The sequence below is a fragment of the Nocardia sp. CDC153 genome, from assembly GCF_035818515.1.
Taxonomy (GTDB): domain Bacteria; phylum Actinomycetota; class Actinomycetes; order Mycobacteriales; family Mycobacteriaceae; genus Nocardia.
On sequence record NZ_JAYKYU010000005.1, the window covers coordinates 171179 to 228849 of the forward strand.

Consider the following 57671-nt stretch of genomic DNA (forward strand, 5'->3'; position numbering starts at 1 on the left):
CCGGTGATCGTGCCCGGTGAGATGCGCGCCGGATTCGTCTCGGCGACGCTGCTGCAGCGCGGGGTCTACGCGGGTGCGATCTCCGCACCGGCGGTACCGGTCGGCAAGGAGCGGCTCCGGTTCTTCGTCACCTCCGAACACACCGAGCAACAGCTCATCTCGACCGCCGACCTGCTGGCGGAGACCATTGCCGCGGCGGAACAGATACCGGAGCACGCGGCCGCGGTGTGATACGCGGCCGTATGTCCCAGGGGGGTACCGAACTTCGATCATTTTCAGCGAGGAGTCCAGTGACCGACATCGCGACCGGTGGCATGCCCTTCGGAACGCCGGGTGGTGTTCCGTGGGTGGTGTCGGCGCGCAGCGCGAGTGACATTGGCGCGCGGGCGGCCCGGCTGCGCGAGTGGCTGCTGCGGCATCCGGAACTGGATGTGGTCGACGTGGCGCGGTCATTGATCGTCGCGTCGGCCGGAATGCCGTGGCGGGCACGCATAGTCGGGCAGGACCGGGCGGAACTGTTGGCCGGTCTGGCCGCCTTGGCCGATCCGACCGCGCCCGCGGTGGCGATCGAGCCCGCCGTCGAGCGGGCCGAGCCGCGGCGGGTGGCGTTCGTTTTCCCGGGAAACGGTGCCCAGTGGCAGGGGATGGCCCGCGAACTGCTGGACGCGGACGAGGCCTTCGCGGCGTCGATCGCGGAATGCGAGGCCGCGCTGGCACCGTACGTGGACTGGTCGCTCACGGCGGTGCTGCGCGGCGACGTCGACGCGCCAGCGCCGGACCGCGTGGACGTGGTGCAGCCCGCGCTGTTCGCGGTGATGGTCGCGCTGGCCGGGCGGTGGCGGGCCGCCGGTGTGGAGCCGGACATGGTGATCGGGCATTCGCACGGCGAGATCGCCGCCGCCTACGTGGCCGGTGGACTGTCGCTGTCCGACGCGGCACGGGTGGTGGCGCTGCGGTCGCGGGCGCTGGCCGAGGAACTGGCGGGGCACGGCGGCATGGCCTCTGTCGGACTGGATGCCGAGTCGGTGCGGGAACGTCTTGCGGCGTACCCGGATCGGCTGTGGCTGGCGGCGGTGAACGGCCCGGCGCACTGCGTGGTGTCCGGGGAGGTGTCGGCGCTCGAGGAGTTCCTCGCCGACCGCGCCCGCGAGGATGTGCGGGCGCGCCGGGTGGCGATCGACTACGCGTCGCACTCGCCCGCGGTCGAGGGGATTCGTGAGCGGCTGCGCGCGGAGCTGGCGTCGATTCGTCCGCGCTCCGGGTCGGTGCCGTTCCTGTCCACGGTCCTGGCCGAGCGGCTGGACACGGCCGAACTGGACGCCGACTACTGGTATCGCGCGGAGCGGGAACCGATTCGGTTCGCCGAGGCCGTGACGGCGCTGATCGCCGACGGCATCACCGGATTCCTCGAGATCAGCACCCACCCGGTGCTCACGATGGACATCGCCGCGACCGCCGAGTCGGCCGGGGCGGGCGAGGAGGTCGCGGTCGTCGGCACGCTGCGACGCGACGAGGGCGGCCCGCGACGGCTGCTGGCGGCATTGGCGCAGGGCCACTGTGCCGGGTTCCCCATGGATCCGGACGCGCTGGTCCGCGGTGGGTCATCGGTACAGCTGCCGGAGGACGCGTTCGCGGACACCGGGGTACGGGAGGACGGTCCGCTGGCGCGCACGCTGCTGGCGACTCCCGAATTCCAGCGCGACACAGTCGTTCTCGACATCGTCCGCGAGCACACCGCCGCCGTCCTGGGTACCGAGACGGCCCGATCGATCGACCCCGACCTGCCCTTCACCGAGTTCGGTATCGATTCGGTCAGCGGCGTGGAGCTGCGGAACCGACTGATCCGTGCCACCGGTGTGCAGCTGCCCGCATCCCTGGTCTTCGATCATCCGACGCCGAATGCCGTTGCGGCGCTGCTGAAGGCGCGTGCGACCGGGGTGGACGAACGCGGGCGGCGCGAGACCAGGCGCTCGGGCGCGGACGAGCCCATCGCCATTGTCGGCATCGGTGCCCGGTTCCCCGGCGGCGTGGGCTCGGCCGAGGAGCTGTGGGACCTGGTGGCCGCGGGACGGGACGTCATCGGTGAATTCCCCACCGATCGCGGATGGGACCTGGACCGACTGTTCGACCCGGATCCCGACAAGCCGGGAACGGTCTACACCCGACACGGCGGATTCCTCGGCAACGCAGGCGATTTCGATCCCGGCTTCTTCGGCATTAGTCCGCGCGAGGCCTCCGCGATGGACCCGCAGCAGCGGTTGTTCCTCGAAACTGCCTGGGAGGCCCTGGAAGACGCGGGCATCGACCCGACGACCCTGCGGGGCAGCGACACCGGTGTCTTCGCCGGTGCCTGCTCCTCGGGCTATTCGCGCCGGGTCACCGGTGAGCTGGAGGGTTTCCGGCTGACCGGCACCTCGCACAGCGTCATCTCGGGCCGTGTCGCCTACGTATTCGGCCTGGAAGGCCCCGCGGTCACGGTGGACACGGCCTGCTCGTCGTCGCTGGTGGCCCTGCACCTGGCGTGCCAGGCGCTGCGCCAGGGCGACAGCTCGCTGGTGCTCGCCGGTGGCGTGACCGTCGCGGCCAGCCCGTACCTGTACGTGGACTTCGCCCGCCAGCGCGGCCTGTCCCCGGACGGCCGCTGCAAACCCTTCTCGGCCGCCGCCGACGGTGTGGCCTGGTCCGAGGGCTCGGGTGTGCTCGTCCTGGAGCGACTTTCGGAGGCACGCCTACGCGGCCACCAGATCCTCGCTGTCATTCGTGGTAGCGCGGTGAACCAGGACGGCGCGAGCAATGGCCTGACCGCGCCGAACGGTCCGTCGCAGGAGCGGGTGATCGCGCAGGCCCTGGCCAATGCGGGCCTCGCCGCGCGCGACGTGGATGCCGTGGAAGCCCATGGAACCGGTACGGCCCTGGGCGATCCGATCGAGGCGCAGGCCCTCATCGCGGCCTATGGACAGGAACGCGGCGACCGGGAGCCGCTGCGGATCGGATCGGTGAAGTCGAATATCGGGCATGCCGTGGCCGCCGCCGGGGTCGCCGGGGTGATCAAGATGGTGCAGGCGCTGCGGCACGAACGGTTGCCGCGCACACTGCACGCCGAAACGCCCTCACCGCACGTGGATTGGGCCGCGGGCGCGGTGCGTCTGCTGACCGAGGCCGAACCGTGGACCGCCGGTGAACGCGTACGACGGGCGGGCGTGTCATCGTTCGGAATCAGCGGCACCAATGCCCATGTGATTCTCGAAGAGGCCCCGGCCGCACCGGCACCGGCCGTCGTGGACACCGACGACAGCACCGTCCCGGCGATCCCACTGTTGGTGTCGGGCAAGGGCGAAGCGGGTCTGCGCGCCCAGGCGGCCCGACTGCACGCGTGGCTGTCGGAACGGCCGGAGATCGATATCGCGGCGGCGGCGCACGCGCTGGCGACGACGCGGGCGCATTTGGACTCGCGGAGTGTGATTCTCGGCCGCGATCGCGACGAGCTGTTGCGGCAGTTGGCCGATCTCGCGAAATCGGGGAGCGATGCCGGTGTCGTCACGGGCACGGCCGGTTCGGGGCGGACGGCGTTTCTGTTCACGGGCCAGGGTGCCCAGCGGGTCGGGATGGGCGCGGGCCTGTACGAGGCCTTCCCGGTGTTCGCGGACGCGTTGGATTCGGTGTGCGCCCAGTTCGATTCGGCCTCGGGGTATTCGCTGCGAGAGCTGATGTTCAGCGGTGGTTCCGAGGCGGCGCTGCTGGATCGGACCGAATTCACCCAGCCCGCCCTGTTCGCCTTCGAAGTCGCGCTGTATCGCCTGCTGGAGTCGTTCGGCCTCACCCCGGATGCGGTGATAGGGCATTCGATCGGTGAGGTCGCCGCCGCGTATGTCGCGGGTCTGTGGTCGCTCGAGGAGGCGTGCCGGTTGGTGGCGGCGCGTGGACGCCTCATGGGTGCGTTGCCCGAGGGCGGTGCGATGCTGGCCATCGCCGCCACCGAAGCCGACGTGACCGACGCGGTCGACCGGTATCCGGGCCGGGTGTCGATCGCGGCGGTCAACGCGCCGGCGGCGCTGGTGGTTTCGGGCGACGAGGACGCGATCGGCGAGCTGGAGATCCGATTCGCCGAGCGCGGCGTGAAGACGACGCGACTGCGCGTCAGCCATGCCTTCCACTCGCATCGGATGGAGCCGATGCTGGCCGAATTCGAGTCCGTGGCAAGGGAGTTGACCTACCACCGGCCGCACTTGCCGATTGTGTCGAATGTGACCGGCCGTCTCGCCGGAGACGAGCTGCTGGACGCCGCGTACTGGGTTCGGCAGGTGCGGGCCGCCGTGCGGTTCGCGCCGGGAATCGAGACGTTGGCGGCCTCGGGCGTGCGGCGATTCCTGGAGGTCGGCCCCGACGCGGTCCTGGCGGCCATGACCCGGCAGACCCTTCCGGAGGATGCGGCGTCGGTAGTGGCAGCGGCGGCTCGCCGGGATCACGATGAGCCGCGGCAGTTCCTGACGCTGCTGGCACACGCGCATGCCTCGGGTGCGCGCGTGGATTGGACACCCCTGCTCCCTCGGGTTGCTCGCCGAATCCCATTGCCCACGTATGCCTTCCAGCATCAGCGCTTCTGGCTGCCGCCGCGCGAGGAGACCAGCGCCGAGCCTCTCGGCCACCCGCTGCTCACCGCGGTGGTGCCGGTGGCCGGTGCGGACCGGTTCGTGTGCACCGGCCGCTTCTCGCTGGCCACCGACCCGTGGATCGCCGATCACACGACCTACGGCCGCGTGGTGCTGCCGAGCGCGGCCCTCGCCGAATTCCTGCTTGTGGCGGGCGACCGGATCGGGTGCGGCGTCCTCGAGGAGTTGACGCTGGAGGCCCCGGTGCCGCCGACGCCGGACGGCGAGGTCGAACTCCAAGTGTCGGTCGAGGAGCCGGACCGGTCCGGGCGACGACAGTTCGCCTTCCACTTCCGTGTGGCGGGCACCAAGGAGTGGGTGCGCAATGCCAGCGGCGTACTCGCCCCTTCGCAGGACGACGGGGATACGCTGCTCGACCGACTGCTGGACGAGCCGTGGCCGCCCGCCGACGCCGAAAACCTCGACCCCACAGGGATTCCCGAGCGGATAGCCACCGTCTCCGGACTCGAGTACGGCCCGGCGTTCACCGGTGCCGCCGCCGCCTGGCGACGCGGTGACACCGTGTTCTCCGAGATCGCCCTGGATCCGGCCGCCGCACCCGGCGCGGAGCGGTTCGATATCCATCCGGCCCTGCTCGACCAGGTATTGCACACCGGGCTGGCCGAGCTGCTCTGGCGTGATCAGGACAGCGATCCGGACACCGGCCGCCTGCTGTTCCGCTGGGCGGGAGTGCGGTTGCACCGGCCGCTCACCACTCCGGCAACGCTGCGCGTCATCGCCACGGCGACCGGTGCGGAGACGATTTCCGCTGCCGCCGTGGATGATTCGGGACGGCCCGTGGTATCGGTCGATGCGGTGGTCATGCGGCCGTATGACGTGAAGCAGCTGCGTGGCGCTCTGGGAGTGCGGACCGCGGACCTGTACGAGACGCACTGGACGCCCGTGGCGGCGACGACACCGGACGTCTCGCCGGACCGGATGGCCGTCCTCGGTTCGGAATTCGCTGCTGTGCAGCAGATCCCGGAATTCATGGTCTGGCGACCGGACTGCGGTGCCGCCAGCGAGGACCTGGCGGAGGTGCGTGGCCACCTGGAAAGGGTGCTGGCGACGGTGCAGGCTTGGCTGGCCGACGAGCGGCTGGCCGACACCCGCCTGGTCGTGGTGACCGCCAACGGTGCCGGAATACCGGGTGAGACACCGGATCTCGCCGCCTCGGCCATTTGGGGCCTGATACGCACCGCGCAATCGGAATACCCCGGCCGCTTCGTACTCGTCGACGTCGACCCGTCGGCCCTCGCGTCCCCGCATGATTCGCTGCCGCTCGGTGCCGTACTCGCGACGGGAGAACCGCAGGCCGCGGTGCGCGCCGGGACAGTGCTCGTCCCGCGCCTGGTTCGCGCCGGGGCGGACCGGAACTCCGAGTCGACGCCGTCCTTCGGCGGCGGCACCGTCCTGATCACCGGCGGCACCGGCGGCCTCGGTGCGCTGCTGGCCCGCCATCTGGTCACCGCGCACGGTGTCCGCCACCTGCTGCTGGTGTCCCGACGCGGCGAAACCACCGCTGGTGCAACCGAACTGGTGTCCGAACTGTCGGCTGCCGGGGCCACCGCCCGCGTCGCGGCCTGCGATGTGGCCGACCGCGCGGCACTGGCCTCCCTGCTGGATTCGATACCGGCGCAGCACCCGCTGACCGCGGTCATCCACGCGGCGGGCGTGCTCGACGACGGCACCCTCGCGGGCCTGACCGCCGCGCAGCTGCGGCGCGTGTTCGTCCCGAAGACGGAGGCCGCCTGGCATCTGCACGAACTCACTCGCGACCGTGACCTGTCGGCCTTCGTGCTGTTCTCCTCGGTGGCCGCCACGATCGGCTCGGCGGGACAGGGCAATTACGCGGCGGCCAACGCGGTCCTCGACGCGCTCGCGCACCGCCGCCGCGCCGCCGGGCTGCCCGCGCTGTCGGTGGCCTGGGGTCCCTGGAACTCCTCCGGCGGCATGACCGAAAGCCTGGACCGCAGTGCGCTCGCACGCTGGGAACGGCTCGGACTGCAGCCGCTGGCGAACGACGAGGGCCTGCGGCTGTTCGACGCGGCCGTCGGCACCGCCGCCGCGCACCTGACCGCGATCCGGTTCGACCCGGCCCACCTGCGGCGCGAGGCCAGCGACGGCACCGCGCCCGCCGTGCTGCGTGGGTTCCTGCCGCGCGTCACCGAACGGCCCGCGGCCGCCGCGAGTTCGCTCGCGGCGCGCCTGAGTCGAGTCCCCGAGGCACAGCGCGCCGAGGTCGTGCTGACCCTGGTGCGGGAGCACGCGGCGGCCGTCCTCGGCCACGATTCCGCCGACGACATCGACCCCGGCGAGCGTTTCGACGCACTGGGATTCGACTCGCTCGGCGGCGTCGAATTCCGCAACCGGCTGGCCAAGGCCACCGGCGTGCGGCTCCCGTCCACCCTGGTCTTCGACCATCCCACGGCCGCCGCGGTCGCCGCCCTGCTGCACTCCACCATCGAGGGCGCGCAGGCCGATCCGGCCACGGTGCGGGTATCGCGTCGCGTCCGGGCCGACGAGCCCATCGCGATCGTGGGCATGGCCTGCCGATTCCCCGGCGGCGTCGAATCACCGGACGCGCTCTGGGATCTCGTCGCCTCCGGCATCGACGGGACCGGCGAATTCCCCGCCGATCGCGGCTGGGATCTCGAGCGGCTGTTCGACCCGGACCCGGACGCGCCCGGGACCGTCTACACCCGTCGCGGTGGATTCCTCTACAACGCGGGCGATTTCGATCCGGCGTTCTTCGGAATCGGTCCGCGTGAGGCGTCGGCGATGGATCCGCAGCAGCGGCTGCTGCTCGAAGTGTCCTGGGAGGCCCTCGAATCCGCGGGTATCGACCCGACCTCGGTGCGCGGCACCGACACCGGCGTCTACACGGGCGTTATGTATCAGGACTACGAGACTGTCGCGGGCCAGGCCGGTCCGGAGGTCGAGGGGTATCGCCTCACCGGCGGCCTGGGCAGTGTGGCGTCCGGGCGGGTCGCCTACGCGCTGGGCCTGGAGGGTCCCGCCATGACCGTGGACACCGCCTGCTCGTCCTCCCTGGTGGCGCTGCACCTGGCCTGCCAGGCGCTGCGCCAGGGCGAGAGCTCGCTGGCCCTGGTCGGCGGTGCGACCGTGATGGCGACACCCATGGTGTTCCAGGAGTTCTCGCGCCAGCGCGGGTTGGCCCGCGACGGCCGCTGCAAATCTTTCTCAGCCGCCGCCGACGGCGTCGCCTGGTCCGAGGGCGCGGCGGTGCTGGTGGTCGAGCGCCTGTCCGACGCCCGCCGCCTGGGCCACGAGGTGCTGGCGGTGGTGCGCGGCAGCGCGATCAATCAGGACGGCGCGAGCAATGGCCTCACCGCGCCGAACGGCCCCGCGCAGCAGCGGGTCATCGCCGCGGCGCTGGCCAACGCCGGGGTGCGCCCGCGCGATGTGGACGCCGTCGAAGCACACGGCACCGGAACGACTCTCGGCGATCCGATCGAGGCGCAGGCCCTGCTCGCCACCTACGGGCAGGACCGGGCGGGCGAGCCGCTGCTGCTCGGCTCCTTGAAATCGAATATCGGTCATGCGCAGGCGGCGGCGGGCGTCGGCGGCGTGATCAAGATGGTGCAGGCGCTGCGGCACGAGCTACTGCCCAAGACCCTGCACGCGGATGAGTTGTCGCCGCACGTGGATTGGTCGACCGGAGCGGTCCGGGTGCTGACCGAATCCCGGACGTGGGCGGCGGGCGAGCGGGTCCGGCGGGCCGGGGTGTCGTCGTTCGGAATCAGCGGCACCAACGCGCACGTGATCCTCGAGGAGGCACCGGCGCTCGCGACACGCGAGAACGCCACGGGCGCTGTGGATTCCGGCACCACCGTGGTGCCGTGGATCGTCTCGGCCAAGTCGGAGGAGAGCCTGCGGGCGCAGGCATCGCGGCTGCGGGACTGGCTGGCCGAGCGCCCGGAGGCCGACATCTGGTCGGTGGCACGGACTTTGGTGGAGTCGCGGGCCGCACTGGACCGGCGGGCGGTGGCCGTCGGCCGGGATCGCGACGAGCTGCTCGCGGGATTGGCCGAGCTGGCGGCGGGAGCGCCGGGCACGATCGAGGGCACGGCCGGTAGCGGGAAGACCGCGTTCCTGTTCACGGGCCAGGGCGCGCAGCGGATGGGCATGGGTTCCGGCCTGTACCAGGCATTCCCGGCGTTCGCGACCGCGCTCGACGAGGTCTGCGCCGAGCTCGACCCGCTGTTGGGTCGGCCCTTGAAGGACTTGATGTTCGCCGACACCGAGGGCGTGCTGGATCGAACCGAATTCACGCAACCGGCATTGTTCGCCTTCGAGGTCGCATTGTTCCGGTTGCTCGAATCCTTCGGTGTCACACCGGATCTGCTGATCGGCCATTCGATCGGAGAGCTGACCGCGGCATACCTGGCGGGCGTGTGGTCCCTAGAGGACGCGTGTGCTCTCGTCGCGGCACGCGGCCGATTGATGGGCGCACTGCCGGAGGGCGGTGCGATGCTCGCGGTCGCGGTGCCGGAACCCCGGGCCACAGCCCTGCTCGCCGAATACAGCGGCCAGGTGTCACTCGCGGCGATCAATGGCCCCTCGTCGGTGGTGCTGTCCGGTACTGAGTCGGCGATCGATGACATCGATGCCCGGCTCGCCGGAGAAGGCGTGAAAACCTCCCGGCTCCGGGTCAGCCACGCCTTCCATTCAGTCTTGATGGAACCGATGCTCGACGAGTTCCGCTCTGTCGCAGCCGGATTGACGTACCGAGAACCACTGCTGCCGATCGTGTCGAACCTTTCGGCGGACCTGGTCGCGGCCGAGATGACCGATCCCGAGTATTGGGTTCGGCAGGTGCGGGACTGCGTCCGCTTCGCACCGGGGATCGAGGCTCTGGTCCAGGCGGGTGCGCGGCGGTTCGTGGAGGTCGGCCCGAATGCGGTGCTGGCGGCCATGACCGGGCAATGCCTGGCCGAAAACCGGGCTGTGGAAGCCAAATCGACGGTGATCGCGACGGCTCGAAGGTCGGGTGACGAGGCGGCACAGTTCGTGTCCGCGCTCGCCCGGGCCGCCGTCGCCGGTGTGGAAGTGAACTGGACCCCGCTCTACGCGGGCCGCGCGACACATCGGATTGCCCTGCCCACCTACGCGTTCCAGCATCGGCGCTACTGGGCGCGGCCTTCCGCAACGCCAACGCCCGGCCTGGCGCAGGCCGGCCTGGACGATGCCGGACATCCGCTGCTGAGCGCGATGGTACGGATGCCGGAGTCCGAGGACGTGGTGTTCACCGGCCGCCTGTCGCGGGCCGCGCACCCCTGGCTGGCCGATCATGCCGTGGCCGGAGTGGTACTGCTGCCCGGCGCGGCCCTCGCGGACCTGGCCCTACACGTGGGAGCCGTGGTCGACTGCCCGCGCCTAGCGGAATTGGTGATCGAAGCGCCGCTGCCGCTGCCGGACACCGAGGCCGTCGACCTGCGCGTCGTGGCGAGCGGACCCGACGACACCGGCGCACGGGCGGTATCGCTGTACTCGCGCTCGAATGACGATGCGGCTCAGTGGATTCGCCACGCTGTCGCGACGGTCACCGCCGTGGTGACCGCGCCCGTGACCGCATCCGACCTCGTGAGTTGGCCGCCACCCGGTGTCACGGCCATCGAGATCGACGACGCCTATACAGAGTTGGCCGAGCGCGGCTACGAGTACGGACCGGCCTTCCGCGGGCTGACCGCCCTCTGGAAGCGCGACAGCGAGGTGTTCGCGGAGATCACCCTGCCCGAGTCCGCGGGCTCGGACGGCACAGGATTCGGTGTGCACCCGGCACTTCTGGACGCCGCCCTGCACGCGATCCTGCTCGGCGGCCTCGCCCCCGACACCGAGCCCGACCAGATCGCCGTCCCGTTCTCGTGGGAGAACCTCACCCTGTACACGACAGGAGCGACCGCCCTACGAGTCCGTGTCGCCAGGGCCGGTGATGGCAAGGACAACGCGCCGATCGCCGTAACCCTCGCTGATCCGACGGGCACGACGGTCGCGGAGATCGAAACCCTGACGCTGCGCAGCATGTCCACCGCGACCCTCGGCACGGCCCAGCGGCACGCCGAAGGCCTTGGCTACGAGGTGAACTGGGTGGCACTCACGGCGGTCGGTCCTGACCCCCAGGCGACCTGGAGCCCCGGCCCGGACGGTGAGGAGGTGACGATCGCAGGACAGGTCCTGACCGTATTGCGGCTCGATGAGCGGCGATCGAACGACGACCTGCCATCGGGCGTACGGGATTCGATCACCGGACTGGCCGCGCGGGTTCAGCGGCTGCTTTCGCAGGACCGGCGCATTGTCGTGGTGACCAAACGGGCGGTCGCGGTGCATCCGCACGAGCTGGTAGACCTGTCCACCGCAGCGGGTTGGGGTTTGCTGCGGACCGCGCAGAGTGAGAACCCCGGTCGGATTCTGCTTGTCGATGTCGACGAATGGTCGGACTATCGTGCCGCCGTGGGCTTGGCCTTGGCGTCGAATGACGAACCCCAGCAGGCCATTCGGCTTTCGACCGCATACGCGCCGCGTCTGCACCACCAAGATTCGGGCACTCTCGACGCCATATCGCGCCATGCCCCGGCCTGGGAGCTGCTCCTGCGCGGCAAGGGCACTCTGAGTGCGGACAATTTCGCCTTCGGTGAGCGTCCGGACGCGTTGGAACCGCTCGCGCCGGGGCGGGTTCGGGTGAGTGTGCGGGCGGTTGGGCTCAACTTCCGGGATGTGCTGATGGCGTTGGGCACCTACCCCGACAAGGCGGGGCGGCCCGGCGGGGAGGGGGCCGGTGTCGTGCTCGAGGTTGCCTCGGATGTGACCGAATTCGCGCCTGGTGACCGGGTTTTCGGGCTGATTCCGGGTGTGGGGTCGATGGCGGTGGTCGATCGGCGACTGCTCGCGCCGATGCCGGACGGGTGGTCGTTCACTCGGGCGGCGGCGGTTCCGATCGTCTACGCGACCGCGTACTACGGCCTGGTGGATCTGGCTGCCGCACAGCCCGGTGAGACGCTGCTGCTGCATGCGGCGACCGGTGGTGTCGGGCTCGCGGCGGTGCAGCTCGCGCGGCATCTGGGTTTGCGGATGCTGGTCACGGCGAGTGAGCCGAAGTGGAATATGCTGCGGGAGTTGGGGTTCGACGATGCCGTCATCGGCAATTCGCGCACCTTGGATTTCGAGCAGAAGTTCCTGGACGAGACCGATGGCCGCGGTGCGGACATCGTCTTGGACTCGCTGGCGGGCGAATTCGTGGACGCCTCGCTGCGGCTGCTGCCGCGCGGTGGCCGGTTCGTCGAGATGGGCATGATCGACCGGCGTGATCCGGCCGAGGTGGCGGCCCGCCATCCCGGCGTGGACTACCGCAGTTTCATGCTCATGGAGGCCGGTCCGGATCGGCTGCACGAGATACTGACCGACCTGGTCGAGCTGTTCGAGTCCGGAGCCCTGACGCCCGATCCGGCTCTCGCCTGGGACCTGCGGCAGGCCCCGGACGCCTACCGGTACCTGAGCCAGGCGCGACACATCGGCAAGAACGTCCTCACCGTGCCGATGCCATTGCGCCGCGAGGGAACCGTTCTCATCACCGGCGGGACCGGCGGATTGGGCGCGGTCACCGCCCGGCACCTCGTCACCGAGCACGGCGTGCGCAGCCTGGTCCTGGCGAGCAGGCGGGGCCCGGACGCGCCGGGCGCGGCCGAACTCGCCGCCGAGCTCAGCGCACTCGGCGCACGCGTGGACGTGGTCGCCTGTGATGCCGCCGACCGGACCGCCCTGGACGCGACGCTGGCGGCGATCCCGCCGGAGCACCCGCTGACCGCCGTCGTCCACGCGGCGGGCGTGCTCGCCGACGGCCTGTTCACCACCATGACCCCGGAACAGTTCGCGAAGGTGCTGCGCCCCAAGGTGGACGCGGCCTGGAACCTGCACGAGGCGACCGAGCACCTGGACCTGTCGGCCTTCGTGCTGTACTCCTCGATCGCGGGCGTCATCGGCAATCCGGGCCAGGCGAACTACGCCGCCGCCAATGCCTTCCTCGACGCCCTGGCGCAGCACCGGCACCGCAGCGGCCTCCCCGCCACCTCGGTGGTCTGGGGACCTTGGGACCAAAGCGGCGGAATGACAAGCGCACTCACCGCGACCGATCTCGCCCGCCTGCGCCGCGAAGGTCTGTCGCCGGTGGACGCGGCGCACGGCATGAAGCTGTTCGATGCCGCGCTCGCGGGTGGCGGGTCGGAGTTCGTGGCGATCCGGCTCGATCGCGGTGACGTCGGTGAGGTGCGTGCGGTCATGCGTGACGTCGTACGGCCCGTGGGCCGTCCCGTGGTCGCCGCGCCGACAGCCGTGAACGAGCCCGGCAAGGTCTCGATGTCTTTGGCAGAGCGATTGGTCGATCTTCCGGTCGCCGAACAGGAGCGCGTGATTCTGGATGTCATCCGTACCCAGGCCGCGGCGGTGCTCGGCCACCCCGGTGCGGACTCGACCCCGCCGGACAAACCGTTCAGCGATATCGGATTCGACTCACTAGGGGTGATGGAATTCCGTAACCGCCTGAAATCGGCTGTCGGGGTGCAATTGTCGGCCACCGCCATGTTCGACCACCCGACCCCCGAGGCCCTGGCCGAACACCTCCGCCACGAGCTCGTTCCGGTCGAAGACCCCGCCGAACGCCTTGCCGCCGAGGTCGATTCGCTGGCCCGCGGCCTCGCCGCGGCCGAGCTGTCGGCCGCCGACCGGTCCGAGATAGCAAGCCGATTGACCGCGTTGCTGCGCGAACTCGAGGGAACCGGGACCGGCGGCCGCTCCGACGGCTCCGACCTCGACGGCGCGGACGACCGCGAGCTATTCGACTTCATCGACCAAATCAGCTGAATCTGGAGTTCTACCGATGGCCGACAATGACGAGCTACGCCGGTATCTGAAGAAGGCCGCGACCGAGCTCTACGAGACCAAACAACAGCTGCGCGCGCTCACCGACCGGTCGCGCGAACCGATCGCGATCGTCGGCATGGCGTGCCGGTACCCCGGCGGTGTGCGTTCCGCCGAGGATCTGTGGCGGGTGACGGCCGATGGTGTGGACGCCATCGGCGGATATCCGGCCGATCGCGGATGGGATCTCGACCGGCTGTTCAACCCGGATCCCGATGCGCCGGGCGGCATCTACACCCGCGACGGCGGATTCCTCGACGCCGTAGGCGATTTCGACGCGGCCTTCTTCGGAATCGGCCCGCGCGAGGCCGCCGCCATGGATCCCCAGCAGCGTCTGATGCTGGAGGCATCCTGGGAAGCGTTGGAGGACGCGGGAATCGACCCGCTATCGCTGCGCGGCGGCGACACCGGTGTGTTCGCCGGGGTGATCCACCAGAACTACGGCCCCCGCATCGGCGGACCGAACATCACCGCCGAGACCGAAGGCCATGCCTACCTGGGTGTTTCGAATGCGGTGCTGTCCGGCCGCATCGCCTACACCTTCGGTTTCCAGGGCCCGGCCATCTCCGTCGACACCGCCTGCTCGTCGTCACTGGTCGCCCTGCACCTGGCGTGCCAGGCGCTGCGGCAGGGCGATACGTCGCTGGCGCTGGCCGGTGGCGTGACCGTCATGTCGGATCCGTCCCTGCTGATCGCGTTCGCGCGACAGCGGGCGCTCTCTCCCGACGCGCGCTGCAAGGCGTTCGCGGCGGCCGCCGACGGCACCGGCTTCTCCGAGGGCCTCGGCGTACTCGTCCTGGAACGGCTGTCGGACGCCCAGCGGCTCGGGCACACGGTGCTGGCCGTGATCCGCGGCAGCGCCGTCAATCAGGACGGCGCGAGCAATGGCCTGACCGCCCCCAACGGCCCGTCGCAGGAACGGGTCATCGCGGCTGCCTTGGCGAATGCCGGTCTGACCCCGTCGGATATCGACGCCGTGGAGGCGCACGGCACGGGCACCATGCTCGGGGACCCGATCGAGGCGTCGGCCTTGATCGGCGCGTACGGCAAGCAGCGGGAAGGCGAACCGCTGCGGGTGGGATCGCTGAAGTCGAATATCGGTCACACCTCGGCCGCGGCGGGTGTCGGCGGCGTGATCAAAATGGTGCAGGCCATGCGATACGGCATGCTGCCGAAGACATTGCACGTGGACGAACCCACCCCGCATGTGGACTGGTCGGCCGGAACGGTGCGGCTGCTGCAGGACAGCGAGCCGTGGCCGGTGGGGGAGCGGATTCGGCGCGCCGGGGTCTCGTCGTTCGGAGCCAGCGGCACGAATGCCCACCTCATTCTCGAGGAAGCGCCCGCCCCGGCCGAGAGCGAGCCGGTACCGGCGGCCGAACCCATCGCGGCCGAGATCGTTCCCTTGCCGGTGTCGGCCAAATCCGAGGAAGCTCTGCGTGCCCAGGCGAATCGACTGCGGCAGCGGCTGATCGACGACCCCGCCGCCGACCTCTGGGAGGTGGCGTACTCGTCGGCGACATCGCGGGCGCAGTTGGAGCGGCGCGGTGTGGCCCTGGGACGGGACCGGGACCAACTGCTCGCCGCGCTGGCCGATCTGGCCTCGGGTGCGTACGAAACCATCGACGGCACTGCCCGTTCCGGTCGAACGGCGTTCCTGTTCACGGGTCAGGGCGCGCAACGGGTGGGCATGGGCGCGGGCCTGTACGAGGCGTTCCCAGTGTTCGCGACCGCATTGGACGAGATCTGCGCGCATTTCGATCCCTTGCTGGGTCGCTCGCTGAAGGCGCTGATGTTCGCCGACGGCGACGGTGCGCTGGACCGGACCGAATTCACGCAACCGGCCTTGTTCGCGTTCGAGGTCGCGCTGTTCCGGTTGCTCGAATCCTTCGGTGTCACAACGGATCTGCTGATCGGGCATTCCATCGGCGAGCTGGTCGCGGCCTATGTGGCCGACGTGTGGTCGCTCGCCGACGCGTGCGCGCTGGTCGCGGCCCGGGGTCGGCTGATGGGCGCGCTGCCCGTCGGCGGCGCGATGCTCGCGGTGGCGGTCGGGGAAGGCCGCGCCGCCGACCTGGTTGCCGGTTTCGCCGACCGCGTCTCGATCGCGGCGGTCAACGGTCCGGTCGCGACGGTTCTGTCCGGCGATGCCGAGGCCGTCGAGGAGATCGAGCGGCTCGCCGCCGCCGAGGGTCTCGAGACCAAGAGGCTGCGGGTCAGCCATGCCTTCCATTCGGCACGCATGGATCCGATGCTGGCCGAGTTCCGCGCCGTGGCCGCCCGGGTCGAGTACCGCGCGCCGCGGGTGCCGATCGTGTCGAACGTGTCCGGCGAGCTCGCCGGGAACGCGGTGACCGACCCGGAGTACTGGGTGCGTCAACTCCGCGGCTGCGTGCGGTTCGCGCCGGGCGTGGACGCGCTCGTCGCGGCGGGCGCGCGGCACTTCGTCGAGGTGGGCCCCGATGCGGTGCTCGCCGCCCTGACCCGTGACTGCCTCGCCCGGCACCCCGAGATCGACGCGGTGTCGTCGGTGACGGCGACGGCCCGGCGGTCGGCCGCCGAGGCCGAACAGTTCGCGACGGCCCTGGCGCAGGCGCATGTCGCGGGCGCGCGGGTGGACTGGCGGCCGTGGTTCGCCGATCGCGCGACGCGTCGAATTCCCCTGCCCACCTACGCCTTCCAGCATCGCCGCTACTGGCTCTCGGGTGCGGGCGAAGCGTCGCACACGCCGACGGACCACCCGATCCTCACCGGTGTGGTCGGTTTGGCGGGCTCCGACGAATGGTTGCTGACCGGCCGATTCTCCCTGCGCACGCATCCGTGGATCGCCGATCACATGACCTACGGCGTCGTGGTGGTGCCGAGCGCGACCTTCATCGAATTCCTCCTCGTCGCGGGCCGCCGAATCGGTTGCGGTGCGGTCGAAGAGCTCACCCTGCAAGCGCCGATCCTGCCGAGGGCCGACGACGAGATCGAACTGCAGGTGCTGGTGCAGGCGGCGGACGAATCCGGGCGTCGGCCGTTCGAGTTCTACTTCCGCACCTCCGCCGAGGCGGACTGGATTCACAATGCCACCGGTGTCTTCGGGGCCGAGCCGGAGGGCCGGTCGGAGCTGTCGGAGCGACTGCGCGAGGAGGCGTGGCCACCGGTCGAGGCCGAAAGCATCGACGGCGCAACACTTCCCGAGCGGATCGCGAAGCTCGCCGGACTCGAATACGGCCCGGCCTTCCTCGGTGTGCGCGCCGTCTGGCGACGCGACGACACCGTGTTCTCCGAGCTCGAGCTGAACACCGAGGCGGCCGCCGAGCCGGGACGCCACGATCTGCACCCGGCCCTGCTGGACCTGGTCATGCACGCCGGATTCGCCGAATTGCTCTGGCGTGACGGTGATTCCGACACCGATTCCGGCAAACTGCTGTTCCGCTGGGGTGGTGCTCGCTTCCATCGATCGGGCGGCCGGTGGCCGAGCGAGGTGACCGCGCTGCGGGTCATGGCGACCGCGACCGGACCGGACACCATCTCCGTCGCGGCCATCGATCCGCAGGGCACTCCGATCGTGTCGGTCGACGCGGTGGTCATGCGGTCCTACGACGTGAAGGAGTTCCGCGGCAGCCTCGTCGGCGACGCGGCGAGCCTGTACCGGGTGGACTGGGAGCCGCTCGCGAAATCGACTGCGGGCGTGGACCGATTGCCGGAGGTGTCCGGGCATACGACGGTGTGGCGGCCGATCGCCGCCACTGTTCCGGGAGCCGATGTCGGCAGTCCGGATTCGGTGCGCGCACAGGTGCACGGTGCGCTGGCGGCGGTGCGAGCGCTGCTCGCCGAGGACCGTCCGGCCGACGGGCGATTGGTCGTGGTGACGACCGGTGCCGTCGGCGTATCCGATGAAGCTCCCGATCCGGCCGCCGCGGCGGTGTGGGGATTGCTGCGCAGCGCGCAATCGGAGCATCCGGACCGCGTCATACTCCTAGACGAGGATCCGACCCGGCCCGCGGATTCGGAAGATATTGCGGCGGCGGTCAATTCGGGTGAGCCCCAGGTCGCCATCCGCGGCGGAGAACTGCTGGTACCCCGATTGGCGCGTGCTTCCTCGACTTCGGAGCGGGAAGCCCGGCCGTCGTTCGGCGCCGGTACCGTCCTGATCACCGGCGGCACCGGCGGACTGGGAGCCTTGTTCGCCCGCCATCTCGTCACCGCACACGGTGTGCGCCAGCTGGTTCTGACCTCACGCCGTGGATCGGCCGCCCCCGGCGTCGACGACCTGGTCGCCGAACTGACGCGGGCCGGGGCCACGGTCCGGGTCGTCGCCTGCGATATCGCCGACCGCGATGCGGTGGTGAAGCTGCTGGCGAGCATCACTCCCGACAATCCGCTCACCGCCGTCGTGCACGCCGCGGGAATCCTGGATGACGGCACCGTCGAATCGCTGACCACGGACCAGGTGGACCGGGTGCTGACTCCGAAGGTCGACGGCGCGTGGCATCTGCACGAGCTGACCCGCGAGCTGAATCTCACCGCGTTCGTGCTGTTCTCGTCGATCGCGACCGTGCTGGGTGCGGCGGGGCAGGGCAACTACGCCGCGGCCAACGGCTTCCTGGATGCCCTGGCGCAGCGGCGTCGGTCCGCCGGGCTGGCCGCCACCGCGCTGGCGTGGGGGCCCTGGAACCAGAGCGGCGGCATGACCGCCGGAATGGACCGCGCCGCGCTCGCCCGATGGCAGCGCTGGGGCCTGAGCGCGGTCGAGAACGCCCGGGGCATCGAGCTTTTCGATGCGGCGCTCACCCATTCGGACGCGCGTCTGGCTCCCATCGACTTCGATGCGAGCGCCCTGCGGCGTGAGTCCGACGTCGACGCCGTTCCGGCCGTCCTGCGCGGATTCGTGCGCCGTGCACCCCGCCCGACGCAACCGGCGGCCGCCGCGAATTCACTGGCCGCGCAACTGGCGGACGCGCCACCCGCGCGACGCGGCGAGCTGGTGCTCGAGCTCGTGCTCACCCAGGCGGCCGCGGTGCTGGGCCATGACTCGGCCGCCGATATCCGTGCCGACCAGCGATTCGACGAGATCGGCTTCGATTCCCTCGGCGGCGTCGAATTCCGCAACCGACTCGGCAAGGCCACCGGCCTGCGGCTGCCCTCGACGCTGGTCTTCGATCACCCGACCCCGGCGGCGGTCGCGAAACTGGTGCGAGCCAGCATCGAGCCGACCGTGAGCGAACCCGCCAAACCGGTGGCCCGCCGCCTCCGGGCCGACGAGCCGATCGCCATCGTGGGCATGGGCTGCCGGTTCCCCGGCGGCGTCCGAACACCCGAACAGCTCTGGGATCTCGTGGCCTCCGGAACCGACGCCACCGGCGACTTCCCCACCGATCGCGGCTGGGATCTCGAGCGGCTGTTCGACGCGGACCCGGACAAGCCCGGAACCGTCTACACCCGCCGTGGCGGATTCCTCTACGACGCGGGCGATTTCGACCCGGCCTTCTTCGGCATCAGCCCGCGCGAGGCCGCCGCCATGGATCCCCAGCAGCGGCTGCTGCTCGAGGTGTCCTGGGAAGCGCTCGAGGACGCGGGCATCGACCCGGATGCCTTGCGCGGCAGCGACACCGGAGTCTACGTCGGCGCGGGCTATTCGGGCTATGTCGACCGGGTGGGCGGCGACCTGGAGGGGTACCGGCTCACCGGCACCACAAGTTCGGTGATGTCCGGGCGCGTGGCCTACGTGCTCGGTCTGGAGGGCCCGGCGGTCACCGTGGACACTGCCTGTTCGTCGTCGCTGGTCTCGCTGCACCTGGCCTGCCAGGCCCTGCGCCAAGGCGAGAGTTCGCTGGCGTTGGCCAGCGGCGTGACGGTCGCGGCGAGTCCCTACCTGTACGTGGATTTCGCACGGCAGCGCGGACTTTCGCCCGACGGGCGCTGCAAGGCCTTCTCGGCGGCGGCCGACGGCGTGGCCTTCGCCGAGGGCGTCGGTGTGCTGGTGCTCGAACGCCTCTCCGACGCGAAACGCCTGGGCCACAACGTGCTCGCTCTCGTGCGCGGAACCGCGGTGAACCAGGACGGGGCCAGCAATGGATTGACCGCACCCAACGGTCCCTCGCAGGAGCGGGTGATCGCGGCGGCCCTGGCGAATGCCGGTCTGGCCCCGCGGGATATCGACGCGGTGGAGGCACACGGCACCGGCACGACACTGGGTGATCCGATCGAGGCCCAGGCGCTCATCGCGGCCTACGGACAGGACCGGGCGCAGCCGCTGCGGATCGGATCGATCAAATCGAATATCGGCCACACGGTCGCCGCGGCGGGCGTGGGCGGTGTCATCAAGATGGTGCAGGCGCTGCGCCACGAAACCCTGCCCAGGACACTGCATGCCGACGAGCCGAGCCCGCACGTGGACTGGTCCGCGGGCGCGGTGCGGTTGCTGACCGAGGCCCAGCCGTGGCCGAGCGGTGGCCGGGTGCGGCGAGCGGGGGTGTCGTCGTTCGGTGTGAGCGGCACCAACGCCCACGCCATCCTCGAGGAAGCGCCCGCCCGTCCGGCGGCCGTCGAGCCCGCGCGCGGTGACCGCCCCGCCCCGATGCTGCCGTGGCTGCTGTCGGCCAAAACCCCGACGGCTCTGCGAGCGCAGGCCGCGAAACTGCGGGACTGGCTGATCGACCACCCCGACACCGACCCGGCCGCCGTGGCGCACGCGCTCGCCACGACCAGGTCCCAGCACCGGTCGCGGGCGGTGATCCTGGGCCGCGACCGCGACGAACTGCTCGCGCGACTGGCCCGGCTCGTCGACGAATCTGCCACTGCCGGAGTGGTTTCCGGCACCGTCGGCGGCGGGAAGACGGCCTTCCTGTTCACCGGTCAGGGCGCGCAGCGGGTCGGTATGGGCGCGGGACTCGCCGCGGCCTTCCCGGTCTTCGCCGCGGCGCTGGACGAGGTGTGCGCGCGCTTGGATCCGCTGCTCGAATGCTCCTTGAAGGAGGTGATGTTCACCGGACACCTGGTCGACGACCGGGGAGTCGGTGACGACACCGGGATGCTGGATCGAACACGACTGACCCAGCCCGCCCTGTTCGCGTTCGAAGTGGCGCTGTACCGCCTCGTGGAGTCGTTCGGCCTCGTCCCGGATATGGTGCTGGGCCACTCGATCGGCGAACTGGCGGCGGCCCATGTGGCCGGGGTGTGGTCATTGGAGGACGCGTGCGCACTGGTCGCGGCGCGCGGGCGGCTGATGGAGGCGCTGCCGGAGGGCGGGGCGATGCTCGCGATCTCCGCCAGCGAAACCGAAGTCGCCACGGCGATAGCCGAATTCGGCGCGCGGATCTCGATCGCGGCGGTGAACGCGCCTGCCGCCGTGGTGATCTCGGGCGACGAGACGGCCGTGGCGGAAATCGACCGGCACTTCACCCAGCTGGGCCGCAAGACGAATCGGCTGCGCGTATCCCATGCGTTCCATTCCCATCGAATGGAGCCGATGCTGGCGGAGTTCGGAACCGTCGCGGCCGGGGTGACCTACGCGGAACCGCGAATTCCCCTGGTATCCAATGTTTCCGGCGAGACCGCCGGTGCGGAGATCCTCGAGCCCGGGTACTGGGCGTCCCAGGTGCGCGCCACGGTGCGTTTCGCACCGGGTGTCGAGAGGCTGGTGGCGTCGGGGGTGCGCCGATTCCTCGAGATCGGACCCGACGCGGTGCTCTCGGCGATGACGCGGCAGAGCCTGCCCGAGGACATCGAGGCTCGATCGGTGGTCGCGGCGGCCGCCCGCCGGGACCACGACGAGGTCGAACAGTTCCTGACCATGCTGGGTCAGGCGCACGTCGCGGGATCGGCCGTCGACTGGACTGGGCTGTTCGCCGACCGGCCGACACCGCGAATCGCCCTGCCCACCTACGCCTTCGAACATCGGCGGTTCTGGCTGGAGCCGAGCGTCTCAGAGCCGCGCAAGACCGAGGACCACGAGTTGCTCACCGGCGTGGTGCGCGTGGCGGACCGCGACGAGTGGCTGTTCACGGGGCGGCTGTCGCTGCGCACCCACCCCTGGATCGCGGACCACACCACCTACGGTGTGGTGCTCGTCCCCAGCGCCGCGCTCATGGAGATGCTGCTGGTAGCGGGTGCGCGCATCGGCTGCGACGGCGTAGCGGAGCTCACCCTCGAAGCCCCGATCCTCCCGCCCGCGGACGGCGAGGTCGAGTTGCAAGTGCTGGTGCGGGAACCGGATTCGGCGGGACGCAGATCGTTCACCTTCCACTACCGCACCGCCGCCGACGGCGACTGGACGCGCAATGCCAGCGGTGTCCTGAGCGGTTCGGAACCGATCGCCGACGACCTCATGGACCGGCTGCGCGGCGAGCCCTGGCCGCCCGTCGACGCGGAATCGGTGGCACCCGAATGGATTCCGGCGCAGGTCGCCCGAGTCGCGGGCTTGGAATACGGTGCCTCGTTCCTGGGCCTGCACGGCGCGTGGCGACGGGGCGACACCATCTTCTCCGAGGTCACGCTGAACCCGGACGTCCGCGCGGAGGGATTCCAGCTGCATCCGGCGCTGTTCGATATGGCGCTGCACGCCGGACTCGTCTGCCTGATCTGGACGGGGGAGGGCAATGCCGCCGAGGGCAAACTGCTGTTCCGCTGGGGTGCGACGCGACTGCACGCCACGCACCGGGTCACCTCGCTGCGGGTGATGGCTGTTCAGCGCGGTGCCGAGACCATCAGCGTCGTGGCCGTGGACCAGGACGGCAATCCCGTGGTCTCCGTCGACGAAGTCGTCATGCGCTCCTACGACGTCGAGCGGTTCGATGCCGCACGGGCGGGCGGGCGCGCGGCCCGGTACGGGCTGCGCTGGACGGCGATCGAGCAGTCCGGTGGCCACATCCCCACCGGGAGTGTGGCCGTCCTCGGAACCGCGCAGGTGCCCGGAATCGTGGAGAGGTACGCGAATCTCGCCGCGCTCGCCGCGGCTCCGGCCGTTCCCGATGTCGTCGTATGGGCCGAATCGGCACAAGCACAGCTCGATTCGACGGAGTCGGCGAGCGACCGGGTGAAAACCGCCCTGCGCACGGTGAACGGCTGGCTGGCCGAGGACCGCTGGGCGCGATCGCGGCTCGTCGTGGTGACCGCCCGTGCGGCCGTCGTGGCGGAGGAGACGCCGGATCCCGCCTCGGCCGCGGTCTGGGGTCTGATTCGCAGCGCCCAAACCGAGTACCCCGACCGCATCGCGCTACTCGACGCCGCTGACGCACAGCACCTTTCGGCCGAGACGATCCGAACCGCACTCGCCACCGGGGAGCCGCAGCTGGCGGTGCGGGGCGACCGCGTCCTGACACCGCGCCTGGAGCCGGTGACATCCACTGTCGGCGAGCGTGTTTCGTTCGGTACCGGAACGGTCCTGATCACCGGCGGCACCGGCGGACTGGGTGCGCTGCTCGCCAGGCACCTGATCACTGCGCACGGGGTGCGACGGCTCCTGCTGGTGTCCCGACGGGGCGAACAGGCCGATGGCGCAACGGAACTCGTGGCGGACCTCACGATCCTGGGTGCGGAGGTTCACGTCGCGGCCTGCGACGTCGGCGATCGCGACGCCGTGCGGAACCTGCTGGCGGACATCCCCGCGCAGTACCCCCTCACCGGAGTCCTGCACGCCGCGGGCGTACTCGACGACGGCACGTTCCACACGCTCACCGATCGGCAGATCGACCGGGTGTTCGCGCCCAAGGCCGAGGCGGCCCGGCATCTGGACGAGCTCACCCGCGACCTGAATCTGTCCGCGTTCGTGCTGTTCTCCTCGATCGCCGGCCTGATCGGATCGCCGGGACAGGCGAATTACGCTGCCGCGAACGGTTTCCTGGACGCCCTCGCCCTGCGACGGCGCGCCGCGGGGCTACCCGCGCTCGCACTCGCCTGGGGTCCGTGGCAGCCCGATCTCGGCATGACCGGTGCCCTGGACCGTCACGCCCTCGGCCGCTTGGACCGCATGGGTCTGATCCCCTTGGACCGCGCCGAGGGCCTGCGACTGTTCGACGAAGCGCTGACCACGGCGGAACCGGTGGTCGCACCGGTTCACCTGGACACCGGCAAACTGCGCCTGGCCGCGCACAGTGGTCCGGTCCCGGCGGTGCTGCGCGGGTTCGTGCGCACCCCCGCCCGACCGGCCGCCACCGCGACAGTCGAACCCTCGCTGGGCGATCTGCTGCAAGGCGTGGCGGAACCGAAGCGCCACCGGGTCGTCCTGGACCTGGTGCGCGAACACGTGGCCGCGGTCCTGGGCTACGCGTCGGCGGACGATATCCGGCCCGATCAAGGTTTCGACGAGCTGGGCTTCGATTCCCTCGGCGGAGTGGAGTTCCGCAACCGGCTGGCCCGGGTGACGGGGCTGTCGCTGCCCTCGACCCTGGTCTTCGACTACCCCACCGCGGGCGACATCGCGGGCTACCTGCTGGAGCGGGCCGTCGTGGCGCAACCCGCGCCACCCGCCGCGGCGGCGTCGGGCGAGATCGAGCGCCTCGAGGCCATGGTCGAGCGGATCATCGCCGCCGACGACAACGCCGACGCGACCGTCGCGGCCCTGCGCGGCATTGCCGAGCGGCTGCGCGCGCATCTGGGCGACACCTGGTCGGGCAGTGGCTACGACGACCTCGAATCCCATTCCGACGAAGAACTTCTGAACCTGATCGACGAGGAGTTTGGCCCCGCATGAGCAATCCGAGCACCAGCAACGAGGAACGCCTCAGCCGGTACCTGCGGAAGGTCACCGGAGATCTCCGCACCGCCAACAAGCGCATCCAGCAGCTGGAGGACCGGGCCGGGGAGCCGCTCGCGATCATCGGCATGAGCTGCCGGTACCCCGGCGGCGCCGACACTCCCGCGCGGCTGTGGGAGCTGGTGTCCTCCGGCACCGACGCGGTCGGCCCCTTCCCGGCCGACCGCGGCTGGGACCTCGAGCGGCTGTTCGACGACGACCCCGACGCGCCCGGGACCGTCTACACCCGCGAGGGCGGATTCCTATACGAGGCAGGCGAATTCGACGCGGGCTTCTTCGGCATCCCGCCCAGCGTGGCCGAGGCCATGGATCCACAGCAGCGGCTGTACCTCGAGGCCACCTGGGAGGCCCTCGAGGACGCGGGCATCGATCCGGCCACGCTGCGCGGCGGCGACACCGGGGTGTACGCGGGCGTCATCCACCAGGACTACGGTCCGCGCATCGGATCGCCGGGCCTGACCCCCGAGGCGGAAGGTCAGGCCTACCCGGGTGTTTCGGCCAGCATTCTCGCCGGGCGCGTCGCCTTCACCTTCGGATTCAAGGGTCCGGCGCTGTCGGTGGACACCGCCTGCTCGTCGTCCCTGGTCGCCCTGCACCTCGCCGGTCAGGCCCTGCGCCAGGGCGAGACCTCCCTCGCGCTGGTCGGCGGCGTCACCGTCATGTCCGATCCCGCCCTGCTGATCGCCTTCGCCCGCCAGCGCGCGCTCTCGCCCGACGCCCGCTGCAAGGCCTTCGCGGCGGTGGCGAACGGGACCGGATTCTCCGAGGGCCTGGGCATGCTCGTGGTCGAGCGACTGTCGGACGCCCGCCGCCACGGCCGCCGGATCCTCGCGGTCATTCGCGGCAGCGCGATCAACCAGGACGGCGCGAGCAACCGGCTGACCGCGCCGAACGGCCCCTCACAGGAGAAGGTGATCGCGGCGGCCCTCGCCAATGCCGGTCTGGCCCCGGCCGATATCGACGCGGTCGAGGCGCACGGCACCGGCACCTCGCTCGGCGACCCGATCGAGGCGCAGGCATTGATCGCCGCCTACGGCCGCGATCGCAGCGGCGATCCACTGCGCATCGGTTCGCTCAAATCGAATGTCGGACACACCTCCGCCGCCGCCGGGGTCGGGGGCGTCATCAAGATGGTGCAGGCGCTGCGGCACGAAATGCTGCCCGCGACACTGCATGTCGACGCGCCGACGCCGGAGGTGGACTGGTCGGCGGGCACGGTGCGACTGCTCACGGCCCCCGAACCGTGGCCCGCCGGCGAGCGGGTGCGGCGCGCCGGTGTGTCGTCCTTCGGGGCCAGCGGCACCAATGCCCATGTGATCCTGGAGGAAGCGCCCGCCGCGGCGGCTCCGGCGGAGACGGCCGACTCCGCGCCCGCCGCGCCGGTGGCACCCGGCTTCACGCCGTGGCTGATCTCGGCGAAAACCGAAGCGGGCCTGCGGGCTCAGGCGGACCGACTGCGGCACTGGGTGATCGCGAACCCCGACCTGACCGTCGACGACATCGGCTACTCGCTGCTGACCACCCGCGCCCGCCTGGACTGGCGGGGCGCGGTGGTGGGCGAGGACCGGGACGCGCTGCTGGCCGGACTCGCGGCGCTGGCCGAAGCCACCGACGCCGCCAATGCGGTTGCCGGGCGCGCTGTTTCACGCAAGGCCGCGTTCCTGTGCACCGGCGGTGGCGCGCAGCGGGTCGGCATGGGACGCGAGCTGTACGAGGCGTTCGCGGTGTTCGCCGCCACGCTGGACGAAGTCTGCGAGCACTTCGATCCACTGCTGGGCGGCTCGCTGAAGCGTCTGATGTTCACCGGTCGGTGGGGCGAGGACGGTTCCACCGACGCCGACACCAGCGTGCTGCACCGGATCGAGTTCAGCACACCCGCGCTGTTCGCCTACGAGGTCGCCCTGTGCCGGCTGCTGGAATCGTTCGGCGTGACACCCGATGTCCTGGTGGGACATTCGACCGGTGAGCTGGCCGCCGCGTACCTCGCCGGGGTGTGGTCGCTGCCGGACGCGTGCCGACTGGTCGAGGCGCGCGGTCGCCTCATGGGGCGGCTGCCCGACGGCGGGGCGATGCTGGCCGTAGCGGCCGACGAGCACGAGGTGGCCGAGGCGCTCGCCGAGCACGCCGGCCGCGTCTCCATCGGCGCGGTGAACGCGCCCGGCTCCCTGGTGGTTTCCGGCGACGAGGACGCGGTGGCGGCGGTCGAACGATGGTTCGCCGACCGTGGGCGCGAGACCTCCCGGCTGCGAATCTCGATCGCCTCCCATTCGCATCGCATGGACCCGATGCTCGACGAATTCGCCGCTGTCGCACGGGAAGTGACCTATCACCGGCCGCACACCGCGCTGGTGTCGAACCTCTCCGGCCGGATCGCGGGCGATGAGGTGCTGGCGGCCGACTACTGGGTCGCGCACATTCGCGGGACCGTTCAATTCGCCCGTGGCATTGACGCTTTGGTGGAATACGGCGCGCGGCGATTCCTCGAGATCGGGCCGGACGCCGTGCTGACCGCCATGACCCAGCAGTGCCTGTCGGCCGATATCGCGGCGCAATCGCTGCTGGCCGCCGGGGCGCGGCGCGGGCGCGGGGAGACCGAGCAGTTCCTGAACTTCCTGGCGGGCGTGTACACCAACGGCGTCGAGGTCGACTGGCGGGTGCTGTACGCGGCCCGCTCGGTTTCTCCGGTGTCGTTGCCCACCTACGCTTTCCAGCGTCGCCGCTACTGGCTCCCGCTCTCTCTCGGCCTCGCCGGTATCGAAGCGGCGGGCCTGGACGTGGTCGACCACCCCATGCTGGACGCGACCCTGCCGATGGCCGACGGCGGTGTCGTGCTGACCGGGCTGCTCTCGGAGCTGACACAGCCCTGGCTGTCCGACCACGCCATCCGGGAGGCCACGATATTGCCCGGAACCGGGTTCGTGGAGCTGGCCCTGCGCGCCGGTGCCGAGACCGGCTCGCCGGTCATCGAGGAACTGACACTGCAAGCGCCGCTGGTCTTTCCGGCCGCGGGCGGCGTGCGCGTCCAGATCGTGGTCGGACCCGCCACCCCGCATCGGCCGATCTCGATCTACTCCCGGGGCGAACACGACCATGACGGACAGTGGGTCCTACACGCCCGCGGTCTGCTGACCGACCGAACCGATACGCCCACACCCGAATCGGAGGTATGGCCGCCCACCGCGGCGGCCGAGGTCGACCTCGCGCACACCGTCCTGACACCCGACTACACCATGGGCCCGGCCTTCCGGAACGTCCGGGCGCTGTGGCGGCGTGGCCACGAGGTGTTCGCCGATATCGCCCCGGACCCCGAAACCGGCGTGCACAGTGCGGGATTCGGGATTCATCCGGCCCTGCTGGACGCGGTCATTCAGGCCGGACTGCTGGCCGGGGCGGTCGAGATCCCGGCGGGTCACGTGGTGCTGCCGTTCTCCTGGGAGTCGGTGTCGCTGTACACGTCCGAAGCGTCGGCACTGCGCGCGCATCTGACCGTCGACGGGGCATCGGCCGCGCTGCGGGTGACCGACGAGAAGGGACAGCCGGTGCTGTCGGGCACGGTGACGAGCCGACCCATGCCGGTCGGGCAACTCGCCGCGGCGAACGGCACCGCCGATGCGGTGTTCGAACCGGTGTGGTCACCGGCCGACCTCGGCGAATACCGCGCGGCGGATTCGAGCGTCGGTTGGTGGGACCGGCTGGTCCCGGACGCACCGGTACCACCGGTGGTGGTGGTCGAGGCCGGGACCGGGTGGAGCGACCGGACCGATATCGACGTGGTGGCCGAGACCCACGCCGAGGTCGCGCGCATGCTCGAGGTGGTGCAGGCGTGGCTGTCCGAGGAGCGGTTCGCCGCGCGCACCCTGGTGGTCGCCACCCGCGGCGCGGTCGCACTGCCCGGTGTGGACCGCACCGACCTGGCCGGTGCCGCGGTGTGGGGGCTGATACGGTCGGCGCAGTCGGAGGACCCGGGCCGAATCGTCCTGGTGGACAGCGACACTCGCATCGACGAGCGGCTGGCGGCCGGTATCGCGGCCGGGGACGAACCCCAGCTGGTCGTGCGCGACGGGATCGCGCACACCGCCCGGCTCGTCCGGCCCGCCACACCGACCGCCCAGGCCGATGCCACCGCCGCCTTCGGCGATGGCACGGTCCTGATCACCGGCGGCACAGGCGGTTTGGGGGCGGCCGTGGCCCGGCACCTGGTCGTCGAGTACGCCGTGCCCTCGGTGGTACTGGTCAGCCGCAGCGGCCCGAACGCGGAGGGCGCGGCGGCGCTGGTCGCCGAACTCGAGCAGCTCGGTGCGCAGGCGCGCGTGATCGCCTGCGACGTCACCGATTCCGGCGCGGTGGCCGAGCTGCTGGCCGACATCTCGGCGCAGCGGCCGCTGACGGGTGTCATCCACGCCGCGGGCGTGCTCGACGACGGCACCATCGGTTCGCTCACCGCCGGGCGGGTGGACGCCGTCCTGGCACCCAAGGTCGATGCGGCCTGGCATCTGCACGAGGCGACCGCGGAGCTGAATCTGGCGGCGTTCGTGGTCTTTTCGTCCGTGTCGGGCACGATCGGCGCGCCCGGCCAGGCCAACTACGCGGCCGCGAACACCTTCCTCGACGCCCTGGTCGCGCACCGCAGGGCACGCGGGCTGTCCGGTCAGTCGGTGGCCTGGGGGCTGTGGGCGCGCACCAGCGGCATGACCGGCGGCCTCGACGCCTCCGATGTGGCTCGGCTGGGTCGCGGCGGTTTCACCGCCATGCCCGATGAACAGGCCTTCGCGGGGTGGCGCGCGGCGCTCGAACGGGACATCTCGCACGCGGTGATCGCCGCGGTGGACCCCGCCGAACTGCGGGCACAGGCCGACAGCGGACTGCTGCCCGCGGTGCTGCGAGACCTGGTACCGCACACCGACCGTCGCCCACGCGGGACCCGACCCCCGGCGTCGGCACGGGCCGAGGCACCCGCGCTTCCGCCGGAGCGGCACGCGGATCTGCGGGACCGGCACACGGTGCTGGACATCGTTATTCGCCATGTCGCGGCCGTCCTCGGCCACGACGGTCCCGCCGCGATCGACCCCGAGCGCCCCTTCACCGACCAGGGCTTCGACTCCCTGGGCGCGGTCGAACTGCGCAACCGCCTGCAAACCGCCACCGGCCTGTCGCTGCCGCCCGCGGTCGCCTTCCAACACCCCACCGCGACCGCGCTCGCCGACCACCTCCACGAACAACTCGCCGACGGCCGGGCCGAGGACGTCCCGGCCCGCTCGATCGACACGGTGTTCGACGAACTGGAAGCCGTTCTGGCGAGCGGAGATTGGGACGATCCGGAGAAATCCCGGATCGCGACCCGATTGCGCGCCATGGCCGCCCGCTCCGCCACCCCGGTCATTCGCCGCGCCACCAAGGCCGATATCGAGGACATCGTCCAGGTCGTCGCCCGGGCCTTCGACGAGGACGACCCGGTCGAGGAATACGTCTTCCCGAAACCGGCGGTGCGGCACCGACGCGCCCCCGACATGGTGCGGCTCATGATCAAATACCGATTCCTGCCCGTCGACGGCGCGGCCGTGGCCACCGTCGACGGCAAGATCGTGGCCGCGCTGCTGTGGTATCCGCCGTACTACCGCAATTCGCTGTGGCGGGAGATGATTTCGGGTCCGCTGCTGCTGCGGGCCATGGGCGCCGCGACGCGCCGCGGCATGCACGTCGATGCCGCCATCGCGCGGGTGTCGCCCCCGCAACCCCACACCACGCTGGTCTATCTGGCCTGCGCCCCCGAATGGCAGGCCGCCGGTGTGGGCATGGCCCTGGCCGAATGGGCCGTCGCGGAGGCCGACGAGGTCGGCGCGACGGTCGGCGGCATCTGCAAGGACGCCAATCTCCCGTTCTACGAGGCGTTCGGCGGCACCTTCGTCACCAAGACCAGACTCGGACGCAAAGGCCCGGAAATGAATTACGTCCTGCGCCCCGCGGCAAGCGATATGGCTTCGTTGCCGCCGGGTGATCGGCCATTCCCATAAAGTGGGAGCGTGGCCGCACTTCTCACGCAGGGGCAGACCGGGGAACTCGGCGTCGCGGACGTCACCGTGACGGTGCACTTCAGCGCGGGCATCGACCTCGCCGCGCTGCTGCTCACCGATCACGGGACCGTGCGCGGCGACACCGATCTGATCTTCTACAACCAACCCGCCGGGGCCGGTGTGCAATTGGTACCCGGGCAGAACGCCATTGCCGTGAGTCTGAACTCGGTGCCGCAGGGGGTGGCCCACATTCGCATCGTGGCCACCCTCGACGATCCCGACAAACGGTTCGGCAATTTCCCGCCGCCTCACATCGCCATCGCCGACGACCGGGGAAACCCGCTGTACGAGTACGTGATCGAGGGTCTGGGCAATGAGACCACGGTCGCCGCGGTGGACCTGGATCGCGGCGCCGACGGCTGGTACGCCCGCGCGGTCGGCTTCGCGCATCCGCGCGGGTTCGCGGCCCTGATCGCCGATCACGGGGTGGCCGTCGCCAATTCGCAGCAGCCGCCGCGCCCGACCGCACCGGTCATCGCGCCGGTGCTGAAATCCGGCGACACGGTGGCGCTGCGGCGTTCGGGCACCGACCTCACCTTCGTGAAGATGGCGCTGGGCTGGGATCCCGTTCACGTGCAGCACAAGTGGGGTTCGCGCCCGGTGGAGATCGATCTGGACGCCTCGGCGCTGGTGTACGCCGGGAACGATCTCGTCGACGCCGCGTACTACGGGCAACTGGTCACCAAGGACGGTGCCATCCGGCATTCGGGTGACAACCTCACCGGCGAGGGCAAAGGCGACGACGAGGTGATCACCGTCGATCTGACCCGTGTCGGACCGCATGTCACCGCCATCGTGTTCGTCATCACCTCCTACGCGGGTCACACCTTCGAACGGGTGCGAAACGCCTTCTGGCGCTTGATCGACGGCACCACCAGCACCGAGCTCACCCGATCCAACCTGAGCGCGGGCGGCCCGCACACCGGCATGGTGGTGGCCAAGGTTCATCGCGAGGACGGGGTGTGGAAGGTGCAGGCCCTCGGCCATGGGATCCAGGCCGGACACCCCGTCGAGGCGGCCGCGCAGGTCGGCAAGTTCCTCTGAGGTCCGGCCCGGTGCACGGGCTCAGACCGGCGTGATGAAACGGCCCAACTGCGGCACCGCCTCGCCCGGATGCTTGGCCTGGAAGCCCTCGCCGATGGCCTCCAGCCGCCACTCCCCGCCGGAGCGGAACACCTTCGCCATGGCGATGGCCGTGAACGGCATGCCGCCCGCGAGCGCGTAGCGCGCCAGCTCCGCCTGCGTGGTGTCGTCCACCAGGCGGCAGTAGGCATTGCTGACCTGCTCGAAGGTCTGCCCCTGATACGAGGTGACAATGAACAGCAGCGTATTGACGTGCTGCGGAACGCGACTCAGATCCACCGCGATCTGCTCGTCGTCCCCCACCCCGCCCTCGCCGGTGAGATTGTCCCCCGAATGCCGGATGGAACCGTCCTTCGAGGTCAGCTGACCGTAGTAGGCGACGTCCACCAGATGCCGGTCGGCGAACATGGCCACCCAGGCGTCCAGATCGATATTGACGCTGCGCTGCCCGAACAACCCGCCGCGCTTGGCCGGATCCCAGCCCAGGCCCATACGAATCCGGGTCAGCGCCACCCCGCCCTCCTTGCGGAGGGTGACGCGCTGCCCCTTGGACAGATTGACCGGGCGGCCGCGCGACAGCTCGCCCTCGGCGGGCCGTGGCGGGGCCGGTGGCGGTGCGTAGGCCGAATTCGGCGGTGGCGCAGGGGGATACGGCGAGGGTGGGGTCGGTGCCGCCTGGGTCGGCTCGAGCGGCGGCGGGTACGCCGAGGGTGTGGGCGGCGGTGGGGGAGGAGTGTGATTCCGGGTGGGGCGTGGCGCATCCTCGACCGTGACGCCGTGATCGGTGACCAGTGCCGCGAATCCGCCCGCGTAGCCCTGGCCGACCGCGCGGACCTTCCAGCCGCCGAACCGGCGGTACAGCTCGACCGCGATCACGATCGATTCGCTCTGCAGATCCTCGATCCGGTACTCGTACAGGGGATTTCCGCCCGGATCGGCCACCACCGCGATCGGCGGGGCGATCCGCCCGAAGGTCGCGCCCGCCTGGTCCAGGGTGATCACCGCCCGAATCTGCGCGATGTCCGCGGGCACCTGGGCCAGCGACACCACCAGATCGGCGGGCTGCCCGGACACGCCGTTGCGCAGCCGCACCCCCGGACCCGAGGGCTGGTTGTAGAACACGAAATCCGCGTCCGTGCGCACCTTTCCGTGCTCGGTCACCAAGAGCGCCGAGAGGTCGGCGGTCGCCGCGACCTTGACCGAGACCACCACCTCCGCGGCGTTCAATGCCCCGTTCTGACCCTTGACTAGCGTTGTGGACAAGGCCGACCCTCCCGTATCGAAACGTCCCCCTGCCACTGTAGGAGCCTCGAGGTCGCTCAGGAGCCGAGCTGATCGGCCAGATCCAGGAAATCCACGGCATTGATATCGAACTCGTCGGAAAACTCGGCATCGCCGAGCGCCGGGTCCCCGTATTCGAGCGGCCGGGCCACGAACGCGGTGTGGAATCCCAACCGCCCGGCCGCCCGAATGTCGTATTTGTGACTGGCGACCATCATGATCTCGGCGGGCTCGAGACCCAGGTAGCGGGCCGCGAGGTGGTAGGTCCGCGGATCGGGTTTGAACACCCCGACCATCTCGGCGGCGAAGATGGCGTGCCACGGCAGGTCGGCACGGCGGGAAATCTCCACTACCGCACTGACATCCGCGTTCGACAGGGTGGCGAGGGTGTAGTGCTTGCGCAACCGCGTCAACCCCGCGACGGTGTCGGGCCAGGGTTCGAGCCGGGCCCAGGCCCGGGCGAGCTCGTCCCGTTCGGCCGCGCCCATCGCGATTCCCTTGTCGTCCAGCAGCGGATCGAGGGTCTCGCGGTACACCGTGGCCACGCTCACCCAAGGCCCTTGCTCCGGACGCCGCGAGGTCGCCTCGAAATAGGCCGCGCGCCACTCGTTCACGAACGCGGACCAGTCGTGTCCCGGCGCGTACGGCCCGGCAATGGATTGCGCCGCGCCCCGAATGGTCGAGTGGAAATCGGTCGCCGTCCCCTGGACGTCGAACAACAACGCCTTGATCACGCCCCGACCGTACCCGAATTAGGCTGTCCGACATGGAAACGGGTCGAGCCAGCCGAACCGCCTTGGCCACGGCGTATGCGCGTGCGTATCACCAGCTTTCGGGCGAGCCGCGGGTCTTCACCGACCCGCTGGCCGCGCGGATCATCGGACTGACGGCCGATCGGATGCGGGAGTTCGAGACCGAGCGCCTCGACAAACCGGGTGGGAACGATCCGCGTCGGCGGGCGCGCCGGTACTTCCTGGCCGCCCGGGCCCGCCTCGCGGAGGAGGTCGTCGGCAAGGCCGTCGCGGCCGGGACCCGCCAGGTGGTGATCCTGGGCGCGGGCCTGGACACCTTCGGCTACCGCAATCCGTATCCGGACGTCCGGGTATTCGAGGTCGATCATCCGGATACGCAGCGGTGGAAGCACGAGATGCTCGCGGACTCCGGCATCGAGATTCCCGAATCGGTCACCTACGCGCCCGTGGATTTCGAGACCGACACCCTGGCGGCCGGTCTGGCCGCCGCCGGATTCCGGCGCGACGAACCGGCGGTGTTCGTGTGGCTGGGCGTGGTCATGTACCTGACCCGCGAGGCCATTGTGGAGACGCTCCGATACATCGCCGACCAGACGCCACCGGTGTGGATGGTCGCCGATTACCTCGGCCCCGGCACCACCGACGAGGAACGCGAGGCCGTGCGCGAGCGCGCCGAACGAATCGCGGCCCTGAACGAACCCTTCCTGAGTTACCTCGAACCGGCCGAGTTCGAGGAGCTGTTGCGCTCACTCGGCTTCGACGCGGTCGAGCAGTGGCGGCTGTCCGGGCTGCTCGCGGAATACCTCGAGGCACCGATTCCCGACCTTTCGCTCGGGCGCGCCCCGGTGCGAATCCTGTGCGCGTCCCGCTCGGCCTGAAGATTGACTGAAGCTCCCTGAGCCGCACTCCCGGCGGGACGCCCGCTCGATCGATACTCGGGTCATGGGCATGTCGCCGGAATGGATGCGGACCGCGCGGGTCCTGCGGCGCTCCGGATTCGGGACGACCGGTGCCGAGGTCGACGCGGTCACGGACGTGGCGGGGTACCTCCGTGACGCTTTGACCGCCGACCCGGAGGGCGATCCGGGGGCGCGGGCCACTCCGCTGCCGCGGTTCACGCCACCCGCCCCGCTCGGCAAGGGCGCGACGGCCGACGCCCGCAAGCAGTATCAAGCCCAGCTCACCGGGCAGCTCGACACGCTGACCTGGTGGTGGCTGCGCCGCATGGCCGCGGTCCGGGTGCCGGTCCGCGAGAAGCTGACGCTGGTGTGGCACAACCACTTCGCGACCTCGGCCACCAAGGTGCGCGATGCCGCGGAGATGGCGGCGCAGAATCAGACCCTGCGAACGCACGGGGTCGGGGATTTCGCCACCCTCGCCTACGCCATGCTCACCGATCCGGCCATGCTGCGCTGGCTCGACGGCGTGGCCAATACCGCGAAAGCGCCCAATGAGAACCTGTCTCGCGAATTCATGGAGCTGTTCGCGCTCGGGCACGGCAACGGCTACACCGAAACCGATGTGCGCGAGGGCGCGCGGGCGTTGACGGGGTGGACGATCACCGGCGGGGTGGCCGCCTTCGAGGCGAAACGTCACGACGACGGCGCCAAAACCGTACTGGGAGTGACGGGTCCGCTCGACGCCAAGGGTTTCTGCGACGCCGTGCTGGCACGCCCCGAGTCCGCGCGCTTCGTGGCCGCGAGCCTGTGGCGGTCGCTCGCCTCCGACGATCCGCCCTCCGATGCCGCGCTGGACCGGCTCACCGCCGCCTACGGTCCGGGTCGGGATCTTTCGGCGCTGACCACCGCGATCCTCACCGACGCCGAATTCACCTCCGCCCGAGACACCGTCGTGCACGGCCCGGTCGAATGGCTGATCGGTGCCGTGCGCGCCCTGCGGGTGCCGCTCACCGACGACGCCGCCGCGCGCGCACTCGCCGGGACTCTGCGCAAGCTCGGTCAGCTGCCGTTCTATCCGCCCAATGTCGGCGGCTGGCCGCGCGGTCAGGGCTGGATGTCGAGTGCCGCCGCGCAGATAAGGCTCACGGCGGCAACGGATCTGGTGAAGAGGGCGGATCTGTCGGCGATCTCCCAGGCGGGCCGGTCGAACCGCTTGGACGCCACCGCCTACCTGCTCGGCCTCGGATCGTGGTCGGACCGCAGCGCGAAGGTGCTGAACACCGTCGTCGACCAGCCGCCCCGGCTCGCCGCCCTGGCCATCAACACTCCCGAATACCTCACCAGCTGAAGGTCGTTCACCATGCCGCAAGTCAGTCGCAGACAGTTCCTGGTCGGCACCGGGGTCCTGGGCGCGCTCGGTGTGGTCGGCGCGTCCGCCATCACCTGGGACGAACTGCACCAGCGGGCGACGACGACGCCACTGGCCGCCGGGTCGGGAATCCTGGTGGTGCTCACCCTGTATGGCGGCAATGACGGGATCAGCACCGTGATTCCCTACGCGGACAACGCATATCACGATGCCCGGCCGGAATTGGCCTATCGGCCCGAGGAGGTCCTGCATCTCGATGATCGGCTCGGCCTCAACCCGGCCTTGAAGGGTCTGTCCGGCCTGTGGCAGAACCGTCAACTGGCCATCGTGCGCGGCGTCGGCTATCCGCGGCCCGACCACAGCCACTTCCGCTCCATGGACATCTGGCAGACCGCCTCACCCGACGAGCCGGTGCCGACCGGCTGGATCGGGCGCTGGCTCGACGCCACCGGAGACGACCCGGTCCGCGCGGTGAATATCGGCCCGGTCCTGCCGCAGCTGGCCATGGGCGCGAAACACACGGCGGCGGCGTTGGATCCGTCCTCGGCGCCGCTGTCGGCCGACCTGGCCGCGACCCTGTCCGGCCTGGCCGCGAACGATCCGGACGACAGTCCGGCGCGCGGCCGGGTCTGCACCGGCTATCAGGCCGAACAGACTGTCCGCCAAACCTTCTCGGCACTGAAGCAGGCGAAGGGGCAAGCCGCCGACGCCCTCGTCGCCCAGCTGGATCTGGTCTCCCAGTGCATCAAGGCCGGTGTCCCCACCCGCGTCTACTCGGTGAGCCTGGGCGGCTTCGACACCCACGCCGACGAACGCCACACCCAAGAGCAACTGCTGGGCCGCCTCGACGCGGCCGTGACCGGCTTCCTGAAGGACCTGTCCACCCATCCGCGCGGCCGCGATGTGGTGCTGCTGGCCTACAGCGAGTTCGGCCGCCGGGTGGCCGCCAATGCCTCGCAGGGCACCGACCACGGCACCGCCGGACCGGTGCTGCTCGCGGGCGCGGGTGTCGCGGGCGGCTTCCACGGCGACGAGCCCAGCCTCACCGACCTCGACAATGGGGACCTGAAGGCCACGGTCGATTTCCGCGATATCTATCACGAACTCCTGCACCGGGTATTGGACGCCGACCCGGTGGCGGTGGTCGGCTCCGGCCGTCGCGACCTCGGTGTCCTGTCGGCTTGACCGTTTCGGTCCGCCGCATCGGTTGCCCGATTTGCTCGACATTCGCGCTGGTAGCCTGGGCCTCGCTCATTCTTCTCACCGCTTGCCTACCCCGGCCGGACGCGGTAATCATGCGCTCGTGTGGGAAGGCGAATCGAGGCTGAAAGTAGGAACCGGTGAGGGCCGACGTTCTTGCGGCACGCCGGGCTCCGACGCCGCGTGGCCGCCCGCGGGTATGCACGCTGCCCCGCCTGCTGGCCGCCGCGGCGGAGACTGATCCGACCGGTACCGCGGTGTGCGCGGGCGCGCGCTCGCTGACCTATGCCGAACTCGACGAACGCTCCACGCGCCTGGCCCGGGTGCTCATCGCCCGCGGCCTCGGGCCCGGTGACCGGGTGGTGTTGGCGCTGCGGCGCTCGGTCGAATCCGTGATCGCGGTGTGGGCGGTCGCCAAGTCGGGCGCGGCCTTCGTGCCGGTCGACCCCAACTATCCGGCCGACCGCGTCGCCCACATGCTCGCCGACTCCGGCGCGGCCCACGGTCTGACCCTCTCGGCTACCCGCGAGCGACTCGGCGACGGGCTCGACTGGCTCGAACTCGACTCGTCGGCCTGCGCCGAGGCACTGGCCGACGCCTCGGCCGAACCGCTGCACTTCACCGAACGCACCCGCCGCCTGCACGGCACGGACATCGCGTATGTGATCTACACCTCCGGCTCGACCGGGCTGCCCAAGGGCGTGGCTGTCACCCACACCGGACTGGCCGGACTCTGCCGGGAGCAAACTCGCCGCTTCGGCATCACGACCGAATCCCGCACCCTGCACTTCGCCTCCCCGAGCTTCGACGCGGCAGTGCTGGAGCTGCTGCTGGCCGTCGGGTCGGCGGCGACCATGGTCATCGCACCGGCCGACTGCTTCGGCGGCGACGAACTCGCCGAACTGCTGCGCGCCGAGCGGGTCACGCACGCCTTCATCACCCCGGCCGCCCTGGCGGGCATCGAGGCCACCGACCTGCCCGATCTCGCTGTGGTGGTCGCGGGCGGCGAGGAATGCCCGCCCGATCTGGTAGCCCGCTGGTCGCCGGGACGCTCCTTCTTCAATCTGTACGGGCCCACCGAGACCACGGTGGCCGCGACCATCAGCGAGGCGCTCACCCCGGCGGACACCGTCGCCATCGGCGGACCGATTCCAGGGGTGTCGGCCCTGGTCCTCGATGCCCGGCTGCGGCCGGTGCCGACCGCGGTCGCCGGTGAGTTGTACCTGGCCGGACCGGGTTTGGCGCGCGGCTACCACCGGCGGCCGGGGTTGACCGCGGCCCGCTTCGTCGCCCATCCGGACGGCACGGGGGAGCGGCTGTATCGCACCGGCGATGTGGTGCGGTGGATCGTGGGCGGCGATGGCCGGCCGACACTGGAGTATCTGGGCCGCAGTGACGCGCAGGTGCAGATCCGGGGCTTCCGAGTGGAGCTCGGCGAGATCGATTCGGTGCTGTCGGCGCACGAATCGGTCTGTCACGCGAAGACTCTGCTGCGCCGCCTGCCCAGCGGGGCGACCGCGCCGGTGTCGTACGTGGTGCCCGCCGCGAATGCCGAACCGGATCCGGACTCGTTGAGAGAGTATGTGCGCCAACAGCTCCCGCGCCACGCGGTCCCGGCGGCCGTGGTCGTCATAGATCGCATTCCGCTGACGACCGTGGGCAAGCTCGATTACGACGCGTTGCCCGAACCCGTCCTGACCACCCACGCCGCTCGGCGCGCCCTGACCGATACCGAGCGCACGGTCGCCGCGGCCTTCTCCGAACTGCTGGGCGTCGGCCCGGTCGGGGCGATCGACGACTTCTTCGAGCTCGGCGGAAACTCGCTGCTGGCAACGCGATTGGCGGGACGGCTCGGGGTGGGCCGGGCCGCGCGGGTGCCGGTCCGGCTGATCTTCGAGCATTCGACCGTGGCCGCGCTGGCGGCGGCCGTCGATGGGCTCGGCACCGAGGATCGGGTGCCGCTGCGGCCCCGGCCGCACACCGCGACGCGGCCGCCGCTGTCACTGGCGCAGCAGCGCATGTGGTTCCTGGCGCGCCTGGATCCCCGCTCGCCCGCCTACAACATTCCCTTCGCGCTGCGGCTTTCGGGCGATCTCGACGTGACCGCGTTCGGGCTTGCTGTGCGTGATCTGCTCGAGCGGCACGAGGTTTTGCGCACGGTCTTTCCCGAGAGCGCGGGACACGGGTATCAGGACATCCGGCCCGTCGACGAGGTCCCGGTGGATCTGACGCCCGTGGAGCTGCCGGAATCCGGCCTGCGTTCGGAGCTGATCGCCTTGGCGGGCAAGGGATTCGACGTGACCGCCGAGGTGCCGCTGCGGTTGCGCCTGTACCGCCTCGCCGAGCACGACTTCGTGTTGGCCGTCGTGATCCACCACTTGGCCGCCGACGGTTTCTCGATGCTCCCGTTGACCCGCGACCTCATGACCGCCTACGCCGCCCGCACTCGAGGCGCCGCGCCGCAGTGGTCGCCGCTGCCGGTGCAATACGCCGACTACGCGGTCTGGCAGCGCGAATTGCTCGGTTCGGCAAGCAAATCCGATTCCCTGCTCGCGACCCAGTTGCGGCACTGGCGGACAGCATTGACCGGGCTGCCGCCGCTGTTGGAACTGCCTACCGACCGCCCGCGACCGCCCGTGGCGTCGCAGCGCGGTGCGGCCCGGCACTTCCCGGTGGACGCCGCCGTGCACCGGGGGCTGGAGGAACTGGCTCGCGCACAGGGCGTCTCGCTGTTCATGGTGGTGCACGCGGGACTGGCCGTCCTGCTGGCTCGGCTGGCGGCGACCGAGGACATTGCCGTCGGCGCTCCGGTGGCGGGCCGCGGTGAACCCGAACTGGACGATCTCATCGGCATGTTCGTCAACACGCTGGTGCTGCGCACCCGCGTCGAGGCCGCCGAGCGCTTCACCGACCTGCTCGCGCGGGTCCGCGACACCGATCTGGCGGCCTTCGCCCATGCCGAGGTGCCCTTCGAGCGGCTGGTGGCCGAGCTGGACCCGCCCCGTACCCAGGCGCATCATCCGCTGTTCCAGGTCGCTCTGTCCTTTCAGGAATTCGGTGAGCGACAGCTGCGGCTGCCCGGTCTCACCGTCGACGCCATCGACCTCGGGGAATCCGTGTCGCCCATGGATCTCCAGCTCACCGTGGTGCCCCGGCGGGACGCGGAAGGCGCTGCGGGACTGAACTGTTCGTGGCGGTATGCCACCGATCTGTTCGACGAGTCCACCATCGATGCGTTCGGGCGGCGGTTGAGCGCCCTGCTGGCGGCCGTCGCCGTCGACCCGGACATTGCCGTCGGTGATCTGCCGCTGACCGACGCCGCGGAGGTGGCGAGCTTCCCGAGTGCGGGCTCGAATGTCGCTGTGCCGCATCGCTTCTTCTTTTCGGCCTTCCGAGAGCGGGTGCGCCGCACGCCGGATGCCGTGGCGGTGACCGATGACGGCATTACGCTGACGTATCGCGAACTCTCGGATCGGTCGAATCGGCTGGCGCGCAAGCTGATCGCGGCCGGAGTCGGTCCCGGTACGACGGTCGGCACGGCCCTGCCACCCGGTGCGGATCTGGTGGTCGCGCTCTACGCCATCGTGCAGGCGGGCGGTGCCTACGTCCCGATCGATCCGAGCCAGCCCGCCGAGCGGGTGGCGGACCTGGTGGCGACCGTCGCGCCCGTGTGCGTGATCGGTGCGGACATGCTGAATTCCGAAGACCTGTCGAGCTTCTCGCCGCTGCCCGTCACCGATGCCGACCGGTTGCGCCCGCTGCGTGAACAGGATCTCGCCTACGTGATCTTCACGTCCGGTTCCACCGGCCGTCCCAAGGGCGTCGGCGTCTCGCACGCGGCCATGGCCAATCACATCGCCTTCCTCAGCACCGAATACCAACTGACCGCGGCCGATACCTATCTCCAGTTGGTGCCCACCACCTTCGACGCCTCCCTGATCGGCTACACCGCACCGCTGGCCGTGGGCGCGCACCTGGCCATCCCCACGGCCACCGGTCGCACCGACCCGGAGTACCTGGCCGACCTCATCGACCGCCAGCGGGTGACGTGCTTCCTGACGGTGCCCTCTCTGCTGCGCGCACTGCTGGAACACGCACCCGCCCAAGCGTTGTCCGGCCTGCGGGTCGTGTGGGTGGGCGGCGAGGCCCTGCCCGCCGAGCTGATCGCGCGGTTCACCGCCGCGAGTCCGGCCCGACTGCACAACCTGTACGGACCGACCGAGGCGACCATTTCCATTACCGGCACCGACGTGACCGATCTCGGCGACCGGCCGGTGTCCATCGGTGCGCCACACTGGAATTCGCGCGCCTACGTACTCGACGCCCGCCTGCATCCGGTCCCGGCGGGCACACCCGGCGAACTGTACGTCGCGGGCACGCAACTGGCCCGCGGCTACCTCGGCCAGGCGGACCGGACGGCGGATCGCTTCGTCGCCGACCCCTTCGGCCCGGCCGGTGCGCGCATGTACCGCACCGGCGACCTGGTCCGGCGCACCCGCGACGGCGGCCTGGAATACCTGGGCCGCACCGACTTCCAGCTCAAGCTGCGCGGCCAGCGCATCGAACCCGGTGAGGTGGAGGCCGCGCTGCGCGCGCATCCGGGCGTCGCCGAGGCGGTCGTGGCCATTCGGAGCGAGCGGCTGGTGGGGTATCTGCGCGGCGTCGGCGGTGTCGCACCGGATCTCACCGAGGTGCTGGACACGGCGCGAAAGCGGTTGCCGGGCTACATGGTTCCCAGCCATCTCACCGTGCTCGACGCCTTCCCGCTCGGGTCCACGGGCAAGCTGAACCGGGCCGCACTGCCCGATCCCGAACTGCCGGTGCGGGAATACCGGGCTCCGGAGACGGCGGACGAGCGGATCGTCGCCGAGGTGTTCGGCGCGGAGCTGGGCATCGACCGGGTCGGCCGCGACGACGACTTCTTCGCCCTGGGCGGAAACTCGCTGTCCGCCATTCGAGTTCGGGCCGCACTGGCCGATCGACTGGCCATCGCGGTGCCGTTGCGTCCGCTGTTCGACCATCCGCGCGTGCGCGAATTGGCCGCCGCGCTCCGGGCGGACCGGGCTGCCTCCGAGAGCGGACCCGATCCGCTGGCCGATGCGGTGCTGGATGCGGACATCACCGCCGCTGGTCGAGAGCAGCGTGACTCCGGCACACCCGAGGCCGTCCTGCTCACCGGCGCGACGGGGTTCCTCGGTGTCTTCCTCCTGCGCGAACTCCTCGAGCGCACCTCGTCCACCGTCTACTGCCTGACGCGCGCCACCGACGAACCCCATGCCCGGCAGCGCATTTCCGATGCCGCCGCTAGCTTCCGCGTCGACCTCTCCGGCTACGCGGACCGCATCGTCGCGGTCCCGGGCGATCTGGCCCGGCCGCGGCTGGGCCTGACCTCCGAGCGGTTCGCCGAACTCGCCGAGCGCATCGACGCGATCTATCACAATGGCGCGCACGTGAATCACCTCGAGCCCTACGCCCGCATGCGCCCGGCCAATGTCGAGGGCACCCGCGAGGTGCTGCGGCTGGCCACCACCGGCCCGCTCGCCCCGGTCCACTACATCTCGACCGCCTCGGTCCCCGACGGCCCGCCGGACGGGCTCCCCGGCTACGTCCTCACGAAATGGGTTGCCGAACAACTGGTTCGGACCGCCGCCGACCGCGGCCTGCCCGTCCACATCTACCGTCCCGGGCTGATCACGGGCGATTCCCGCACGGGCGCGGCCGGGACCGACGACGCCTGGTGGACCATGCTGCGCGCCATGCTGGTGCTGGGCGTGGCCCCCGATTTGCCCGACGGCGAGGTCGCCATGCTGCCCGTCGACCAGGTGGCCGCCACGGTCGTCGCCGCGCCCGCGCGCGAGCGCGTGGTCACCCTGCTGCCCGGACGCACCGTCTCCCTGAAAGCCATCCGGGACGAAATCCTGCGCCGCGGTTACCACCTCGACCTCACCGACCCGATGGAGTTCGCCACCACCCTGTTGACCTCGGCCGAACGGTCGGGAGCCGACGAACTGCTGGTCCGGGCGGCCGCCCTGAGCATCAACTATTCCGCCGAGGTGACCGGCGTGGCACCGAGCGATCCGAGCTCCCCGTGCCCGGGCGTCGACTGCCCGACGCTGGCTCGCTACTTCGACTACTACGTCGAGGTCGGCTTCCTCCCACCTGTGAGCTGAGCCGCACGCCCGGAATCAAACCCGGCCGTTCGGGTTTGCACTGGGCATGGTGGCAATGGACACGACCCCGGCCTGGCGTTCGATTCGCTTCTCGATCCTGGACCGCTCTCGGGTCCGCCAGGACCAGTCGCATTCGGAGGCCCTGCGCGAGACCGTCGAATTCGCCCGCCTGGCCGAGGAATGGGGGTACCACCGCTTCTGGGTCTCCGAACACCACAGCGTCCCGGGCGTGGCCGGTTCCGCCCCCACCGTGCTCGCGGCCGCCATCGCCGCCGCCACCTCCCGCATCCGAGTCGGCACCGGCGGCGTCATGCTGCCCAACCACCAGCCCCTGATCGTGGCCGAACAATTCGGCGTCCTGGAATCCCTCTACCCCAGCCGCATCGACATGGGCCTGGGCCGCTCGGTCGGCTTCACCGACGGCGTCCGCCGCGCCCTCGGCCACGACAAGCGCGACGCCGACGACTTCGACGCCCAACTGACCGAACTACTGGCCTATTTCACGGGCGGACGCCAAGGCGTCCACGCCTGGCCCGCCGAAGGCCTGCGCGTGCCCGCCTTCCTCCTCGCCACCGGCTCGGGTGCCGAGCGCGCCGCGCGCTTCGGCCTGCCGCTGGTCATCGCGGCGGTCTCCGGTGAGGACGCCATGGTCGAGGCCATCGAGCGGTACCGCACCGAGTTCCGACCCGGCCCCGGCGGCGCGGAACCCTACATCGTCCTCTCCGGTTCGGTCGTCATCGCCGACACCACCGAGCAGGCCCATCGCCTGCTGCTGCCCGAGGCCTGGTCGGCGGCCTGGTCCCGCACCCGCGGCGAATTCCCCGCCCTCCTACCACCCGAGGTCATCGACCACGAACCCATGACCGACCGGCAGCGCGACCTGTTCGACAACGCGCTGCGCGGCCACATCCACGGCACCGAACCCCAGGTCCTCGCCGACCTGGACCGGCTGATCCGCCGCACAGGGGCGGACGAATTCCTCGTCCACACCAGCACCTACGACCGCACCGCCCGCCTCAACTCCCATCGCCGCCTCGCCAACGCAGTCGGCCTGCGGGTATCGGCGTAAGCCCGGGGACGCCATATGGTTCGAATAGGACACCAGCCGAGCGATCTTTGCCGCCGTTTCTGACACCTGTTCCAGTTTGAGGAGGTACCGTGACTGCCATCTTGGGGGCCTAGGGAGTCGCCCCCTCCGGGGAGGGGAAGTCACGTGGTAGATATTGCCGTATCCAGCTGTGGCGCAACGAGTTCGGCGATCAAGCGCAGCCAGCTGCGCTCGGCCCTGATCGCGGCTTCGGCCGTGTTGTGCTTGGCCGGAACACCGATGGCGGTCGGCAGTGCCGATCCGGTGCTGACTCCGCAGAGCGACCCGTTCTATACCCCGCCCGCCGGGTGGGTCTCGCAGGCTCCGGGCACCATTCTGAATTCGCGACCTGTCGAGGTGGCCTCGATGGGGCCGCAGGCGCAGGACGCCGACGCCTGGCAGCTGCTGTATCGAACGACCGATGTCGACGGGAACCCCATGGCGACCGTGACGACGGTGCTGCGCCCGCGAAACGGTCAGGTCAAAGGTCTGATCTCCTATCAGGCCGCCGAAGATGCCTCGGCTCCACAGTGCGCTCCCTCGTTCGTGCTGCGGCAGGGAGCGCCGGTCGAGAACAAGTACGACTCCAGCCTGGATCTCATATCGATCGAGCAGATGCTATCGACGGGTCACGCGATTTCCATCCCCGACTGGGAGGGGCCGAAGGGGACGCTGATCGCCGCGAGACAGCCGGGCTACCTCACCCTCGACGGAGTGCGCGCGGCCGAGCGTTTCGAGCCACTCGGCCTGCCCGGCACCGATACTCCGGTCGCCGCGATGGGCTACTCCGGCGGGTCGCTCGGCACCAGTTCGGCTGCGCAGATGCAACCGATCTACGCGCCCGAACTACGCCTGACCGGGGCCGTCCTCGGTGGTTGGCGAACGGACTTCGGCAGCTATCTGAAGGTGCTGGACTCCGGTCCGTTCTCCGGTTTCATGCCGGCGATCCTGCCCGGCATGATGCGCGCCGATCCGCGTCTGGCCGCCGTTTTCGACAAGTATCTGACGCCCGCCGGGCAGGCCCTGATGGCCGCGGGTGACAGCAAATGTGCGACGCCGAACGTGGGCCAGCATCCATTCCTACGCATGGACGACTACCTGACGATCCCCTTCTCGCAACTGCTCGAGGAAGTACAGCCCTTGTTCGCCGATCTCGACTTCGGCCCGGTAGTACCCACCGCACCGATGCTCCACTATCACGCCGTGCACGACGAAATCGTCGACATCGCGGTGAGCGATCAGGCGGTGGCACAGTGGTGCGCGGCGGGCGCGCAAATCACCTACATGCGAGACCAATTGAGCGACCACGTCAGCCTCGCGGTCACCGGAACGCCCGCAGCCCTGCGCTGGATCGACGACCGCATGGCAGGCCAGCCCGCCCCGGCTGGCTGCTCGACGAGCACGGTGCCGTCCATGTAGGCCGATGGAGCCACGACGACCCCCCACCGTGTCTTGCGCCAAGATCTTGGCAGGCGTCGATGCGGCGCAGCCGAAGATCAACGCACCGAGATCATCTCGCCCCATCGACTGACCGTATTGCCGAGTTCGGTGCGATGGGCCTATTCGTGCACAAATCGCTGTCGGAGGGCAGGTTCCCGCCAATTTTGCTGCCTTAGTGCATGTTTAGGCCCATGATCAACTCGCGCAGCGCCATGCGGCGCCTCGCGCTCAGGCCGCGAGGCGCGCTGGCCGAACCGGCCAGCGCGTGGGGCCGGAAGATCAAGTGGCGGTGTCGGTCCGAGGTTGGCCGAACATCCTGGATTGGTGAGTGTCGGATGTGGGGCGTGGTGGGCTGCCGGGTTGCCAGTGCTTTGACAGCGGTGTTGGGGATCGTGACATGGCAGTTCCTATTTCGGGTCAGGGCAGGAGGTTTCAGGTGTTCGAGGGTTCGAACGATGTCGTTGGTGTGGAGGATGGGGAGCGGGTGAGCTTCGCGAGTGGCGGAGAGACTGTGGTGGGGCGGCTGTATGAGGCTGGGTTCGCCAATGGGCGGTCACCGGCGGTCGCGATCATCGGGCCCATGACCTTCGTTAAGGAACAGGCCCCGGTGCAGTACGCGCGGCGATTGGCCGCCAATGGATTCACCGCGTTGGTCTTCGATCCGCGCTCTCGGGGTGAGAGTGGTGCTGAGCCGCGTTGTGTGGAAGATCCGATGGGCAAGCTGGCCGATCTGCGGGCCGCGGTGGGCTTCCTGGCCGCTCGCGACGAGGTCGATGCCGAGCGGATTGCCGTGCTCGGGGTCTGCTTCGGCGGCAATACCGCCGTGCACGCGGCCGCCGATGATCCGCTGATCCGGGCGGTCGCGGCCGTGACGCCGCACTTCCGTAATCCCCAGGCCGACGCGATGTGGCTCGGCGGCCCACAAGCCGTGGCCGACCGACTCGCTCGCGGACGTGAGGCGCTGGCGAAGTACGAGGCCACCGGCGAGGTGCGCTATGTGACCGCCGTGCATTCGACCAGCCTCGACGTCGGCATGCCCGGGCTGGCGCCATGGTCGTGGTATCAGCCCTGGGCCGATCGCGGCCTGTGGGACAACCGGCACGCGGTACTGAGCGATGCCGCGCTGCTCAGCTATGAAAGTCTCAGCGCCGCTGCCCGTTTGACCAAGCCGTTCTTGCTGATCCACGGCGACAACTGCGCGCTGCCCGATCAGGCGAAGCGGCATTTCGCGGTTGTGCCCACCGCCGACAAGCTGCACCTGCGCCCAGACACCCCGCACCTGTCCTTCTACGACGTCCCCGAGGCCATCGACCCTGCCGTCACCCAGATCACCGACTGGTTCGCTCGCCATCTCGGCCCCGGCACCGTCGAGTGACACCACCGCGCACGATGCAGCCAACACTCGCCCTCACAAGACGCACTCAATTTGGCGTGGTGGTTGCGCGGGTTCAGCATTGCTGGGTGGTTCCGAAGGTCCAGTCCAGGACGCGGTCGTCGCTGCCCCAGCTGCCCTGAGCGCCGACGATGACCGATGCTGAATTCGATGGGGGATATAGCCAGCCGCCCTGGGCGGCCCAGAAGTTCGTGATGTCGGTTACCGCTCGGATAGTGCAGCTGTGGCGATCGTGTGGGTGGTGTTCTATGTGGTCAGCGCATGGGTGGTCTGGCTGGCGTGCGCGGGCGTGGTGTTCATCGTGGCGCTGGTCATCGTGTCGGTGCGCGGGCGTGCGGGCGGGACCGGCTCATCCCCGGTGGCCGATCGAACTCGGACAGAAGCTGAGGACAGTGGGCTTGCCGGTCTCGTAGTCGCGCTGGCGATATTGGTACCGCCTCTCGCGATCCCCGCAGCTCTCTGGCTGTTCGCGCGGATGTCCTGACCGGCCAGGAGGGGGCGGGGGATATACCGATGAAGGTGAACGGAAGATGAACGGAACTTGACTGGACGGTCGAGTATCGGTAATAATGGCCGTTCTGTGCCTCGCGACCCGGCGAGGACCGTAATCGGTGTCATGGCTAGTAAGAGGAGGTGAGGGACTAATGAATCACGGCGACAGTCCGTGTCCGAGACCGATTCACCACCCTCGTACTTCCCGGCCTACCGGTGCGGAGCTGTAGTTCTCTCACGCGGTGGCCGGCCTGACTCCTGAAGGAGGGCTGTCATGGCTTTCATCAACTTCTCCCGTAACCCGTTGACCGTACTGTCGGTACTCGGCGAGCGTCGTTCCCGGTCCGCGCTGACCGTGTCGGAACGCGCCAACCTGCGCGCCTCGCGCACCCCGGTCGCCGTCTTCAGCGCCTCCCTCGGCGCGCACGGCAACCGCTGAGTTCCGGAGAACGGCCGAAACGAAAGCCGACTGCCCCCGAATCATTCGGGGGCAGTCGGCTTTTCGCGTTCAGTGCTACTCCGCCTGCCGATGCAGTTGGGAGTACAGCTCGGCCGGGGTCTGGACGTTCCAGTGCGCGAAGGCCTCGGCCGGGGTCATGGTGCGCGGCTCCCGGGCCGGGATCTTGCGCAGGAACGGCGCGGCCACCGGAGCCGTCATCGGCGAAAGCCAAGCCAGCAGGCTCAATTGGAGCCGCCCGCTCTTGGACAGCACCCAGAAGACCGGCTTGGCCAGCAGCCGCACCGCCAGATCGGCCAGCGGCGACTGGCGAATGGCGGCCAGGTCGCGCTGCCAGTGCGGCAGCGTCGCGATGGTCGCGGTGCGCAGGAATTTGTTCGCGATCCAGGCGAAGGGCCCGAGCTTGCCCAGCAGCGGAGGATACATCACCCGGGCATTGAGCAGGTGATCCATCATCTGCTGGGTGACCTCGCTGGCGGCCAATCGCGGCCGAATGTCCTCGAAGTAGGCGCGAATCCCCTCCCGGGTGCGCGGCACCTTGTTCGGATCGCAGGTCTGCAACTGCGCCGCGATCGCGCACTCGTTCCAGAACTGGTGCTCCTCGGCATCCGAGAGCGGCCCCGGCCCGAACTGCTCGTAGACATAGAGAATCGAATGCCACGCCGTCAGGTGGATCCACAGCTGTGAGTCCGGATCGTTTGCGTCATAGGGCAATCCGGAGACCGGCTCGGTCCCCACGCCCGTCTTGGCGTGGATCTTCATCAGCACCGAAGCGGCCTTGGTCGCGGTCTGGGTATCGCCGAACATGACCGTCGCGAAGTAGGCCAGGGTGTGGTCGTAGCGAGTCCTGGCCTGGCTGTACACCTTTCCCGTGTGCTGCACCGAGGCCACCAGGAATGGATCCAGCTCCTCGATCACCACCGCCCGCTGAAACCCCACCGACAGCGAGGTCGGGTACCCCCACACCTTCCACGTCACCGATCCGGGCCCGAAGAACCCGTTGTCCGCGGCCGGTTCCACCGGAGCCCGCAACCAGGCCAGCGGCTTGGTCCGCGCACTCCCCGCCTCGCCATCCGTCGACACCCAATCGACCGTCATGGCCGAAAAGTACCAGGTGGCGAGCCTGCTGCCGGGTCATCACCCGAGCATTTCCTAGGTTGTTATGAATGTGCCATTGACAACTGTAACATTCGGCGGCGATGCTTTGGGGTATGAGTACAAGGTCAACGGCGACCTTCCCCTCGGCGGCGGTTCCCACCCGACCCACGGCGCGGACCCGGCTCGCGGCCGCGGCGTCGGTGGTGGGATTGCGGCAGGTCAACGGGTTGTTGCCGAACAATCGAATCGGGATCGAGGCCGGGCGCGGACTCATCGCCGGAATCATGGCGGCCTTCGGGCCGACCCTGCCGGGGACCGCGGTCATGCCGGTCCGCTCGGGCGGGGTGCGCGGCGAGTGGGTGCGCGCGGCGGGGGTTCGCCATTCGAATCGGGCGATCTATTACCTCCATGGCAGCGGGTACGTGGTGTGCTCGGCGCGGACGCATCGGGGGCTCGCCTCGCGACTGTCGAAACTCACCGGGTTGCCGGTGTTCGTGGTGGATTACCGGCTCGCGCCGGAGCATCCGTTTCCGGCTGCGGCCCAGGACGCGGCGGCCGGGTATCGGTGGTTGCTCGAACACGGTTACCGGCCACAGGATTTGGTGATCGGCGGTGATTCGGCGGGGTGCCATCTGACGCTGGATCTCTTGCTGCAGAACGAGATTGCCGGGGTGGCGCAGCCCGCCGGCGCCTTCATGTTCTCGCCGCTGATGGATCCGACGCTGACACTGGCCGAGCGGCGGGATCGAGTGCTGCCCGACCCCATGGCCCCGGCGTGGGTGGGGCGGCGCATGATCGCGCTGTATACCGCCGCGGAACCGGAGGATTCGCCGCGACTGCGGCTGCGGATTCCGGCGGGCGCGGCGCTGCCGCCGCTGTTCGTGCAGGCCAGCGCGGGGGAGATGCTCGCCGACGACGCGCGGCAGCTGCGGGAAATGGCCGCGGCGGCGGGCGTGCCGTGCGAACTGCAGCTGTGGCCGGGCCGGATCCATGTGTTCCAGGCGCTGCCGCTGCTGGTCCCCGAGGCGGCCGCCGCGCTGCGACAGACCGCGGCATTCGTGACTTCCACACTGGCGCGGTCGAACCCGCCGGTTCGAGAGCAGGTGAGCTGATATGTGGCCGATCGACGAGCTGGCGTTCGCGCTGGGCGGCAAGCGCCGCACCCACGACGCCAAGGCGGTGGTGACCGGCGCGGGCAGCGGGATCGGGCGGGCTTTCGCGCTCGAACTCGCCGCGCGCGGTGGGGAAGTCGTGTGCGCGGACATCGACAAGGACCGCGCCGACGAGACCGTGCGGCTGATCGAGCAGACCTACGGGCGGACCGCGCATGCGATCTTCTGCGATGTGTCGCGCCGCGAGGACATCGAGAGCCTCGCCCTGCACGCGGAGCTGATCTTCCGGGGCACGCCGACGTTGGTGATCAACAACGCCGGTGTCGGCATCGGCGGTAAACCGGTGGGCGATATCGGATTCGGCGACTGGGAATGGGCGCTGGGGATCAATCTGTGGGGCGTGGTGTACGGCTGCGAGATCTTCGCACCCCGACTGCGCGCGGCCGGACGCGGCGGGATCATCAATGTCGCCTCGGCGGCCGGATTCGCCGCCGCGCCCGGGATGGCCGCCTACAACGTGTCCAAGGCCGCGGTCGTCTCGCTGTCGGAGACCATGGCCGCCGAGCTGTCGGGCAGCGGGGTGGCCGTCACCGCGCTGTGCCCCACCTTCGTGAAGACGAATGTGGTGGCGGACGGGCGGATCACCGCCGGATCCGCGCGGCTGGCGACCGGGCTCATGCGCCTGTCCGGATTCTCGCCCGAGCGGATCGCCCGCACCACCCTCGATGCCCACGACCGCGGCGCGCTGTACGTGGTGCCGCAGCTGGACGCCCGGGTGGTCTGGCATCTCAAGCGGCACTTCCCGGCCCTCTACACCCAAGCCCTCGGCGTCCTGAATCGTGTCCTGCCGCAGGAGGACTCGACGACGCCGCAGCAGACCATCCAGCAGACGGGAGTCTGACATGTCCGCCAAGAATCAAGCCTTCGATTTCGACAACATGCTGGCCAAGATCAAGTCCAAGCAGTGGGCCCTGGCCGATATCGACTGGGACGCACCGGGAGCCGAGCTCATCGACCCCGCGCTGCACGCCAAGCTGAAGCCGTTCATGGCCGATCTCATGTGGATCGAGAATGTCGGCGCCCGCGGGTTCGCTGCCATGGCCAAGAAGGCCCCGACGGCGACGCTGGCCGAGATCTACCGCTACTTCCACGCCGAGGAACAGCGGCACGCCAATGCCGAACTGGCGCTCATGCGGCGCTGGGGCATGCTCGACGGCGACGAGATCCCCGAACCCAATATCAATGTCAAGCTGGTCATCGACTTCCTGGACAAGCATTCCGACGGCATGTCGCTGTCGTTCCTGGGCACCGTCATTCCCATGCTCGAGGTGGCCCTGGACGGCGCGCTGATCAAGTTCGTCACCGACGAGATCTCCGACCCGGTCGCGCAGGAGGTCTTCAAGCGGATCAACAATGACGAATCCCGGCATCTGGCCACCGATTACGCGGTCATGGAGCTGCTCGGCCACGCCAGCGCGCGCAAGCTGGCCATCGATCTGGTGGGCGGCTGGGTCAAGCCGTCGCTCATGATCGGGGTGCTCAGCTACGTGCCGCTGCTGAACAAGATGCGCGACAACATTGTCGAGATGGGCGTGAACGAGGAGAAGCTCTACGCCGCCATGGCCCGGTTCAAGCAGGTGGGGGAGCGCAATCCGATCGCCAACCGGGTGCCCATGTACCGGATCGTGAAGATGCACGCGGGCTGGGTCATCAACCGCGACCACCCGTATCACCTGCTCGCGGACGGCCTGGTCAAGCTGACCGGGGCCATTCCCGAGCGCCTGCTGCCCGCGCAGCCGACCTGGTCCAAGGAACTCACCTACGAGCCGGTCGCGTGAGCGCGGGGAGCACGCCACTGGACGTGGCGATCATCGGAGCGGGCTTCGCGGGCATCGGTGCGGCGATCAGGCTGCGCCAGAAGGGCATCGGCGATTTCGCGATCTTCGAGCGCGGGGAACGGGTGGGTGGCACCTGGCGCGACAACACCTATCCCGGTGCGGCCTGCGATATTCCGTCGCGGCTGTACTCCTACAGCTTCGCGCCGAACCCGGACTGGTCCCACACCTATTCGGGCAGTAGGGAAATCCTCGGATACATCGACTCCATGGTCGAGCAGTTCGGCATCCGGCCGTTCATCCACTTCGGGCACAACGTGTCCGGGCTTGCCTTCGACGAGGAGGCCGGACTCTGGACCGTCTCGTTCGCCGAGGGTCGTCCGGATGTGCTGGCGCGCACGGTGATTCTGGCCTCGGGTCCGCTGGCCAATGCCGGATTCCCGGATATCAAGGGGCTCGACACCTATGAGGGCCACAAGATCCACAGCGCGCGTTGGGATCACGACTACGACTTCACCGGCAAGAAGGTGGCGGTGGTCGGCACCGGGGCCAGCGCCGTGCAGATCATTCCGGAACTGGTGAAACAGGCCGCCTCGGTGAAGGTCTTCCAGCGCACGCCCGGCTGGGTGCTGCCCCGGGTGAATCGGCGCACCACCGGCCTCACCAAACAGGTGTACCGCCGCGTGCCGCTCACCCAGACCTTGGCGCGGGAAGCCTGGTTCTGGGGACACGAGTCGGTGGCGCTGGGCGTGGTGTGGAATACGCCGCTGACCCGGGTCGTGGAACAGGTCGCGCTCGCGCATCTGCGGGCCCAGGTGCGTGATCCGTGGCTGCGCCGCCAGCTCACCCCGGATTTCCGGGCGGGCTGCAAGCGCCTGCTGATGAGCAGCGACTACTACCCGGCGCTGCAGCGCGAGAACTGCAAGCTGATCACCTGGCCCATCGCCGAGATCTCGCCGCGGGGCATCCGCACCGCAGAGGGCATCGAGCACCGCTTCGACTGCATTGTCTTCGCCACCGGGTTCGAGGTGTCCAAACAGGGCACGCCGATTCCGGTGACCGGTCGCGACGGCCGGGTGCTCGCCGACGAATGGCGCGGGGGCGCATACGCGTTCAAGAGCGTCACGGTGGCCGGATACCCGAATCTGTTCCTCACCTTCGGGCCGAACTCCGGTCCCGGCCACAATTCGGCGCTGGTCTACATGGAGGCGCAGATCGACTATCTGACCGACGCCATCAAGATCGTGCTGGACGGCACCGCGCGCACCCTGGAGCCCCGACGGGATCGGCAGGACCGCTACAACCGTCGCCTGCAGCGCCGGTTGACGGCCACCACCTGGAACTCCGGCTGCCGCAGCTGGTATCTGACCGAGGACGGCTTCAACGCCACCATGTACCCCGGTTTCGGCACCCAGTACGCCCGCCAGCTGGCCGCGGTGCACCTGGCGGACTACGACCTGCGCTAATGTCGTGGCCGATCGATGATTCGGGTGGTCGGCGGAAAGGACGGGTGCGATACGGATGGCGGAGTACCGCATCGACGATCTCGCCCAGGCCGCCGGGACCACCACCCGCAATGTGCGGGCGTATCAGGAGAAGGGCCTGCTCCCCACGCCGACCCGGCGCAGCGGGCGGGCCCTGATCTACGACGAGACGCATCTGGCGCGGTTGCGCATCATCGACGCGCTGCTGCAGCGCGGTTTCACCATCGCGCACATCGCGGATTTCATCACCAGCTGGGAGACCGGCAAGGACCTCACCGAGATCCTGGGCTTGCAGAGCGCGGTCACCGCCACCTGGGGTAAATCCGAAGCGCCCGTGGAGATTCCGCGCGAACTCATCGACACCTTCTTCGGCGAGACCGAGGACCACCCGGTCGATCGCGATCAGCTCGCCCGCCTGGAGGAACTCGGCCTGGTCCGGCTGCACGGTGACACCGCCGAGCTCACCCGCCCCGATCTGCTCGAAACCTTCGCGTCCCTGAGCTCCTACGGTTTCCGCCTGCCGGGCATCATCGACCTGCACGCCGCCATCGTCGACCGGCTCGAGGACATCGCGCGGCTGATGGTGGTCGCCGCCAAGGACCACATTGTCGACCAGCACGGTCCCGGGTGGCTCCCGGATTCCGACGCGGAGGTCGCGGCCACCGCCGAAATGCTCACGCATCTGCGCGATCTCGGCGTCCGGGCGGTGCGGGACAGCCTCGATCAGGCCCTCGACAAGGTGCTGGAGTCCGAACTCGGCGCGTATCTGGAGATGGCCGCGCGCAAGCGCGGCGCGCAGGGCTGATCCCGAGCGGCAGGAATAAGCCCGAGCGGCCGGGATGAGCCCGAGCGCCACCGCCGTCGAGGGCTGTCGACGCCGACCCGGTACGCCGACCGCTCATCGACGGTAAGCGACCGCTCGCCGACCGTTCGTCGCACGCATCGGCGGTTGGTCGGTCGCGATGCCGCGCGTCCCGCTCTCCCCCTAGCTTGAAAACACACCGTTTCCGAATATCTCGTCCGGCCTCGCTGACGCGGCTCGGATGGGTTTCGTCCGCGCGCTGGCGGACGTGGCTTTTCTAGATCGCACGGGGGTGCTCGATGATCCACGACAACTTCCCTCCGACCTACCTCGCTCTCCTGCCCACTGACCGAGCCCGCGCGATGCGGCTGGACCGGTGAGCCGTCATGGGCAATATTGCCGAGGCACAGGGCAATTCGCTCGCAACGCTGATCCTGCAATGGGACTCGCTGTCGAATCGGCTTCCGGTTGAACAGATTCCGGTGGCGGCGCTACGGGCGTCGCGATCGCCGCGGCTGGGCGGTGTCAACGCCGAGCATGCGCGGTTGCTCGCCCAGGTGGCGACCGAGCTGCCGCCGATCCTGGTTCACCGGCCGACCATGCAGGTGGTCGATGGCATGCACCGGGTGACGGCCGCCCGCGCCCGGGGCGCGGACACGATCGCGGCCAGGCTCTTCGACGGGGAGGTCGACGACCTGTTCGCGATGGCGGTGCGCGCCAATGTCGCACACGGGATGGCACTGACACTGGCCGAACGCAAGAGCGCCGTGCTGGGCCTGCTCGCCTCGCATCCGGACTGGTCGGATCGATTGATCGCCGCCGCCACCGGGCTGTCGAACAAGACGGTCGGCGCGATCCGCCGAACCGCAACTGAGGAAAAGTCACAGTTGCTGCCGCGCGTGGGACGCGACGGTCGGCGGCACCCGGTGAGCAGCGCCGAGGCCAGAACCGCGGCGGCCGAACTGTTCCGCAACGACCCGGAGGCGTCGGTCGCGTCGGTGGCGGTGGCATCCGGATTGTCCGAGGGGACGGTTCGCGATGTTCGAGCGCGGGTTCGCCGCGGCGAGGATCCCGCGCCGGGACGCCGCGAGCGGGGCGGGGAGGCCCGGCTCGCACGGCGTCGCGTGGTTGCGACCAAGTCGTCGCGGCGCAATGGATCCGATTCGCCCGCAGCGGCTTTCGAACGATTGCGCCGGGATCCGGCGCTGCGCTTCAGCGAGAACGGCCGGGTGCTGCTGCGCTCCCTGTCCGCGCCGATGGCCGCCGCGCGCGACTTCGAGGCCCTGATCGAGTCGATCCCGCCGCACAGCGTGCTGCTCGTCGCGAAGTTGGCCCGGCAGAACGCGTGGGAGTGGAGCGCCCTGGCCGAGCGGCTCGATCAGGATCCCGGCCTCGTGGACGTGCTGCACGTGCTGGCGGAGCCGGAGCCGCTCGACGATCGAAACACCAAGGCGGGATAGGAGATTAACCATGCGAATGCAACCACCCGCACTGATCCGCACCGGCCGTGGCGAGCCGGTGCTGCTGCTGCACGGCTTGATGATGTCCCACCACAACTGGCGGCGGGTGATCGACCGGCTGGCCGACGATCACGAACTGCTCGCGGTGACCATGCCCGGGCACTGGGGCGGGCCACCGCTGCCCCGATCCGAACGGACGCTGCGGGGCCTGGTCGACGGCGTCGAGCGGATGCTCGACGAGGCCGGTTGGCCGACCTGCCACATCGTCGGCAATTCTCTGGGCGGTTGGGTCGCACTGGAATTGGCGAAACGCGGTCGTGCCCGCAGTGTCGTCGTGATCGCCGCCGCCGGGGCGTGGCGGCACCATTCCGTGCCGCATTTCGCGGTCGCGTCGAAGTTCTTCGCGCTCGCCCCGCTGGTCGCGCTGCGCGGGCTGGTCGGCGGCCTGCCCGCGCGAATTCCCTTGATACGCAACCTGTTGCTGCGAATCGTCAGCGTGCGCCCCGATGCGGTCGAGACGGTGGACGCCCAGAACTACGTCTACGCCAGCATGCACAGCCTGGGCTACCTGGCGATCGTGTGGTCGGATCTGCGGCGCGGCGGCATGCGCGAGATCGAGAAGATCGCCACGCCGGTCCAGGTGGTGCTCTGCGAGCGCGACCGCATCCTCCCGCCGCGGCACTATTCGCGGCTCTATGTCGATCGGCTGCCGCAGGCCGGACCACCGATCGTGCTGCGCGACCTCGGTCACGTCCCGATGCTCGAAAACCCCGACGTCATCGCCGACATCATCCGGACCTCGATCGCCGCGGCCGGTGAGCAGGTGGCGACCTGACCCGAGAACCGCGGCATTGCTAGAAGATACGATCGACCGTATTCTTTTTTTATGACCGTTACTGAACAGCCTTTGACCGAAGAGACGGATCCGGACGTTCTCGCCCCGCAACTCGCCGCCGCGCTGCTGCACGACGCACCGTGGCGGCGGTTCGCGTCGTTCGGGGACAGCCTGTCGGCGGGTGTCTGCGGCCCGACCCCGGGCTATGAGCACCTGGGCTGGGTCGGCCGGGTGGAGCGGGTGCTGCGCATGGTCTACCCGGACCTGGCCTACCTCAATACCTCCAAAGTCGGTGCCACCACCGCGCAGGCGCTCGCCGAGCAGCGGCAGTTGATCGAGGACTTCAAACCCGATCTGCTGCATGTGAACAGCGGCGCGAACGACATCGTGCGGCGCAACCCCGATTGGGACCAGATCGAGGCCGGGTTGCGTGAGATGTGGGTGTGGGCGGCCGGTACGGGCGCGCAACTGACGGTGTTCACCCTGGTCCGCCGGTTCGTCATCCCCGTGTTCCCGGACTGGACCGATCGGGTCGCCCGGCTCAACGACATCACGCGCAAGCTCGCCGGTGAATTCGACGCCGCGCTCGTCGACTCGTGGGACCACCCGATCAACGAGCGGGCGAACCTGGTGAGCGAGGACAAGATTCACGTCGCCAGTGGCGGACAGGCGGTCCTGGCGACCTTGATGGTGAAAGAGCTGGCCTATCGGCTGCCGTCGCGATGACGGACAAACGACTCCTGCGCGGGGCGCGGACGCGGCGAATCGCGCTCGACAAGGCGGTCGACATCGCGTCGCTCGAGAGCCTCGAGGGCCTGAGTTTCGGGCGTCTGGCCGCCGAGTCCGGTTCGAGCAAGGCCGGGCTTCAGACCCTGTTCGGGTCCAAGGAAAGCCTGCAGCTGGCGACCGTCGACCATGCCCGAATGTTGTTCAACGACTTCGTCACCCGGCCCGCACTCGCGAAACCCCGAGGGGTGCAGCGCGTTCGGGCCTTGGTCGAGCGCTGGATCGGCTATGCCGAAAA

At 69.8% G+C, this 57671-nt stretch carries 25 protein-coding genes and 3 pseudogenes (2 of these 28 running past the window's edge); 25 read left to right on the plus strand and 3 right to left on the minus strand.

Annotated features, from left to right (window positions below; genetic code table 11):
- The 7 genes and pseudogenes from VMT65_RS27590 to VMT65_RS27610 all read left to right on the plus strand — a co-directional run.
- Positions 1-231, plus strand: the final stretch of a protein-coding gene (locus VMT65_RS27590; protein ID WP_326311358.1) for an aminotransferase class I/II-fold pyridoxal phosphate-dependent enzyme. The gene continues 1161 nt to the left of window position 1, outside the view; only the last 231 of its 1392 coding nucleotides appear in the window; its start codon lies off the left edge, out of view; its stop codon occupies positions 229-231.
- Between the two features lie 59 nt (positions 232-290).
- Entirely contained in the window at positions 291-13526 is a 13236-nt protein-coding gene (locus tag VMT65_RS27595; protein ID WP_326311359.1) for an SDR family NAD(P)-dependent oxidoreductase, read from the plus strand.
- Between the two features lie 115 nt (positions 13527-13641).
- Positions 13642-16185: pseudogene (locus VMT65_RS38475) on the plus strand (type I polyketide synthase); the annotation flags it as partial.
- A 147-nt stretch (positions 16186-16332) separates the two neighbouring features.
- A pseudogene (locus tag VMT65_RS38480) lies at positions 16333-17166 on the plus strand (polyketide synthase dehydratase domain-containing protein); the annotation flags it as partial.
- 21 nt (positions 17167-17187) lie between these two features.
- Positions 17188-24264, plus strand: a pseudogene (locus VMT65_RS27600) (type I polyketide synthase); the annotation flags it as partial.
- On the plus strand, positions 24261-30338 hold the full coding sequence (locus VMT65_RS27605) for a type I polyketide synthase (protein ID WP_326311362.1): 6078 nt from the start codon (positions 24261-24263) through the stop codon (positions 30336-30338). The pseudogene VMT65_RS27600 and the gene VMT65_RS27605, both read left to right, overlap by 4 nt.
- Before the next feature lie 9 nt (positions 30339-30347).
- Positions 30348-31442, plus strand: coding sequence for a TerD family protein (locus tag VMT65_RS27610; protein ID WP_326311364.1), 1095 nt, complete (start codon positions 30348-30350; stop codon positions 31440-31442).
- A 21-nt stretch (positions 31443-31463) separates the two neighbouring features.
- On the opposite strand, the gene VMT65_RS27615 is transcribed toward VMT65_RS27610, so the two are convergent.
- Positions 31464-32744, minus strand: a complete 1281-nt coding sequence (locus VMT65_RS27615; RefSeq protein ID WP_326311366.1) for a TerD family protein — start codon at positions 32742-32744, stop codon at positions 31464-31466.
- Positions 32745-32800: 56 nt separating this feature from the next.
- Complete coding sequence (locus VMT65_RS27620; RefSeq protein ID WP_326311900.1) at positions 32801-33493, minus strand: haloacid dehalogenase type II; 693 nt, start codon at positions 33491-33493, stop codon at positions 32801-32803.
- Positions 33494-33528: 35 nt separating this feature from the next.
- Here VMT65_RS27620 and VMT65_RS27625 point away from each other — a divergent pair, with 35 nt between their 5' ends.
- From VMT65_RS27625 to VMT65_RS27665, 9 genes are all read left to right on the plus strand, one after another.
- On the plus strand, positions 33529-34392 hold the full coding sequence (locus VMT65_RS27625; protein WP_326311367.1) for a class I SAM-dependent methyltransferase: 864 nt from the start codon (positions 33529-33531) through the stop codon (positions 34390-34392).
- A gap of 64 nt (positions 34393-34456) precedes the next feature.
- Complete coding sequence (locus VMT65_RS27630; protein WP_326311368.1) at positions 34457-35761, plus strand: DUF1800 domain-containing protein; 1305 nt, start codon at positions 34457-34459, stop codon at positions 35759-35761.
- A 12-nt stretch (positions 35762-35773) separates the two neighbouring features.
- Positions 35774-36967: a DUF1501 domain-containing protein gene (locus tag VMT65_RS27635; RefSeq protein ID WP_326311369.1), complete on the plus strand. Its 1194-nt coding sequence runs from the start codon at positions 35774-35776 to the stop codon at positions 36965-36967.
- A 155-nt stretch (positions 36968-37122) separates the two neighbouring features.
- Positions 37123-43152, plus strand: a complete 6030-nt coding sequence (locus VMT65_RS27640) for a non-ribosomal peptide synthetase (RefSeq protein WP_326311370.1) — start codon at positions 37123-37125, stop codon at positions 43150-43152.
- Positions 43153-43207: 55 nt separating this feature from the next.
- Positions 43208-44221 carry an LLM class flavin-dependent oxidoreductase gene (locus VMT65_RS27645; protein WP_326311371.1) on the plus strand — a complete coding sequence of 338 codons (1014 nt, stop codon included), beginning with the start codon at positions 43208-43210 and terminating at the stop codon, positions 44219-44221.
- Positions 44222-44365: 144 nt separating this feature from the next.
- Positions 44366-45658, plus strand: a complete 1293-nt coding sequence (locus VMT65_RS27650) for a lipase family protein (RefSeq protein ID WP_326311372.1) — start codon at positions 44366-44368, stop codon at positions 45656-45658.
- A 418-nt stretch (positions 45659-46076) separates the two neighbouring features.
- Complete coding sequence (locus tag VMT65_RS27655; protein WP_326311374.1) at positions 46077-47054, plus strand: alpha/beta hydrolase; 978 nt, start codon at positions 46077-46079, stop codon at positions 47052-47054.
- A gap of 241 nt (positions 47055-47295) precedes the next feature.
- A complete protein-coding gene (locus tag VMT65_RS27660) occupies positions 47296-47556 on the plus strand; it encodes a hypothetical protein (RefSeq protein ID WP_326311375.1) in 261 nt (86 codons plus the stop codon).
- 282 nt (positions 47557-47838) lie between these two features.
- Entirely contained in the window at positions 47839-48003 is a 165-nt protein-coding gene (locus VMT65_RS27665) for a hypothetical protein (RefSeq protein WP_326311377.1), read from the plus strand.
- A 75-nt stretch (positions 48004-48078) separates the two neighbouring features.
- On the opposite strand, the gene VMT65_RS27670 is transcribed toward VMT65_RS27665, so the two are convergent.
- The gene (locus VMT65_RS27670) at positions 48079-49119 is read right to left on the minus strand and encodes an oxygenase MpaB family protein (protein ID WP_326311378.1); all 1041 of its coding nucleotides are present in this window, start codon (positions 49117-49119) and stop codon (positions 48079-48081) included.
- Positions 49120-49232: 113 nt separating this feature from the next.
- Here VMT65_RS27670 and VMT65_RS27675 point away from each other — a divergent pair, with 113 nt between their 5' ends.
- The 9 genes from VMT65_RS27675 to VMT65_RS27715 all read left to right on the plus strand — a co-directional run.
- Complete coding sequence (locus VMT65_RS27675; RefSeq protein ID WP_326311379.1) at positions 49233-50231, plus strand: alpha/beta hydrolase; 999 nt, start codon at positions 49233-49235, stop codon at positions 50229-50231.
- A 1-nt stretch (position 50232) separates the two neighbouring features.
- Positions 50233-51132, plus strand: coding sequence for an SDR family NAD(P)-dependent oxidoreductase (locus VMT65_RS27680; protein ID WP_326311380.1), 900 nt, complete (start codon positions 50233-50235; stop codon positions 51130-51132).
- Between the two features lies 1 nt (position 51133).
- Entirely contained in the window at positions 51134-52069 is a 936-nt protein-coding gene (locus VMT65_RS27685) for a ferritin-like domain-containing protein (protein ID WP_326311381.1), read from the plus strand.
- Positions 52066-53532 (plus strand): flavin-containing monooxygenase, encoded by a 1467-nt coding sequence (locus VMT65_RS27690; protein WP_326311382.1) that lies wholly within the window; start codon positions 52066-52068, stop codon positions 53530-53532. The genes VMT65_RS27685 and VMT65_RS27690 overlap by 4 nt, the downstream gene beginning before the upstream one ends.
- Before the next feature lie 55 nt (positions 53533-53587).
- Positions 53588-54355 (plus strand): MerR family transcriptional regulator, encoded by a 768-nt coding sequence (locus VMT65_RS27695; RefSeq protein ID WP_326311383.1) that lies wholly within the window; start codon positions 53588-53590, stop codon positions 54353-54355.
- 383 nt (positions 54356-54738) lie between these two features.
- A complete protein-coding gene (locus VMT65_RS27700) occupies positions 54739-55812 on the plus strand; it encodes a ParB/RepB/Spo0J family partition protein (RefSeq protein ID WP_326311384.1) in 1074 nt (357 codons plus the stop codon).
- Positions 55813-55822: 10 nt separating this feature from the next.
- Positions 55823-56647 carry an alpha/beta fold hydrolase gene (locus VMT65_RS27705; RefSeq protein ID WP_326311385.1) on the plus strand — a complete coding sequence of 275 codons (825 nt, stop codon included), beginning with the start codon at positions 55823-55825 and terminating at the stop codon, positions 56645-56647.
- Between the two features lie 51 nt (positions 56648-56698).
- The gene (locus VMT65_RS27710) at positions 56699-57373 is read left to right on the plus strand and encodes an SGNH/GDSL hydrolase family protein (protein WP_326311386.1); all 675 of its coding nucleotides are present in this window, start codon (positions 56699-56701) and stop codon (positions 57371-57373) included.
- Positions 57370-57671 carry the start of a TetR/AcrR family transcriptional regulator gene (locus VMT65_RS27715; protein WP_326311387.1) on the plus strand. It continues 307 nt past the right edge of the window, so only the first 302 of its 609 coding nucleotides appear in the window; it begins with the start codon at positions 57370-57372; its stop codon lies off the right edge, out of view. Before VMT65_RS27710 ends, VMT65_RS27715 begins: the two co-directional genes overlap by 4 nt.

What these genes read in the sequence shown, in the direction of transcription:
- VMT65_RS27605 (WP_326311362.1), top strand. Translation starts at nt 24,261, where the DNA reads ATGAGCAATCCGAGCACCAGCAACGAGGAACGCCTCAGCCGGTACCTG.
- VMT65_RS27625 (WP_326311367.1), top strand. Translation starts at nt 33,529, where the DNA reads ATGGAAACGGGTCGAGCCAGCCGAACCGCCTTGGCCACGGCGTATGCG.
- VMT65_RS27630 (WP_326311368.1), top strand. Translation starts at nt 34,457, where the DNA reads ATGGGCATGTCGCCGGAATGGATGCGGACCGCGCGGGTCCTGCGGCGC.
- VMT65_RS27635 (WP_326311369.1), top strand. Translation starts at nt 35,774, where the DNA reads ATGCCGCAAGTCAGTCGCAGACAGTTCCTGGTCGGCACCGGGGTCCTG.
- VMT65_RS27645 (WP_326311371.1), top strand. Translation starts at nt 43,208, where the DNA reads ATGGACACGACCCCGGCCTGGCGTTCGATTCGCTTCTCGATCCTGGAC.
- VMT65_RS27655 (WP_326311374.1), top strand. Translation starts at nt 46,077, where the DNA reads ATGGCAGTTCCTATTTCGGGTCAGGGCAGGAGGTTTCAGGTGTTCGAG.
- VMT65_RS27665 (WP_326311377.1), top strand. Translation starts at nt 47,839, where the DNA reads ATGGCTTTCATCAACTTCTCCCGTAACCCGTTGACCGTACTGTCGGTA.
- VMT65_RS27670 (WP_326311378.1), bottom strand. Translation starts at nt 49,119, where the DNA reads ATGACGGTCGATTGGGTGTCGACGGATGGCGAGGCGGGGAGTGCGCGG.
- VMT65_RS27675 (WP_326311379.1), top strand. Translation starts at nt 49,233, where the DNA reads ATGAGTACAAGGTCAACGGCGACCTTCCCCTCGGCGGCGGTTCCCACC.
- VMT65_RS27680 (WP_326311380.1), top strand. Translation starts at nt 50,233, where the DNA reads ATGTGGCCGATCGACGAGCTGGCGTTCGCGCTGGGCGGCAAGCGCCGC.
- VMT65_RS27685 (WP_326311381.1), top strand. Translation starts at nt 51,134, where the DNA reads ATGTCCGCCAAGAATCAAGCCTTCGATTTCGACAACATGCTGGCCAAG.
- VMT65_RS27695 (WP_326311383.1), top strand. Translation starts at nt 53,588, where the DNA reads ATGGCGGAGTACCGCATCGACGATCTCGCCCAGGCCGCCGGGACCACC.
- VMT65_RS27700 (WP_326311384.1), top strand. Translation starts at nt 54,739, where the DNA reads ATGGGCAATATTGCCGAGGCACAGGGCAATTCGCTCGCAACGCTGATC.
- VMT65_RS27705 (WP_326311385.1), top strand. Translation starts at nt 55,823, where the DNA reads ATGCGAATGCAACCACCCGCACTGATCCGCACCGGCCGTGGCGAGCCG.
- VMT65_RS27710 (WP_326311386.1), top strand. Translation starts at nt 56,699, where the DNA reads ATGACCGTTACTGAACAGCCTTTGACCGAAGAGACGGATCCGGACGTT.